The following is a 56,310-nucleotide window of genomic DNA, read 5'->3' as shown; positions in this document are numbered from 1 at the left end:
GCCGCTGTCGGACGGCCGGGTGCTGATCGCCCGCCGGACGCAGGGACGTTGCTCCCTGGCACTGCTCTACCCCTCGGGCCAGGAGACCGGCGAGCGGCGGCTGGGCACCGTGGAGACGGACGCGCTGCGGCTGCTGCCCCCGGCGCCGTGCGGGACGCGGGCCTACGCGCTGGCCCGGGAGCCGGACGGCCGCAGCACGGAGGTGTGGCTGGTGACCGACGGCTCGGCCCGGCCGCCCGCGCGGCTCGCCCGGCTGCGCGGCCGCTGGTCGGGCGGCGCGTGGCTGGACCGGGAGGGCCGGATGCTGGCGCTCGACACCGCCGGCCCGGACGGCGCCGGCCCCACCAGGACCGTCGCGGTGGACCTCGGCGCGGACTGCGAGACCTCCCCGCTGCTGGAGATCGCCGAGGGGAGCGACGACCGGCTGCTGCTCGCCGACCCGGACAGCGGCCTGCTGCTCGTCCGCTCGGACGCTCCCGGCGAGCCGCGGCTGGGCTGGGGAGTGCTGGGCAGCCACCGCCCGGTCCGGTTCCCCGAGGCGCTGCACCCCAGGGGCACCCGGCTGACGCCGATCGCCGTCCAGCCGGGGCAGCCGCTGCTGCCCGAGCGGTGCGCCGTGGCGCTGCGCGTGGACGGACCGCAGGGCACCTGGCTCGCCGTGTGGCGGCCCGGCCTGCGCGAGGTGCGGCACCTCGCGAGCCCGGCCGGGTGGCTGGCGGGGCACGGGCTGTGGACGGCCGACGGCGAACTGCGCGTCCCCTGCTCGACGGTGCACAACCCGTGCGGACTGGCCCGGATGCGGGCCCCGCTGCCCGAACCGGAGACGCCCCGGACCGTCCCCGCGGCCGCGCCGGCGGCTCCACCGGCCCCGGCGGACGGGGACGCGGCACGGGCGCCGGCCGCGCCGGACGGAGAGCCGCCGCGCGCCGCGCCGCGGCCGCCCGAGCGGCCGGAGCCCGCGGCTCCGCCCGTCGGCGACGTCACGGCTCTACAACATCACGATCACGGAGGGCCACCCTCCGGACTGCTGGGTTCCCTGGTGGGCAGAAGAGTCTCCGCAGGCAGTACGGCACCGTTCGGGGCTCTGGAGGACGCGGCGCGGAAACCGGTCCCGCTCCAGCAGGCCCCGCTGCCCAGCGGAACGGCGTGACCAGCGGATGGAACGCCCTGAAGGACGTCACCCCGGCTCGATAAACTCCGCCGGGTACGACGGCAGAGCAAGAGATTGACGGAGTGACATCACGATGTCGGACACCCAGACCGAGACGCCCGGCACCAGGCAGACGGCCGGCGAGGGGACTCACCGGGGGAAGCACAGGGGGGAAGCCGCCGCACAGGAGGAGCGGACCGTACCGGCGCAGGGCCGGCACCGCCGTCCCGAGCCCGCGCGGTAGCCGACGGCAGGCCGTCGGCCGGCGCCGCACAGGCGCAACGGCACCCAGCGGGGCCCCGGCCACCTTCCGACCGGTGGTGGCCGGGGCTCCGTCGGGTGCGCAGTCCGTATCCGCCTTCTCGCCGGAGGGCGGACCCGCTCCAGGAAGCCGCTCCCCACAGGGAGATGACGGTGCGGAGCCCCGCTCCGGTACGCATCTGGTCGATGGCCTCGTTGATCTCCTCCGGCCGCATCCGGTGGGTGATCATCCCCTCCAGATCGATCCGGCCCGCCCGCCGGTCACCCGGCGCTTGGCGTCGGCGAGCCCGTCGGGCGCGACGGCCTCCGTCGCGCCGAACCGCCGCGCGGCCTCGCGGCGCCCGGCCACCGGGTCGACGGCCACGAGCTGCGCGGCACCGCAGGCCCGCGCCCCCTGGATCAGGCTGATGCCGACCCCGCCGCAGCCGATGCCGGCCACCGCGGAACCGGCCTCCACCCGTGCGGTGTTGAAGGCCGCGCCCAGACCCGTGGTGACACCGCAGCCGATGAGCGCGGCGATCTCGAACGGCACGTCGTCGGGGACGGGCACCGCGCAGGGCGCGTCGAGACGGATCGGGTGCGGGTCGGGTGCGGTCAGATGTGGGTGAGCACGGCGTCGCCCAGCACGGGCGCGTCGTCCCGCTCGGCGGCGGTCGCCGTCAGCTGGAGGCGCCCCTCCGGCAGGCGCCAGGCGCGGATCCGCAGCGTCTCCCCGGGGAAGACGACTCCGGAGAACCGCACCCCGTACGAGGCCACCCGGGTCACGTCGCCGTCCAGCACCCCGTCCACGACGGCCTTGAGCGCCATCCCGTACGAGCACAGCCCGTGCAGGATGGGCCGGTCGAACCCGGCGAGCCGGGCGAACTCGGGGTCGGCGTGCAGGGGATTCCAGTCGCCGGAGAGACGGTAGAGCAGCGCCTGCTCCGCACGGACCGCGCGCTCGACGGCGAAGTCGGGTTCCCGCTCCGGGACGTCCAGACGGCCGGAGGGCCCGCGCTCGCCGCCGAAGCCGCCTTCGCCGCGCACGAAGAGCTGGGCCTCGGTGGTCCACAGCGGACCCTCCGCGTCCGCGACGTCCGTGACCAGCACCAGGACCGCGGCCTTGCCCTTGTCGTAGACGTCGGCCACCCGTGCGGTGGAGGTGGCCCGGCCCTCCACCGGGATCGGCCGGTGCAGGGTGACGGACTGGGTGCCGTGCAGCACCGCGGTCAGGTCCACGTCGAGACCGGGCGCCGAGAGCCCGCCGACCACGCCCATGCCCCCGCCCGCGACGGTGGCGAACGACGGCAGGACGTGCAGCCGGCTCTCCAGCGTGTAGCGCAGTTCGGCCGGGTCGGTCGCGGGCGCGCCCGCGCCGAGACCGAGGTGGTAGAGCTGGATGTCCTTGTGCCCCCAAGTGATCTCGGTGCTGCGGGGCTCGGCCGCCAGGGCCTTGGCTACGTCGATGGGCATCGGGTGCTGGGCTCCTTGTTCCTCGGGTTCCGCTGGGTTCCGCTGGGTTCTGCTGGGTTCTGCTGGGTTCTCCGGGTCCCCTGGGTTCTCGGCGGCCTCTGCGGCCTCGGGGTGCTGCGGGTCCCCCGCGGGTACGGGCGTCGGCCACCCCGGGGAGCGCACCCCGTACCCCAGGTGGAACACGTTCTAACCGACCGCCCCCTGTATAGCGCAGCCCTCCGGACAAGGGAAGAGCTGATGCCACGTCAGTAGCGGGGCGCGGCCGGACCGGAGCCGTGGCCGGAAGAAGTCCGGTGCGGGACCCGGGCGCCGACGGGCGAACGCGTCCTCGACGCGGCGCTCGCGGCGGCGGCGCCGAGCACGGCCGCCGCTCACCGCCACCCCGCACCGCCGTCGGCCGCGGCGCGGACTACGGCGCCTCGGCGGACGCCGGACCGGCCGCCGCGGACGGCCGGTCGCGCACCGTGCGGGGCAGCGCGACGAGCATGAACAGCACGCACGCGCCCAGCAGTACGGCGCCCGCCCGGAAGGCGCTGCCGTATCCGGCGGCCAGCGACGCGGGGTCGTGCCGCCCGTCGGTGCGGGCCGCGGCGACGGTGGAGAGCACCGCCAGGCCGAGCGCGCCACCCATCGTGCGGCCGGTGCCGAACAGCCCGGAGAGCAGGCCCGCCTCGCCGGGGTCGTCGGTCGCGGTGGCGATGGTCGCCAGGGGCGTGGCGGCCAGCCCGGCGCCGAGTGCCATCAGCACACCGGGCGCCAGGATCGTCGTGACGTAGGCCCCGTCCGCGTCCATGGTGCTCTGCCACACGTAGCCCGCTCCCGCCATGGCGGCACCCGCGACGGCCAGCAGCCGGTCTCCCGTCCGCGCCATCAGGAACGGGGCGATCTTGGAGCCGAGGACGATCGTCATCGAGTGCGGGATCAGCGCCAGGCCCGCCTGCAACGGCGTGTAGTCCAGCACGTTCTGGGTGTAGAGGGAGAGGAAGTACCACATGGCGAACATGGCGAGGCCGTTGATGAAGATGGCGGCGTTCGCGGCGGACACGGCCCGGCTGCGGAACAGCCGCAGCGGCACCAGCGGTTCCCGGGAGCGGGACTCGACGGCGACGAACAGCGCGAGCAGCACCAGCCCACCGCCCAGCGGCCCCAGCGAACCGGCCGCCGCCCAGCCCACGCCGTCCGTGCGCACGATGCCGTAGGCCACCGCGCCCAGCCCCAGCGTCACCAGCAGCGCCCCGGGCACGTCCAGCCGCCGCACCGAGTCCTCCCGGCTCTCGGTCAGCCACCAGGCCGCCGCCGCCAGTACCAGCACGCCGACCGGAACGTTGATCAGCAGCACCCAGCGCCAGGACAGCGCATCGGTGAGCACCCCGCCCACCAGGCCGCCCGCGGCGCCGCCGCCCGCACCGACCGCGGACCAGGTGGCGACCGCCTTGGTGCGGGCCGGGCCCTCCGGTACGGACGTGGTCAGCAGGGTGAGGGTGGCGGGTGCCAGGATCGCGGCACCCGTGCCCTGGATTCCGCGGGCCGCCAGCAGCTGCCAGGGTTCCTGGGCCAGACCGCCCGCCAGGCTCGCGGCGGTGAACAGCGCCAGTCCGGCGAGGAAGACCCGCTTGCGGCCGAAGAGATCGGCAGCCCGGCCGCCCAGCAGCATCAGGCCGGAGAAGGTGAGGGTGTAGGCGTTGACCACCCACTGCAGCCCGGTCTCCGAGAGGGCGAGGGTGGCCCGCATGGAGGGAAGGGCGACGTTGACGACGGAGACGTCGAGCACGACGAGGAACTGGCCGGCGCAGGCGGCCAGCACGACCGCCCACAGGCGGGGCGCCCCGGGGGCTGCGGAGCCGGATATGGAGCGGGAGCCCGCGGGCTGTGCGGTCTGCGGCATGCGCGTAGTGTGACAGCTGCCGCCCGGCCCCTCGCGCTCGTTTTCCGGGCGGGAGGCCGGGCGGGGAGCCGGGGGCTACTTCGGCGGTTCCGGTCCCGTCACCCGCACCGGACCGCATCCGGCACGCTTCGCCTCGGCCGCGGCGTAGTCCGGCAGCAGTTCGACCGTCGGGTCGTGCTTCCTGACGAACGACTCCTCCCGCTGCACCAGGAAGGCCACCGGGCCGGTCTGGCAGGTGGCGACGTAGACGCTCATGTCGCCGAAGACGCTGCCGAACCCGTCACCGCGGAACCGCGGGTTCCCGCTGTAGCCCAGCGGGACGACGAACGACGCCAGGCGCGGGTCCTCGATCGTGGTGAGCCGGACGCCGTCCAGGTCGAAGTCCCGGCCGTACTCGCACGAATGGGCGGGCCCCGAGGTGTCGCCGGTGGTCCGCATCGCGCGCGCGTAGTCGCCCTTGCCCGTCAGCCAGGACGGCGCGCGGACGCCTTTCAGTCCGCACAGCCGGTCCCTCGGATAGGCGCCCGGCCGCTGCCGCTCCACGACCCGCGCCAGGTCACCCGGCTCCCGATAGCTGCGCCGGCACTTCTTCCCCGCCAGCACGCCGTTGGCCAACTCGACCACCGCGTCGGCCAGCGCGGCCCGATAGCGGCGCCGCTCGGCCGGGTCCTCGTTGTCGGAGGAGCCGAGCCGGCCGGAGGAGAGCGAGACGACGGTCGGCGGCTCGTCCCGCCGTCCGCCCACGCAGGACTCGGGCAGCGCCATCCAGGCCCGCCCGGCGGAGACCATCCCCGGGAGGTCGCCGCCCAGCGGAACCATGGCCGGGGAGAGGAACTCGCGCGTCCACTCGCGGGCGCCCCTGCCGTCGAACTGCGCGAGCTGCTCGACCCGGGCCGATATCTCCCACTTGAGCTCGTCGTCCTTCCACCGCTGGAGCCGGCACTCGGTGCTGTACTCGCCCAGGCGGCCGGCGCTTCTGAGCGACAGCTCCCGGGTGCGGATGTCCCCGTCGGAGAACAGCCGGCCGACCGTGTCCGCCGAGAGCGCGCCCCAGCACCTCTCCCGGGAGACGAAGGGCAGTTCCCCGGCCTGCCAGGCCAGGCCCCCCGCGGCCAGCAGCGCACCCACGACGGCACCGATCACTGCGGTGCCCGACCTGCCCCGCAGCAGGCGCCGCAGCCGCCCCGACGGCCGCGGCGCGGGAGGCGGTTCCGCCGTCGCGGCGGACTCGGGGCCCGGCCCGGCGGCGGGCTCGGGCTCAGCGGCGGGCTCGGGCTCAGCGGGGCCCGGTTCGGGCTCAGCGGGGCCCGGTTCGGACTCAGCGGGGTCCGGTTCGGACTCAGCGGGGTCCGGTTCGGGGTCCTGCCGCGGGCCGGGGGCCTGCCGCCGGGCGGACTCCCCGGTGTCGGGCGCCGGCTCCGGACCGGGCCGGGCGTCCCGCGCGGCGCCCTGCTTCTCCTCGGACATCCGGTCCCTCTCCCTGTGCTCTTCGCCGCTCATGACGCGGGGGCCACCGCGGGGCAGCCGAGGCGGTCGGCGACGGAGTTGGCGGCGGCCGCGAACACCCGGCGCGGATCGGGATCGGCGTGCGCCGCCAGGTAGGCGTCCAACTGCAGGAAGAAGACGGTGGGCCGGCCGGCGCAGGTGGCGGTCAGCAACCCGTGCTCCTCGCCGACCTCGCCGGTGCCGCGCCAGCCCTCGCCCGGGGACCGGTCGTCCGCCACGCCGGTGAACAGCGCTGCGAGACGGGGCCGGGAGACCGCCGCGAACAGTGCGGCCCGGACGGGGTTGCGCACGTCCGCGGTGTCGAGCACCGAACAGGTCTGCAGATCGTCTCGGACGGCGCCGACTCCGGCGTCGTAGTGGTCGTCCTTGTCCAGGTCGAACCGGAGTCCGGGAATCCGGCACAGCTCGCCGCCCTGTGCGGTGAGGCCGTCGTCGGCACCGGCCCGGGCGAGCGGCGAGCCGGCCTCGAACGGCTCGTCCGGAGCACAGCCCGACGCGCGGGCCGCCGTGCCGGCCAGCGACAGCAGCAGGTCGGCGACCTGCCCCTCGGTGCCCATGGACGCGGTCAGCGGAGAGGTCCCGGCCCCTTGCACGGTCACCGCGGTGGGCAGCCCGTCCGCGCTGTCGCACTCCTCGGGGAGGACGAAGACGGCGCGTGTCCTGCCGACCAGGCCGGGCAGACCGTCCGGCAGCGGCGCCGAGTCCGCGTCCAGGTAGGTCCGCAGCCAGCCGCGCCGCTCCTTCGAACCGCGCGGCACGGTCGCGACCTCGGCCTCGACCCGTTCGTCGTACCCGCTGCCGCCCGTGTCCCGGAGCGTCACCGAGCAGGTGGCGCGCCGCCCTTTCCGGGGCGGCGCCGACTGCTCGCCGCTGCGTTCCTCGTCCTGCGAGGTCTCGTCCAGGACGCGCGGGACCCGGTCGCCCTCGCGCGCCTCCCAGGCGCCCCAGCAATAGCTCTGCCGGGCGAACGGCCAGGTCCCGGTGGCCCAGGTGCCCAGGCCGGCGCCCGCCAGTACGGCGACCCCGAGCAGGACCGCCAGGCTTCTGCGGCGGCGCGCGGCGGGCACCGCGGCGGATCCCGCGGACATGTCGCTTCCTGTCACTCCACTCCCCCTGTGCGTCCCCCGTGTGCCGGGACCGGCGCCGCCGCGCTCCCGGATCGACAGTCCGTCGAGGCTACCTGTCACCCGGAGGGGTGACGGCGGTAGGGCAGCATGGCACCGACGGGCGCACGCCGGGCGTGCACCCTCGCCACGCGCGGGCGCACCCTGCCCCTGCGCCGGCGAGCACACCGGTCGCGAGCGAGCACATCCGCGGCACCGGACCAGAGCGGACGACGGCGGACAACAGCAGAGGAACGCGTGATGAACCCTCAGGTACCCGAGGCCGGCACCCTGGCCGCGTTCGAGGCGGCGAAGGGCTTCATGCCGCTGGACGAAGGGCTCGCGCTGTACGCGGCCGCGGTCGAGGCGGGCGCCCTCGGGCTGCCGCTGCTGGAGGTCGGCACGTACTGCGGCCGCTCCACCCTGCTGCTGGCCGACGCCGCACGACAGGCGGGCGTGACGGCCGTCACCGTCGACCACCACCGCGGCAGCGAGGAGCAGCAGCCGGGGTGGGAGTACCACGACCCGGAGGTCGTCGATCCGGTCGTCGGCCGGATGGACACGCTGCCCGCATTCCGCCGCACACTGCACGCGGCGGGGCTGGAGGAGCACGTCGTGGCGCTGGTGGGCCGCTCGCCCCGGGCAGCGGCGCTGTGGGGCACGCCGCTCGGGCTCGTCTTCGTCGACGGCGGCCACACCGAGGAGCACGCCACCGCGGACTACGAGGGCTGGGCACCGCATCTGGCACCGGGCGGGCTGCTGGTCATCCACGACGTCTTCCCCGACCCGGCCGACGGCGGCCAGGCCCCGCACCACATCCACGAACGGGCCCTGGCCTCGGGCGACTACACCCCCGGACCCGCCACCGGGTCGCTGCGTGTCCTGCGGCGGAGGTGAGGAGGCGGGAGGGGCCTCGGACGCCGCGGTGGGCAGGCTCTACCATCTACGCCTGTGTCGAATGGATGCGCTTCGTGAGGCGGCGGACAGCCCGGCGGACGACCGCCCTGCTGATCGCGGGAGCCGTGTGCGCAGGGGCGGCCGGGTGCGGGAGGTCCGGCGGCCACGGCGGCGGCTCGGACAGCAGCGGCAAGCCCTCCCGCTCCGCGTCGTCCGGGAAGACCGCGGGGAAGAGCTCCGGTGAGAAGACCGGCAAGGGCGGCAGCGGGCACGGCGGTACGGACGGCCGCGGCAAGGACGGCGGAGGGCACTCCGGATCGCGGGGCGGCAAGGCCCCGCTGCGTGGCAAGGTGATCGTCATCGATCCCGGCCACAACCCGCACAATCGCGACCAGCCAGGCAAGATTTCCCGGTCCGTCGACATCGGCACGGGAAAGAAGGAATGCGACACCACGGGCACCGCGACCAATTCCGGTTACAGCGAGGCGGAGTTCACTCTCGCTCTCGCGCACCGCGTCCGCACAGAGCTGCGGAAACGGGGAGCGACCGTGAAGTTCACCCATGACGGCGAGGAGCCGTACGGGCCGTGCGTCGACGAGCGCGCGAAAAGAGGGAACCGGGCGCACGCGGACGCCGCCGTTTCCCTCCATGCGGACGGCGCCCCCGGGGGCAGCCGCGGTTTCCATGTGATTCTTCCCGCATCCGTGCACCGGGGCGACGCCGACACCCGGGCCGTCGCGGGCCCCTCGAAGCAGCTCGGCACCGACCTGCGGGACGCCTTCCGCAAGGCCACCGGCGAACGCCCCGCCAACTACCTCGGGAATGGCGAAGGTCTGGACACCCGAGACGATCTGGGCGGTCTCAACCTCAGCACCGTCCCCAAAGTCTTCCTCGAATGCGGCAACATGCGGGACGCGGCCGACGCCGCACTCCTCACCTCCCGGAAGTGGCGGGAAAAGGCAGCCCGGGGGGTCGCGGACGGAATCACCGCTTTCCTCTCCTGAGGGTTGGGGGAAACGTGGAACCGACAGGCGAACCCAGGGGGTCTACCCGTAGTGTCGTCCGTACGATGGGGTGCTCACCCCCGGCAGACCTCAACCATGACAAGACCGACTAAGGACCCCACGTGAACATCCGCTCGCTCACCCGAGGCGACGGCGCGGTGATAGGAGCAGCGGTGCTGCTGTTCATCGCTTCGTTCCTCGACTTCTTCTCCGCAGACTGCGATGGCTCGTCCTGCCCCGAGATGCCCAACGCCTGGGACACGGACATTCTCCAGCTCGCCCTCCCGTCGATCTTCCTGGCGGGGCTCATCGGCACCGGTCTGCTGGTCGGTGGTCGTTTCCTGCCGGAGGGCCGCAAGTTCGGTGCGGTCTCGCTCCCGCAGGCGGGTGTGACGCTGCTGCTGTCCGCGCTGTGGGCGTCGGTGTGGCAGCTGGCTGTCGCGCCCGACCGGGCCGACATGGGGGCCGGCGCCATTCTGTCGCTGCTCTCGCTGCTGATCGGCACGGTGATCGCGATGATCACGCCGGTCGTCCCGGCTCTGGCGGCCCCGCTGCTGCCCGCGAACACGGGCGGCCCCGCGCCGTACGGCCAGCAGTACCCGCCGCAGGGTGGCGGCTACGGCTACCCGGGCGGCCAGCCGGGCCCCTACGGGCAGCAGCCCGGTCAGGCCCAGCCGCCCTACGGGCAGCACCCGGGTCAGCCGCAGGACGTCCAGCCGGGCCAGCCCGGGCAGCCGGGCCCCGGTCAGTCCCTCGGCGGCCCGCAGGGTGCCGCAGCGGGCGCCCCGGACCCGAACTTCCAGCCGTTCTGGTTCGCCGTCCCGATGGCGCGCCCGCTCTTCCCGGAGGACGGCTCGCCGCAGCCGATCGCCGAACTGGCGCCGGGCACCTGGTACCTCGCGGTGGAGCAGCGCGGCCCGGCCCTGATCGCGCAGACGCAGGACGGCCGGCGCGGCGTCCTGCAGGACACCTCCAACATCCAGCGCGGCTGAGCCTCCGGCTCCGCACCGCCCCAGCGGCCCCTCGCCCTTCCGGGCGGGGGGCCGCTCCCGTACGCTGCCGGACCAGCGAGCTGACTCCCTGTCAGTCGCAGGCGGGTGGAAGGGGAGGCGGCACATGCGGCTCGGACCGGCGCTCGGCCACCGGGGACGCGGGCCCGACCCCCGCGATCTCGAACTGGCCCGGCAGGCCGAGGATCTCGGCTACCACTCGGTGCGGCCGGCCGAGTCCTGGGGATCGGACGCGTTCACCGCGCCGACCAGGATCGCCGCGCACACCTCCCGGATCCGGCTGGGCACCGGGGGGGCGCACCCGGCGGGCCGGGCCGTGGCCCGGCCCGGCCGCGGTCAGCAGCAGTCCGGTTCCAGCCCCGTCGGCAGTTCGTCGCCGCGGAAGACCTGCACCGTCGCGTCGTCCCCGCCGAGCGCGGCCACCGCCAGCAGCACCGCACCCGCCGTCCAGGTCGTCCGCTCCTCGGGCCAGACCGCCTCGTCGTCGAAGACGTACCCCGTCCAGTACATGCCGTCCTCGGCCCGCAGATGCTGCATCCAGCGCAGGATGTCCAGCGCGTGGTCCGACTCGCCCGTCGCCCACAGCGCCAGCGCCAGTTCCGCGCTCTCCCCGCCGGTCACCCACGGGTTGGGGACCACGCAGCGCACACCCAGACCGGGCACGACGAAGCGGTCCCAGCCCTCCTCGATGCGCTCCTTGGCCGCGGGCCCGCGCAGCGCCCCGCCGAGCACCGGGTAGTACCAGTCCATCGAGTAGCGGCTCTTGTCCAGGAACCGCTCCGGGTGGCTGCGGACGGCGTGCCCGAGCCACCCGGCGGCCAGCTCCCAGTCCGGCTGCGGCTCCTCGCGCCGTTCGGCCAGCGCCAGCGCACACCGCAGGGCCTGGTAGACCGAGGAGGAACCGGTCAGCAGCGCCTCGGCGGTGGCGGTGCCGTCCGCGTCGCGCTTCCAGCCGATCTGGCCGCCCGGCTGCTGGAGGCGCAGCACGAACTCCACGGCGGCCACCACCATGGGCCACATCCGGTCGACGAAGGCGTCGTCGCCGGTGGACAGGTAGTGGTGCCATACGCCGACGGCCGGGTACGCGCAGAAGTTGGTCTCCCGCGTGCGGTCGGTGGGGCGGGCCGCGTCCCCGTCGGCGTAGGCCGCGTACCAGGAGCCGTCCGGCAGTTGGTGGGCGGCCAGCCAGTCGTAGGCGGCCGCGGCGCGCTCGTGCTCCCCCGCGGCGTCCAGCGCCATCGCGGCCTCGACGTGGTCCCACGGGTCGAGATGGTGGCCGCGGAACCAGGGCAGGGCGCCGTCCGCGCGCTGTCCGGCCAGGATGCCCTCGACGGTCGTGCGGGCCTGCTCGGCGGTCAGCACGCCGGGCAGCACCAGCCGCTCGGTCCGCTCCGGGCTGGTCACTTGGCCGCCGCGGCGGACTCGTCCGACGCCTGCCGGCCGGCGGCCGCGTCCGCGGGCTCGCCGGTTCCCGGCAGGTGCGGCAGACGGGGCAGACGGGGCAGATGGGGCTTGGTGGCGTAGGCGACGAAGCTCTTGCCGATCAGCGGGTCGAGGGCGCGCTCGGCGACGCGGGTGGCCAGCGGGCGCTTCATGATGTCCCACACGAGCAGCTTGTGGTAGGCGCGCACCGGCAGGGCCGCCCGTTCCCCGTCGCGGTCGACGCCGAACGCGCACTTGAGCCACCAGTACGGCGCGTGCAGTCCGTGCGCGTGGTGGGTGCCGTAGGGGCGCAGTCCGGCCTCCCGCAGCCGGGCCAGGAGTTCGGTGGCGCGGTAGATGCGGATGTGCCCGCCCTCGACCTCGTGGTAGGCGTCGCTCAGCGCCCAGCACACCTTCTCCGGGCCGTAGCGCGGCACCGTGACGGCGAGCCGGCCGCCGGGCCTGAGCACCCGCACCATCTCGGCCAGGACGCCCTTGTCGTCCGGGATGTGCTCCATGACCTCGGAGATGATGACGACGTCGAAGCTGTCGTCGGGGAAGGGCAGCGCCAGCGCGTCGCCCTCCATCGCGGTCGCCGTCGCGCCCTCGGGCGCCTCACCGGCCTCGGCCATCGCCGCGAACCAGGTGGCGACTTCGCGGATCTCCTCCGCGTTGCGGTCGAGCGCGACCACGCGCGCGCCGCGCCGGTAGCACTCGAAGGCGTGCCGCCCCGCCCCGCAGCCCAGGTCGAGCACGCGATCACCGGGGGCGAGCGGGAATCGGGAGAAGTCCACGGTCAGCACGGGGTATCAGCCTTCCACATCAGCGTCTGGGGGCGGGGGCAGGGGGCGGCGAACAGGGGCGGGCACTGCGCGGTTCCGGCTACGGCTGTCCGCTCACCGGCTCTGGGCGAGGGCGGCGGGCGCCTCCGCCGGCCGTCGTACCGCGGGTGGCCGGGCCCGGCGGGCGGGCTCCCCCATCGCGGCGCGGTAGCACTCCACGGTGCGCAGCGCCGCCCTCCGCCAGGTGAACTTCTCCAGCACGCGCTCCCGTCCGGCCGCGCCGAGCCGGGCCCGCAGCTCCGGGTCGGCCAGCAGCCGCACCAGTCCGTCCGCCAGCGCCCCGGCGTCCCCGGGCGGCACCGCCAGGCAGGTCTCGCCGTCCCGTCCCGCCACCTCCGGGATCGCTCCACCGGTGGTGGCCAGCAGCGGGGTGCCGGTCGCCATGGCCTCGGCCGCGGGCAGCGAGAAGCCCTCGTAGAGCGAGGGCACACAGGCGACCTGCGCCGAGCGGACGAGCCCGGCCAGTTCGGCGTCGCTGATGCCCTTGACGAACTCGACGGCCCCGGCGAGCCCGTGGGCGGCGATCGCGTCGGCGACCGGCCCCTCCCCGGGCCGTTTGCCGACGACGACCAGATGGGCCTCCGGACGCCGGACGCGTGCCGTGGCCAGCGCCTCGATCAGGAACACCAGGCCCTTGAGCGGGACGTCGGCGCTGGAGGTGGTGACGATCCGGCCCGGCACCTCGGGCACCGCCGGGTCGGGGGCGAACAGGCGGGTGTCGGCGCCGATGGGCACCACGTCGATGCGCTCGCGTGCCACTCCGAGGTCGTCGGCGATCTCCCGCCGGGAGGAGCCGGAGACGGTGACGACCGAGGGCAGTCGGCGGGCGACGCGGCGCTGCATGCGGGTGAAGCCGTACCAGCGGCGCACCGAGGCGTTCTGCCGCCGGCCGGTGGCCGCTTCCAGCTCCAGCCGGCGGTCGACGGTGATCGGGTGGTGGATGGTGGTCACCAGCGGTGCGCCCAGTGCGCGGGGGCCGCCGAGCAGGCCGTAGCCGAGCGTCTGGTTGTCGTGGACGACGTCGAACTCGCCGTGCCGCGCGGCCAGGTGGCGGCGGGCGCGGAGCGAGAAGGTGAGCGGCTCGGGGAAGCCCCCGGTCCACATCGTGGCGACCTCCAGCAGGTCCACCCAGTCGCGGTACTCGCTCCGGCGCGGGGTGCGGAAGGGGTCGGGCTGGCGGTACAGGTCGAGGCTGGGCAGCTCGGTGAGGGTCAGCCGGCCGGGCGCGGTCGCGGGCCGCTCGTCGCCGGTCGGGGCACCGGTCGGGGGTTCGGGCCGGCCGGGGTCGTCGAGCACCGGGTAGGGCTGCGCGCCGATGACCTCGACACTGTGGCCGAGGCGGGCGAGTTCCCGGGACAGATGGCGTACGTAGACACCCTGGCCGCCGCAGAAGGGGTTGCCCTTGTACGTCAGCAGCGCGATGCGCAGCGGGCGGTCGGTCACGGCCTCTGCGCTCACTCGCGGCCCCCTTCGTCACTGCGTTCCGCCGGAGCGTAGCCGCTCGCGCTAACCTAGAACAAGTTTCAGGATTCACTTTCGGAGGGCCCGGATCCCGTGCGCGTACACCGCGGACCCGTGCCCGGACTCAAGAATTTACCGGCCAGTCACTTCGGGCGAGCCGCCGCGGCAGGTGATTCGCGCCACCTCGACGGCGCCTGCAAGAATGCACGGCTCCCCACAGGGCTTCAGAACGCCACGGAAACGGGACCCACAACGCGATGCCGACACCGCCGCAGCCCAGACCCAAGCCCCGGAGCGGGGCCGGCGCCCTGCCGGGCCCGTCCCCCGCCGCGCCGCTGACCGAGCGCCAGGAGGCGCGCCGCGCCCGCATCCTGCACGCGAGCGCCCGGCTCGCCCGCCGCGGCGGGTTCGACGCGGTGCAGATGCGGGAGGTCGCGGAGTCCTCGAACGTGGCGCTCGGCACCCTCTACCGCTACTTCCCCTCCAAGGTGCACCTGCTGGTCGCCACCATGCAGGACCAGTTGCAGCACCTGCACGCGACCCTGCACGAGCACCCGCCGGAGGACACCGCGCCGGCGGCCCGGGTGGCCGCGACCCTGATGCGCGCCTTCCGCGCCCTGCAGCGGGAGCCCCAACTCGCGGACGCCATGGTGCGGGCCCTCAACTTCGCGGACCGTTCGGTCAGTCCGGAGGTGGACACGGTCTCGCGGCTGACCACGGCGATCATCCTGGACGCGATGGGCCTGCCGGACCCGCCCACCCCCGAGCAGCTCTCGGCGGTGCGGGTGATCGAGCACACCTGGCACTCGGCGCTCGTCACCTGGCTCTCGGGCCGGGCCTCCATCGCCCAGGTGAAGATCGACGTCGAGACGGTGTGCCGACTGATCGAGGTGACCGCTCCCCGGGACTGACCGGCCCCGCGGCTCCCCGGGACCGGCCGGCACCCGCGCCGCCGCCGTACGTCAGCGGGGCGGCGGGACCCCGGCGGCCCCGCTGACCGACCCGGAACGCACCGGCGTGAAGCGGACGGCCGTACCGGGCGCGGCCTGCGCCGCGGCGCCGAGCGCCGCCGCCGGGACGACACCGATGACCGGATAGCCGCCGGTCGTGGGATGGTCGGCGAGGAAGAGCACGGGCCGCCCCTCCGGCGGCACCTGGATCGCGCCCAGCGGCATGCCCTCGCTGGCCAGCTCCCCCTCCCTGCGGCGGGCGAGGGCCGGACCCTCGGTCCGCAGGCCGATCCGGTTGCTGGCCGCCGACACCCGGTAGATGCCGGTGACCAGCGTGCGCAGCCCTTCGGCGGTGAACCAGTCGTCCCGCGGCCCGTAGCCGACGGGCAGTACCAGTTCGGGTCCCGGTGTCCGCCAGGGCGCCGCGTCCGGAACGGCACGGGCTCCCGGAGCGGGCGCGCCCAGCGGAAGAACCGCACCGTCGCGCAGCGGGGCGGGACCGAGCCCGGAGAGCAGATCGGTGGCGCGGCTGCCGAGCACCCGGTCGGCCCCGACGCCGCCGGCGAAGCCCAGGTAGGAGCGCACTCCGTGGGTGGCGGCGCCCGCCTCCAGCACCGCACCGGCCCGCAGGCGCACCGGCTGCCCCCAGGGCGCCGGGCGCCCGTCGACCGCCACCGGGCAGGGCGCCCCGGTGACCACGGCCGTGGTGGGGGCCAGGGCCCGCACCGCGCAGCCGGTGAGGGTGGTCTCCAGCGTCGCGGCGCTCTCCGGGTTGCCGACCAGCAGGTTGGCGAGCCGGTGCGCGGTCAGGTCGAGCGCCCCCGAGCGGGGCACCCCCAGGTGCGCGTACCCGGGGCGGCCCAGGTCCTGGACGGTGGTGAGGGCTCCGGCCCGCACGGTCTCCAGTCCGCCGTCGGCGGTCACGGCCGCTCCTCCCGGTCCGGAGGGCCGCCCGGGTCCGGGGGCCGGTCCCCGTCCGGCGAGGGCCGCTCCCCGTCCAGGGGGACGAAGCGGACGCGGGTGCCCGGGGCCAGCAGCGCCGCCGGGGTGCGGGCGGTGTCCCACAGCACGGTCCGCGGAGCGGTTCCGATCAGCTGCCAGCCGCCGGGGGAGGAACGCGGATAGACACCGGTGTAGGCGCCGGCGAGTCCCACGGCACCGACCGGCACCCTGGTGCGCGGGGTGGCCCGGCGGGGTACGTGGTACGGCTCGGGCAGCCCGGTCAGATAGCCGAAGCCCGGCGCGAATCCGCAGAACGCGACACGGAACTCGGTGGCCGCGTGCCGCCGGGCCACCTCGTCGGGCGCGACGCCCCACAGCGCGGCGACGTCGGCGAGGTCGGGGCCGTCGTAGCGGACGGGAATCTCGAGCACCGCTCCGCTCCCGGCGGTGAGCGGCGGCACCTGCCAGCCGGGGAGTTCCGCGGCCAGCCGGCGGGCCTGCGCGCTGCTGCCGAACTCGTCGAGCAGCACGGTCCTGGCACCGGGCACGATCTCGCCCACGGGCGGCAGGCTGCCGTCGGCGCGGCGGCGCAGCAGTTCGGCGTGGAGCGCCTCCGTCTGCTCGGCGGTGGCGAGTTCCACCAGCAGGCCGCGGCTGCCCACCGGGCGGATCACCGGCGGCGCCGGCTCGGTGGTCCGGTCGGCGACGGCGGCCGGGCCGGGCGCGGCGGCGGGTTCGGCCCGGGCGGTCATGCGAAGGCCCGGACCTGGACGCCGGCGGTGGCCAGTTCCGCCCGGATGCGCTCGGCGAGCCGGGCGGCCGCCGGAGTGTCGCCGTGCACGCACAGCGAGCGGGCCGCGCTGCCGAGGACGGTGCCGTCGGCCGCGGTGATCTCCCCGTCCCGGGCCAGCCGTACCGAGCGCTTGACCACCTGCTCGGGGTCGTGCAGCACCGCGTCCGGTTCGGAGCGCGGCACCAGGGTGCCGTCGGCCCGGTAGGCGCGGTCGGCGAACGCCTCCTCGACGGTGGGCAGTCCGGCCCGCTGCGCGGCGGCCAGCAGCCGGGAGCCGGGCAGCCCCAGCACGGGCAGCGGCCCGCCCGCACCGGTCGCGGCCCCGGACATCCGGATCCCCGCGACGACGGCGGCGGCCTGCTCCGCGTCGTGCACGGCCCGGTTGTAGAGGGCGCCGTGCGGTTTGACGTAGGCGACGGCGGAGCCGGCGGCGCGGGCGAAGACCTCCAGGGCGCCGATCTGGTAGGCGACCTCGGCGGCCAGTTCGGCGGCGGGCACGTCCATCGCCCGGCGTCCGAAGCCGGCCAGGTCGCGGTAGGAGACCTGGGCGCCGATGCGGACGCCGCGCTCGGCGGCCAGCTCGCAGACGCGGCGCATGGTGACGGGGTCGCCGGCGTGGAAGCCGCAGGCGACATTGGCACTGGTGACCGAGGCGAGCAGGGCCTCGTCGTCGGTGAGCTGCCAGCGGCCGAAGCCCTCACCGAGGTCGGCGTTAAGGTCGATCTTCCGGTCCATCGGCAGCAACGTAAGCGATTGTTGAACAATCCGGCAAGAGGTCTCGCGGTCTCGCACTCCGCGACACCCCTGTCACCCGCCGCACCCGGGACCGGCCGGCGCCCGCCCACCCGAGGGAGACCACGATGACCGCCGACCCCTCCGCCGCCCTGTCGGCGCTCGCCGCCGACAGGGGACTGCTCGGCCGCACGAGCACGGCCGAGCGCGTGGCGGCGATCCTGCGCGAGCGGATCGCCCAGGGGGCCTTCCCGCCCGGCATCCGGCTCTCCGAGGAGCGGATCTGCACCGCGCTGGGCGTCTCGCGCAACACGCTGCGGGAGGCGTTCCGGCTGCTGACCCACGAGCGGCTGCTGGTGCACCGGCTCAACCGGGGCACCTTCGTGCGGGTGCTGAGCGACACCGACATCGAGGACATCTACCGGGTGCGCCACCTGATCGAGTGCGCCGCCGTACGGGGGCTGGGCGCGCCGCCGTACGACGTGTCGGAGGTGCGGGCGGCCGTCTCGGCGGGCGAGCGGGCCGCGGCCGAGGGGCGGTGGCAGGAGTGCTCCACCGCGAACATCCGCTTCCACCAGGCCCTGGCCGGGCTGGCCGGGAGCGACCGCACGGACGAGATGATGCGCGGCGTACTCGCGGAACTGCGGCTCGCCTTCCACATCATGGGCGACCTGCGCCGCTTCCACGATCCGTACCTGACCCGGAACCAGGAGATCGTGCGCGCCCTGGAGGCGGGTGACGCGGCGGGCGCCGAGCGGCTGCTGGACACCTATCTGGCGGACTCGCTGCGGCAGCTGCTGGACGCCTACCCCGAAGAGGCGGCGGACACCGACGCCTGACGTCCGGCCCGCGCACCCCGCCTACCCCGCATACCCCACGTACAACGAGCCGGGCCCGCACGCGGCACACGGATCCGGACACCCCGCCCCCCTGCGGGCGTGGTGCGCGGGCGACGGCGCCTTCCGGCCACCGCCGTCCGCGCACCGGCGGATCCGGCCGCGGAACAACCGGAGGATCACATTCCGAATAAGTGCTGCGCCTCACTCTTGTCGGATCGTTCAACAATCCCCTAGCCTCCCGAGGAATTCGCTCACGGAAGGCGGACGAGATGATCGTTCTCCTCGGCGTCCTCGTAGTGGTCCTCGGCTTCGCGACGCGCCGTAACCCCCTGCTCGTCGTCGGCGTGGCGGGGATCGTCACCGGACTGCTGGGCAAGCTCTCCCCCGTCGAGATCCTTCGGACCTTCGGCGAGAGTTTCGCGTCCAGCCGCTCGGTGACGATCTTCGCCATCACGCTGCCCGTCATCGGCCTGCTGGAGCGCAACGGCCTCCAGCAGCAAGCCCGCACGCTCATCGGCAAACTCGGCACCAACCTCACGACAGGGCGCTTCCTGACCCTGTACCTCCTCCTGCGGCAGCTCACCGCCGCCGTCGGTCTGCAGACCATCGCAGGGCCCGCGCAGAGCGTCCGCCCCATGATCGCGCCGATGGCGGAAGCCGCCACCGAACGCCGCAACGGCGGACGGCCATTGCCCGAGAAGGTCCGCGAGAAGGTCCGCTCGCACTCCGCGGGCACCGACACCGTGGGCCTGTTCTTCGGCGAGGACTGCTTCCTGGCCATCGGCTCCATCCTGCTGATCACCGGCCTGGTCAACAGCACCTACGACACCCATCTGGAACCACTGCACCTCGCGCTGTGGGCGATACCCAGCGCCGCGTGCGCCTTCCTCATCCACGGCGGACGGCTGCTGCGGCTGGACCGCGCGCTGGAGCGTGAACTGGTCACCGCGAACGCACAACTGGCCGTCGAGCGGGCGGACGCGCAGGACGGCCGCAGCGAGGGAGACGGGGCTGCCAAGTGATCAAGTCCGAGTGGTTCTTCTGGCTCGTCGGAGCCGTCTTCCTCGCCATGGCGGCGCAGATGGTCTTCGACCGCACCAACCCCAAGCGGCACGGCACCGCGGCCTTCTGGGGCCTGCTGGGCGCCTGCTTCTTCTACAGCACCTGGGTCAACGAGAAATCCCTGCCCGCCGAACCGCTGGGCGTGGCCGTCCTCGTCCTCATCTGCCTGGGCGGGTTCAACCTCACCGGCAAGGGCAAACCCGACACCACCGACGAGGGCGAACGCGCCCGGCTGGCCGCCCGCTTCGGCAACAAGCTGTTCATCCCGGCGCTGACCATTCCGCTGGTCGCCATGGTGTGCGCCGTCCTCGCCGACAAGTGGCGGATCGGCGGCACCCCGCTGCTGGAAGAGGGCAGCGAGACCATCCTGGGGCTCGGCCTGGGCGCCGTCCTGGCACTGGGCGTGGGCATGTGGGTGCTGCGCGAACGCCGCCCGAGCGTGCCGCTGCACGCCGGACGCGGACTGCTGGAGTCGATGGGCTGGGCCCTGCTGCTGCCGCAGCTGCTCGCCGTGCTGGGCGCGATATTCCAGGCCGCGGGCGTCGGCGACCAGGTCGGCAAGGTCACCGAGTCGGTGCTGCCGGACGGGCAGAAGCTGGCCGCCGTCGCGCTGTACTGCGTGGGCATGGCCGTCTTCACCATGATCATGGGCAACGCCTTCGCGGCCTTCCCCGTCATGACCGCCGCCGTCGGCTGGCCGGTGCTGATCGAGCAGATGGACGGCAACCCGGCCGCCGTACTCGCCGTCGGCATGCTCGCCGGGTTCTGCGGCACGCTGTGCACCCCGATGGCGGCCAACTTCAACCTCGTCCCGGCCGCGCTCCTCGAACTCAAGGACCAGTACGGGCCGATCAAGGCCCAGGTGCCGACCGCCGGAGCGATGCTGGCCTGCAACATCCTGATCATCTATCTCTTCGCGTTCTAGGCGCGGGGGCCCGCGGCCCCCGCGCCCGAGCGCCGGGCGGAGCTGAGCACATGTCATCCACCACTTCCACCAGAGTCCTGGTCACCGGATTCGCGCCGTTCGACGGCGCGGAGGTCAACCCCTCCTGGCAGGCGGCCCGACTGCTGGCCGCCGAACCGCCGGACGGCCTCGACATCACGGCCACCGAGCTGAGCTGCGTCTTCGGCACCGCACTGGAGGAACTGCGCGCCGCGGTGGACTCCGCGGGGCCCGACCTGGAACTGGTGCTCTGCCTCGGCCAGGCAGGCGGGCGCACCGACCTCACCGTCGAACGCGTCGCCGTGAACGTGGACGACGCGCGCATCCCCGACAACGCCGGCCGGCAGCCCGTGGACGAACCTGTCGTACCCGGCGGCCCCGCCGGATACTTCAGCACCCTGCCGATCAAGGCGTGCGTGGCCGCGGCGCGGGCGGCCGGGGTTCCCGCATCGGTCTCCCAGACCGCCGGCACCTTCGTCTGCAACCACGTCTTCTACGGCCTCGCACATCTGCTCGCGACCGAACGCCCCGACGTGCGGGGCGGCTTCGTGCACCTGCCGTTCTCCCCGCAGCAGGTGGCGGACCGCCACCCGGCCCCGCCCTCGCTCTCCGTGACCGACGCCGTGACCGGACTGGCCGCGCTGCTCCAGGCGGCCGCCCGCACCAGCACCGACCTGCGTGAACCGGGAGGGGCCACCCATTGAGCACAGCACCGGAGGCGGCGGCGGACGCGGCCCTGCCGGACCACGCGGCAGCGTTCGCCGACGTGGCACTGGCCAACATCACCCGCGAATACCCGAACGCGCCCGCGCACCTGTACGCCGGACCCGAGGAACTCGTCCCGCCCCGGCTGCTCCATCCCGCCTTCTACGGCGCCTACGACTGGCATTCCTCGGTCCATATGCACTGGCTGCTGCTGCGCCTGCTGCGGACACCGTGGCGGAGCGGCGGCCAAGGGCGGCGCGCGGCGGTGGTGCGCGCGCTGGACGCACATCTGAACCCCGAGGCGCTCGCGGTGGAGACGGCCTACCTGCGCGCCCACCCGTCCTTCGAGCGGCCCTACGGCTGGGCCTGGCTGCTGGCGCTCACCGGTGAGAGCGCCGCGGACGCTCCGGAGCACCCGGCCGAGAGGGGAGCAACGCCCCGAGGCGAGAGCGGTGCTCCGGGCGAGAGCGGTGCTCCGGCGGCGCGGCGGCGGTGGCGGGCGGCGCTGGCCCCCGCCGCGGAGACCGTCGCCGACCTGGTCCTGGAGTGGCTGCCGAAGGCGACCCGGCCGGTACGGCACGGCACCCACGCCAACAGCGCGTTCGCGCTGGGCCTGCTGCTGGACAGCGCCGCACGCGCCGGACAGTCGCAGCTGCTGGCCCCCGTCGAGGCGAAGATCCGCGCGTGGTACCTCCCCGACCACGGGGCCGCCACCCGATGGGAGCCGTCCGGGCAGGACTTCCTCTCCCCGCTGCTCTGCGAGGCGGACGCGGTGCGCCGAGTGCTGCCGCGGAACGAGTTCGCCGAGTGGCTGGGCCGCTTCCTGCCCGAACTGGACCACGCCACCGGGCCGGAGTTCCTGCCCCCGCCGCACGTGTCGGACGCCGCCGACCCGCAGCTCGGGCATCTGCTCGGGCTCTGCCTCAGCAGGGCCGCCGCACTGCGCGGCATCGCCGCCGCCCTCCCGTCCGGCGATCCGCGGACGTCCGCACTCGACGCGGCGGCCGAGGCCAATCTGGCCGCGGGTCTCCCGGCGGCCCTGTCCGGCGACTTCACCACGGACCACTGGCTCGCGACGTTCGCCGCGCTCGCCCTGGGAAGCGGGATCGCCGACTGACGACCGGGGCCCGCGGCCGGGCCGGGCCGGGCCGCGGCCGGGGGTGCGCCGCTGCCGGTGCCCCGTGCCCCGAATCCTCCGCAGCCGGGAGAGGAGCCGCCCGGCTGCGGAGCCGCCGGCGCCCGCGGACGCCGTGACGAAGACGCCGGAACGCGGAACACCCGGACGCGGGGACGGACGCGCGCGCACCCCGCCACCGGGCCGCACGCCCCGGCCGCAGGCCTGCGGACCGGGCCGACCCGACAGCCGCGCCGGCCACCCGGCTACAGTGGCCGACAGCCAGACAACGCCTCCGCCCGGGGGAAGCCGGTGCGAATCCGGCGCTGACCCGCAACCGTGAGCGGTCCGCCACGCCGTCGCGGACGTCCGACACAGATCGCCTCCCGCGATCCGGCCGGCGTCCGCCGCGCGGCACGGCCGGCCGTGAGCCGGAGCGCCCGTGCGGAGGCGGGCTCCTGTGGCCGCCCAGGCCACCGGCCCGTCGAGGTATACGGAGCCGAGCCCGGTGCACCGTGGTGCGGGCCGCGCAGTCGCGGGCCCGCCCGGCGGGGCGGCCGTGCCCGGCTGCGGTCCGCTCCCGCCATCGAAAGGCATCCGCAATGTCACCGCGCCGCCGCCGCGCCACGGTCCTCACCGCCGCCACCGTGCTGAGCGCGGCCGCCGCACCCGTGGCATCCGCCGCCGCACCCGCCGCACCGGTCACGTCCGTCGCGGCGTCCCCGGCCCGGACCACGACGTCCGGGCTGCCGGAGGGGCTCTACGGAACGGCCGATCCCAAGTACGACGGAGTGTGGCGGCAGTCGATGGCGCTGCTCGCGCTGGACGGCGCGAAGGCCGTCCCCGCGCGGAAGGCCGTGGACTGGCTCACCGGCCAGCAGTGCGCCGACGGCTCGTTCGCCGCGTACCGCGCCGAACCCGGCAAGAAGTGCGACCCGGACGACACCCCGGCGGACATCAACGCGACCGCGCTCGCCGTCCAGGCGCTCGCCGCCGTGGGCGGCCGGAGCGACGCGGTGCGTGAGGGACTGGAGTGGCTGGCCTCGGTTCAGAACAAGGACGGCGGCTGGGGCTTCGGACCGCACGCCGACTCGGACGCCAACTCCACCTCGCTGGTCATCGGCGCGCTGCACGCCACGGGCCGGAACCCCGCCGAGACCACGGTGGAGGGCGGCGAATCGCCGTACGACGCGCTGCTGTCCTTCCAGCTCACCTGCGGCTCGAAGGGAATCGAGGACGCCCCGGGCGCGCAGGGCGCGTTCGCCTACCAGCCGGACAAGAAGGGGCGGCTCGCACCGAACAACGACGCCACGGCGGCCGCCGTCCTGGCCGCGCTGGGCGAGGGTGCGCTGCCCGAGCCGCCGGCCGAGGACGCCGGGAACACCCCGGTCACCCCGCTGAAGTGCGCTTCGGGCGCGGACCAGGAGAAGGGGAAGGGCGTCCCGGGCGGCCGCAAGGCAGCCGCGGGCGCCGGAGCCGCCCATCTGGCGGCGACGCTGAAGAAGAACGGCGGTCACTTCACCTCGGTGGCCCCGGGCTCCTCGGACGAGCAGCCCGACTACGCGAACACCGCGGACGCCGTCGTCGCACTGGCCGCGGGCGGACACCGGGACGCCGCCGCCACCTCGCTGTCCTGGCTGGCCGACAACCTCGACAAGTGGGACAAGTCGCGGAAGGACCCGGCCGCCATCGGTTCCCTGATGCTGGCCTCCCGTGCCACGGGCGGCGATCCCACCGAACTCGGCGGCACCGATCTGCTCTCCCGTCTCAACCGCACCGGCCCGAAGCCCGCCAAGATGCCCGAGGACGAAGCCGCCGAGCAGCAGGACTCCGGCGCCGGCATCCCCATCTGGGCCTTCGTGCTGATCGGCCTCGCCGTCGGCGCCGGATTCGGCATCCTGCTCAGCGGGCGCCGCAAGAGGCAGCAGCCGTGAGGGCCCGGATGCCCGCCGGGCGCGGCGGACCCGGCACGGCCGGCCGGAGCGGCACCGGGACCGGGACCGGACCGGGGGCCTGCCCGCACGACGGAACGGCCACGCACCGCGGGGCCGCCACGCACCGCGGGACGGTCACGCACCGCGGGACGGTCACGGGTGGGCCGGCGGCGGCGCGGAGCCGGGCGCCGAGGTGGGGCGCGACCGCGACGACCGCGCTCGCGGGCCTCGCGGCGCTCACGGGTCTCGTCCTGCTGCCGTCCCAGGAGGCGCACGCCTCGACCGCGCGGCAGCCCGCCGCCGAGTCGAGCGGCTACCGGTACTGGTCCTTCTGGCAGCGGGAGGAGGGCGGTTCCTGGTCGTACGCCACCGAGGGGCCGGCCACCCAGCGCCCCGAGGACGGGGACGTCCTGGGCTTCCGGTTCGCGCTGAGCGAGGACTCCGACCAGGCCGACAAGCCGCGCGGCGCCGTGCGTTTCGCCGCCGCCTGCGACGGGACGAAGACCGCGAAGGACAGCAAGCGGGTGGCCGTGCGGATCGACTTCGGGACCCGCGCCGACGCGCCCGGCGGCGAATCCGGGGACCCGCCCGCCGCCCGTACCGGCTGCGCCCGCATACCCGAGAACGGCACCGCGGCCGACGCCCTCGCCGAGGTGGCGTCCCCGCTGCGCTACAACTCCGACGCCCTGCTGTGCGCCATCGACGGCTACCCCGCGACGGGATGCGGCGAACAGGCGAAGGGCAGCGGCGGGAGCGGCCGGAGCGAGGACGGCGACGGCGACAGCTCGGCGGACACCGGGAGCCGCAGCGCGGACGGCGAAGCCGACGGCGGCCGGGGGGACGGCGCGTCGACCGCCGCGGGCGTCGCGGCGGGCGCGGCGGCCGTGGCGATCCTCGGCGCCGCGGCACTGTGGCAGGCCCGCCGCCGAAAGCGCTAGCCGATGCCCCGCTCCACATCCAGAGCACCGCTCTCCCGGGTGGCGTCCCCGCGGCGGACGGCGCGCCCAGCAGAGCGCGGGGCGGGACCGCGCCCAGCAGAGCGCGGGGCGGGTACCGGAGCGGTGACCCGCTCTCCGCTGCGAGCACCGCTCTCCACCCGTAGCACCGCCCTGCATCCGGGTGCGTGGTGGCTCTGGGCCCTGGGCCTGGCCACCGCCGCCTCCCGCACCAGCAATCCCCTCCTCCTCGGGCTGCTGACGGCGGTGGCCGGCTACGTCGTCGCGGCCCGCCGCACCGAAGCGCCCTGGGCCCGCTCCTACACCGCGTTCCTGAAGCTGGGCCTGCTGGTCCTCACCATCCGCCTCGTCTTCGCCTTCCTCCTCGGCTCCCCCATCCCCGGCAGCCATGTACTCGTCGAACTCCCGGAAGTGCCGCTGCCCGACTGGGCCCGCGGGGTACGGATCGGCGGACGGGTCACGGCGGAGGGCATGCTCTTCGCGCTGTACGACGGGCTCAAGCTGGCCACGCTCCTGGTCTGCGTCGGGGCCGCGAACGCGCTCGCCAACCCGGCGCGGCTGCTGAAATCCCTGCCTGGCGCCCTCTACGAGGCGGGCGTCGCGGTGGTGGTGGCCATGACGTTCGCCCCGCACCTGGTGGCCGACGTACGGCGGCTGCGCGCGGCTCGGCGGCTGCGCGGGCGGGACGACCGCGGGCTGCGCGGAGTGGCGCAGGTCGCGCTGCCGGTCCTGGAGGGCGCGTTGGAGCGCTCGGTCGCGCTCGCGGCGGCGATGGACGCGCGCGGCTACGGCCGGACGGCGCGCGTTCCGGCCGCGGTGCGCCGCACCACCACGGCGCTCACGCTCGGCGGACTGCTCGGCGTGTGCGCGGGTACCTACGGCCTGCTGGCCGCCGCGGGCGCCGGGTTCGGGCTGCCGCTGCTGCTGGCGGGCCTGGTCCTCGCGCTGGCCGGGCTGCGGCTCGGCGGCCGGCGGGCGGCCCGCACCCGGTACCGCCCCGACCGCTGGGGAGTCCGGGCCTGGCTGGTGTCGGCGTCCGGTGCCGCCGTCGCCGCGCTGCTGACCGCGGCGGCCGGTGCGCTGCCGGCTCCGCTGAACCCGCCGGCCGTTCCGCTGGCCGCGCCCCCGTTTCCGCTCTGGCCCGCCGCCGCCGTCCTGCTCGGCCTGCTGCCGGGCTTCCTCGCGCCCGCCCCGGCCCTCCCCGGTGACCGGACCGGTGACCGGTCCGGTCACCGGTCCGGCGGGGGCCGGGCATCCGCCGGCGTCCGCCGCGCACCCATGGCCGACGCGCACTCGGCCGCACCGGCCACCGAACACCCCGGAACAGCCGAAGCCGGGGACGACCGCGACAACAGCCGGAGCAACAGCGGCAGCGACCGCACCGGCGTCCGCCCCGACCGCACCGCCGACCGCAGTGCCGACCGCAGCACCGACCACAGCGCCGACCGCACCGCCGACGACGGCGGGCGCGGTCCGTACGAGCGGGCGGCAGGACCGTATGCGCGGTCGGGACCCGCCCGGATCCCGCGGGCGCTGCGGGACCGGCAGCACGACGAGGAGAGCACCCGGTGATCACCTTCGAGCAGGTCAGCGTCGTCCACGACGGCGCGGACGGCCCCGCCATCCCGGTGGTGGACGCCCACATACCCGAGGGCGAGCTGTGTCTGCTCGTCGGCCCCAGCGGGGCGGGCAAGTCCACCCTGCTGGGCACCGTCGCAGGTCTGGTCCCGCACTTCACCGGCGGCACCCTGCGGGGCCGGGTGACCGTGGCGGGCCGCGACACCCGGACCCACAAGCCGCGCGAACTCGCGGACGTCGTGGGCACGGTCGGCCAGGACCCGCTGGCCCACTTCGTCACCGACACGGTCGAGGACGAACTGGCCTACGGCATGGAGTCCCTCGGACTGCCGCCGGGAACCATGCGCCGCCGCGTCGAGGAGACCCTCGACCTGCTCGGTCTCAACGAACTGCGGGACCGCCCGATCGCCTCCCTCTCCGGTGGCCAGCAGCAGCGCGTGGCCATCGGCTCGGTCCTCACCCCGCATCCCCGGGTGCTCGTCCTCGACGAACCCACCTCGGCGCTGGATCCGCCCGCGGCCGAGGAGGTCCTGGCCGTGCTCCAGCGGCTCGTCCACGACCTGGGCACCACGGTGCTGATGGCCGAGCACCGGCTGGAGCGCGTGGTGCAGTACGCGGACCGGATGCTGCTGCTGGCGCCGGACGGCGAGCGGAGCCGGGCCGCGGACCCGGCGGCCCCGGACGCCCCCGGCGGCGGCGCCGACCCGCGGGGCACGGCCCGCATCGGCGATCCGGCCGCCCTGCTGGCGGTCTCCCCGGTGCGGCCCCCGGTGGTGGAGCTGGGCGAGCTGGCGGGCTGGGACCCGCTTCCGCTGTCGGTACGGGATGCCCGCCGCCGCGCGGACACACTGCGCCGGCGGCTGGCGGACCGGCCCGCGCCCGCCACCGCGCCCGCGGCGGCGGACTCCCCGGCGGCAGAGCCGCGACCGGTCGCCGAGGTCTCCCGGCTCGGCCTGGTCCGCGACCGCGTCACCGCCCTGCACGAGGTCTCCCTCACGCTGCACGCCGGGCGCACCACGGCGCTGATGGGACGCAACGGCGCGGGCAAGTCGACCCTGCTGAACACGCTGGTGGGAATGCACCGGCCCAGTTCCGGCCAGGTCTCCGTCGGCGGCCGGATCCCGCACCGTACGCGGCCCGCCGAACTGCTGCGGCACGTCGGCCTCGTCCCGCAGGAGCCGCGCGACCTGCTCTACGCGGAGACCGTCGGCCGCGAGTGCCGGACCGCGGACGCCGACGCGGACGCGGCGCCCGGCAGCTGCCGGGCGCTGGTCTCCCGGCTGCTTCCCGGAGTACCGGACAGCACACACCCCCGCGATCTGTCCGAGGGGCAGCGGCTGGCGCTGGCGCTGGCGATCGTGCTGACGGCCCGGCCACCGCTGCTGCTGCTGGACGAACCGACCCGGGGGCTGGACTACGCGGCCAAGTCCCGGCTGGTGGTGCTGCTGCGCGAGCTGGCGGCGCAGGGCCACGCGATCGTGCTCGCCACCCACGACGTCGAGCTGGTGGCGGAGCTGGCGCACCGCGTCGTCGTCCTCGCGCAGGGCGAGACCGTGGCGGACGGGCCCACCGACGAGGTCATCACGTCCTCGCCGGCCTACGCCCCGCAGGTCTCCAAGATCCTCGCGCCGCAGCCCTGGCTGACGGTCGGCCAGGTGCGGGAGGCGCTGTGAGCCGCCGTACCGGTACGCCGGGCACCGGGCGCGACGACCGGGCCGCAGGCGAGGGCCGGGCCACCCGCGAGGACCTGGCCGGCCCGTCCGGCCGGGCCGTGCGCGCGGTGCGGCTGGGCCCGCGGTCGGTGGTGGCGCTGGTGCTCACCAGCGCCACCGGTGTGGCGGCCTTCGCCTGGCCCCTGCTGGCCGACCGGGCGTCCGGGCTGGCGCACTCGCGGGACGCCCCCTGGCTGTTCGCGGCGCTGCTCCCGCTGCTGCTGGCGGTCGCCGTGGCGACCGTCTCCGAGACCGGGCTGGACGCCAAGGCCGTGGCGATGCTGGGCGTGCTGGCGGCGGCCGGTGCCGCGCTGCGGCCGCTGGGGGCGGGCACGGCCGGCCTGGAGCCGATGTTCTTCCTGATGGTGCTCTCCGGCCGGGTGCTGGGGCCGGGTTTCGGATTCGTGCTGGGTGCCGTCTCGATGTTCGCCGGGGCGCTGCTGACGGGCGGGGTGGGCCCCTGGATGCCCTTCCAGATGCTCACGATGGGCTGGGTGTCGATGGGCGCCGGGCTGCTCCCCGCACCGGCCACGCTGCGCGGCGGCCGGGAGCGGGTGCTGCTGGCCGGCTACGGCGCGGTGTCCGCACTGCTCTACGGGTTGATCATGAACCTGCAGGGCTGGCCCTACATCGCGGGCCTCGGCTCCGGCCTCTCGTTCGTGCCGGGTGACCCGCTGCCGGAGAACCTGGCCCGGTACGGGGCCTACGTGCTGGCCACCTCGCTCGGCTGGGACGTGCCCAGAGCGCTGCTGACCGTGGTGCTCACCCTGACCCTGGGGGGCACGGTGCTGCGCGCGCTGCGCCGGGCCACCCGGCGCGCCGCCTTCGAGGCGGCACCGGTGTTCGCGGAGCCGGCCCCGGACCTGGGCGAACCGGCGGGCGGCGCGGCCTCCGCGCCGCCGCCGGGATCCGGGGGATCATCGGCGGGGTGAGGTCCCGTGTTCCTGCCCGACCCCGACGGGCAGGAACACGGGTCTCAGGGCGAGCCCGCGGTCTGCGGAGGCTCGCGGCTCTGCTCCCGGCGGCGCGGCCCGCCGCCGCGGCCGGGACGTCCGGTGCGGTCGGCGAGGGGTGCCGGAGCCGGTCTCCGAACCGGGAGAGGTCCACGCGTGAGCGGCCCGCGCGCAGGACGGCCCCGCAGCGCACCGCTGCGCGGCGGGCGCTTCGGCGGCGGGTCGCGCAGGACGCTCGGCCCGGTCGCCGGTGCCGTGGTGCTCGGGCCGGCGACGACCGGGACCGTGTCCGGCCCGGTCCCCGCCGGCTCACCCGAGCGCGCCGCGTACCGCAGCGGGTGCTCGACCACGCCCGGGTCCCCCGTTCTCCCCGTTGACGGTCGGAGAACGCTCGTTCTCCGACCGGGCAAGACAGTATCGTAGAGAACGGCGGTTCTCAAGACGTGGGGAGATTGGGGAGAACGGGGAGTATGGACAGCGACGCCACGACCGAGGCGCGCATCCTCAGCGCGGCGGATGCGCTCTTCTACGCGCACGGCGTGCAATCCGTGGGCATGGACCGCGTCCGGGACGCCAGCGGCGTCTCGTTGAAGAAGATCTACAAGTGCTTCCCGTCCAAGGGCGCCCTGGTGGAGGCGTATCTGCGGCGCCGGGACAACTGGGCCAGGAACGCGCTGGAGGAGCGGGTGTCCCGGCACACCGACCCCGAGGAGCGGGTGCTGGCGGTCTTCGACTGGCTCTACGACTGGGTGGACGGACCGGACTTCCACGGCTGCGCGTTCATCAACGCCTTCGGCGAACTGGGCGCCGACTCCCAGGGGGTGGTCGACGCGGTCCGCGAGCACAAGAGCGCCGTCCGCGGCTATCTGCGGGGCCTGGCACACGAGACCGGAGCGGCGGAACCGGAGTGGCTCGCCTCGCAGTTGGCCGTACTGCTCGACGGCGCGATGAGCAACGCCTCCATCACCGACTCCCCGGCCCCGGCACAGCACGCGCGCTCCGCAGCGGAGACGCTGCTGCACATGGCGACCGCCCCGGCGCCCGCCGCGGACCCGGCCCGCTAGCCGCCGGCCGCACCAGGGCCCGGTGGCCGCCGGCCGCGCAACGGTTTCCCGCGGCCTCCGAAGCGGCCGCCAAGAGCTGCGGGTCGACTACCGACCGGTCCGCGGCACGCCCCCGGCCCGTGCGTAGGCGCCCGGCGTGACGCCGTAGACACGGACGAACCAGCGGTGCAGATGCGCCTGGTCCGCGAACCCGCAGACCGCGGCGGCCTCGGCCGCGGTGGCGCCCTCCGAGAGCATCCGCCGGGCGCCCCGCAGCCGCAGTTGCCGCTGGAAGTCGCTGGGCGGCATGCCCAGCTCCGCGCGGAAGGCACGGTAGAGGGCGAACCTGCTGCAGCCGGCGGACCGCGCCAGCAGCTCCGCCGGGACCTCCCGGTCCCAGCTCTCCGCCAGCAGTTCCCGGGCCCTGCGCACCGCCGCCGAACCGACGCGCGGGGCGGTCGTGCGGGCCGGGGTGCGCGCGCCGCGGCGCACCATCGCGACCACCGTCTCGGTGAGCCGCTCCTCGCGCACCAGTGCGCTCGCGGCGGGCCCGCCCGCCAGGGCGGCGTGCAGCCGCAGCAGCGCCGTCCGCAGCACCCGGTCGGTGCGCACCGGCTCGGGGAACAGCGGCATCGGGGCGTCCCGGCCGACGGCGTCGGTGAGGACGGAGCGCACCAGGTCGGGCCCCAGATGGACGATGCGGTAGGTGAAGCCGGCCGGTACCGCCGACTCGCCGTCGTGCGGATCGTCCGGGTTGAAGGCCATCACCATGCCCTCGGCGCTGGTGTGGTCCCCGCCGCGGCAGCGGAACCGCTGGGCTCCGGTCTCGGTCACCGCGAAGGAGTACGCGTCGTGGCTGTGCCGGTGGAAGACATGGCCGGTGAAGTGGGCCCGCATGGCCTCCAGCGGCCGGTCCGGCGCCCGCCAGTAGCGCACCCAGTCGCCGGGGGTCCCACCCGCCGGCCCGGAGCCCTCACCCATACCGCGGTCCTCCTGTACATCCCGCCTCGCGGCGCGTTCCCCCAGGTCACAGTCTGCCAGCCCGGCTGCCGGGCCGTCGCGCCACCGCCGCACCGGCGTTCAAGACGGCCGGGCCCGGAGGCATGCAGAGTCGGACGCATGCGTTTCGACACCAAGGCCGCCGTGCTGGTCCGTCCGGACCTCGCGGAGTGGCAGCAGCTCAATGTGACCGCGTTCCTGGCCAGCGGACTCGCAGGCGCCTCCGACGAGGTGATCGGCGAGCCCTACGAGGACGGCTCGGGCAACCGCTACCTGCCGCTGCTCCGCGAGCCCGTGCTGTGCTTCGCCGCCGACCGGGACGGACTCGCCGGGGCCCACCGGCGCGCGCTCTCCCGCGGGCTGGCGATCGCCGTCTACACCGACGAGATGTTCGCCACCGGAAACGACGCGGACAACCGCGCGGCCGTGCGGGCCGTCGAGGCGGAGAAGCTCAGTCTCGCCGGGCTGGCGCTCCACGGTCCGCGGAACTCGGTGGACCGGGCGGTGAAGGGGCTGAAGCTGCACCGCTGACCGCATCCGGGCCGGCCGGGCCGTCCGGGACGTTCGAGCCGTCCGGCGGGGCCGCGGGGCCGCCCCGCCCGCCGGGCGACCCGGCGGCCCGGTCGCACCCGGCGGCACCCCGGTCGGGGCCGTCGGCGGAGGTGCCGGCGGTCCGGTTCCCGGTCCGGTTCCCCGTGCCCCGTATCCGGGCGAGCCGGCGCTGGGCGTAGAAGCCCGCCGTCACCACGGCGACCCCGCCCACCGCGTCGAGCAGATAGTGGTTGGCGGTGGCCATCACCACGAAGGTGGTCAGCAGCGGATAGAGCGCGCCCAGCGCCCGCAGCCAGCGGTTCCGGGTGAGCAGGAAGACGACGATCGCGCACCACAGCGACCAGCCCACGTGCAGCGAAGGCATCGCCGCGTACTGGTTGGAGAGCTGGGTGAGCGCGCCGAAGTCCGGGTCGGACAGGTCCTGCGGGCCGTGCGCGGTGTCAATGTAGCCCAGCCCCGGCATCAGCCGCGGCGGAGCCAGCGGATACAGCCAGAAGCCCGCCAGCCCCAGCAGGGTGGCGAAGCTCAGCGCCGTGCGCGCCGCGCGGTACTGCGGCGCCCGGCGCACGTACAGAAAGCCCAGCAGGACGATCGGCACCAGGAAGTGGAACGTCGTGTAGTAGGTGTCCCCGGCCTCCCGCAGCCATTCCGTGCGCGCGGCCAGCTTGTTGAGGCCGTGCTCGACATCGAGGTGCAGGAACCGCTCGGCGGTCAGTATCTGGTGGCCGTGCCCCTCGGCGAGGGAGCGCGAGTCGGGCGCGTGGCCGCGGACGTAGGAGTAGGCCCAGTAGCCGACCCGGATGAGCAGCAGCTCCAGCATCAGATTGGGGCGGCTGAGCGGGCCCGAAGGCTGCGGCGCAGCCCAGGCCGGGGCCTCCCGCAGCAGGAACGGCACGACGCAGGACGCCAGCAGGGCCGCGAGCAGCACCGCGTTCTCGCCGAGCATGCCGAACGCGGCGATCTTGGGGACCAGCGCGCTGCCGTCCAGCGTCATCACCATCACCACGAAGACCGGCCACACCAGCCGGTCCCCGGTGCGTCGGCCGACGCGCCCCACGATCGCCAGCAGCACCCACAGCTGCTGGTGCTGCCACGCGGTCGGGGAGGCGGCCACGGCGGCGCAGCCCACCACGGCGGCGGCGAGCAGGAGCTGACCGTCCCGCGCGTAGCGCACCGCCCGGCGCAGTGCCAGCCATCCGACGGCGGGGACCAGCACCGCCAGCAGCGCCACCTCCGGCGCCCCGTGCAGTCCGGCGCGCAGCAGCGCTCCGTGCAGCGACTGGTTGGCGGTCGCGTCCGCGGCATCGCCCAGGCCGGCCCCCGCTACGTGGTGCACCCAATAGGTCCACGAGTCGTCCGGCATGGCCGCCCAGGCGGCCAGGGTGCAGATCAGGAACGTCCCGGCGCCCGAGACGGCGGCCCTGCGGCGCCCGGTGAGCCACAGCAGCGGGACGAAGAGCAGGGTGGCGGGCTGCAGCGCGCCGGCCACGCCGATGAGCACACCCTGCGCCTTCCCGGCGAGCGCCACCGCGGCCTGCCCGCGCGGGCCCGCGATCGGCCCGCCCGCCGGGCCGTGTCGCCGCCGGTCCGCGCCGCCCGCCAGCCAGCCGACGAGCACCAGCAGCACCGGCAGGATGCTGGTCTGCCCGAGGTGGAAGGTGTTGCGCACCGGGACCGAGAGGACCAGCAGGCTCAATGCGGCCGGGAGCGCGAAGAGCGCGGTGCGCCGCGAGACCGGTCCGGGCAGTGCCCGTGCGGCCACGGCGCCGACGGCGGCGACCAGCAGCAGGGTGCCGAACGTCCAGACCACGCCGAGCCCCTGTTCGGCGGCCCGGGTGAGGGGCTTGAGCGCCAGACCCGCGAACGGTGTCCCGGTGAACGCCGCGTCCCCGTCATAGAGGGAGCCGTGCACCCGCAGCACACCGTTGTCGCCGGTCCAGGCGAACAGGTCCACGAGGCGTTCGTCCCTGGGGAGCCGCAGCACGGCGGCCGCCTGCCGGACGGCCAGCGCCAGCGCCAGCAGCCACAGCCCGGCCAGCAGCATTCCCGCGCGGGAGAAGCCCAGCCGCCCCCACGGTCCGGGGAGCTTCCGCAACGGCCCGCCCCCGGACAGGTGCCGTTCACCGCCCCGGTCCGGCCCCTCGCCGTCCACCACCGTTTCCGCCGCCACGCCCCGCCGTCTCCGTCCTGTCCGCCGGTGTTCCGTCCGCGTTCCCCCGCGGACACCCGGATCCGCTCCACCCCCCGAGGGCGAGCCCTCAGGTTCAGACGCGAGAAACCTACTCGCTACCTGACATCTCCGCGCGCCCGGCCACCGGGACGGGGCCCCGCGCACGGGGCGGGCGAAGCCTGCGGGGCCGGGCCCCTCGGGAGCGCGGCGGCCCCGGGCGGTGAGCCGGCACGGGGCGGTGCGGCAGGATGGGCCCATGAGCATCGTCAAGATCAATGATGTCGTCAAGCTACGCACATGAGAAAGCCTCCCGGACCACACCCCAGGTACAGGGCAGGCACGGCGGCCGGGCCGACAGGCAGGAACCGTCAGCAGCGAGCCTCTGCCTGGGCCAGGGCGTCGCGGTGCTCCTTCGTCCACGGCGCCCTTTGCTGGTCGGCAGGCAGGCCCGCCAGTCCGGCCCTTATGTGGTCGGCAGCGTCCGCGTACGCCTTCAGGCCCAGGTTCGCCAGGCCCAGGTTCAGCCGCTGGAAGTTCGGAGTCAGCCAGTACGCCGTACCCGGCGGCTGGTCCTGGGCGGCGTCGGACAGGCCCATGGCTTCGTCCAGGAGCCGCCGCGCGGCGTCCGTCTGACCCAACTCACCCAGGCCCTGGGCCACTTGGGCGGCGTCCCCCATGCGCTGGGGAGCGCTGGCGCCCGGCGTGTAGTACGCGGCGGAGAACCAGCGAACCATGCCACGGGGGTTGCCTTGCTGACGCGCGATGTACCCCCGGAAGTTCAGGGCCTGGGCCGCCAGCGCACCGGAGCCCACTTCGTCGGCAAGGGCCTCCGCTTCGGTTAGCCGCTTCACGGCCTTCGCGTCCTGGCGCGTGGAGGCGTACAGCCACCCCGTGAACTGGACTGACTCCGCAGCGATTTCGGCCAGAGCGTCACGGTGCGGGCCCCGGGACTCCTTCAACAGGCCCAGAATCGTGGCTGTCTGAGCCTCCACGGGCCCGATGAGCGGGGAGGGGCCCAGGGTGTCGTCAAGCCTCCGCTGGACCGCCAGGACGTCGCCAAGGGCCTCCACGGCCCTGCCGTCGATGCGGGTCGGGTGAGCGATGGCGTGCGCGACGCGCTCCCCGCTGTCCTCCGCCAGACTGGCGGCCAGGCTCACCAGTTCCCCGCCAGCATCCAGGAGCCTGTCCAGGGCCTCTGCCAGTTGCGGCGAAGGGAGTTGCTTCCCGGCCAGGACACGCGACAGGTACGCATGGTCGTAGACCAGCTCCCGGGCGGCTGCGCGAATCGACATGCCCCGAGCCTTCAGCGCGGCACGCACGGTCTGACCAAATTCCCCGCCCGTCATGGTGACAGGGTACCCAGTCACCGCTCAGTCACCATCTGTCATCAGCGGAAAAGGGGAGGCTGGCTCGCACAGGCGCCCCGGCGACGCGGCGAACGTCCCGGGGCCGGCCGACTGCGAAGGAGTCGACATGAGCACACTACGGCGCCTGCCCTGGGACGGACCCGAGGGCAAGCCTGCCTACGTACCCGAGGGCGGGCACGGGGAGATCACCCGACTTGCCGACGCGACGGAAGCCAAGATCCTGACCATGGCCCGCGTGGACGTGAAGCGCGCCCGTTCCCTGGCCGAGGACGACAGTGTCAGTCCAGCGGAATTGCGCCTGGCCGTGTGGTACCTGGCCAGTGCCGTGGAGGAGGCTGTCAGGGTTGCCGACCTTCGCGGAGAGCGGCTGCCGGGCCTGGACAGCGAAGGGGCGATCCGATGACGTACCCACTGGAGACCCAGGCGTACCCGCCGTGTGAGTGTCCCCGCTGCCGACCGGCCCGGGAACGTGAAGCCCGGGAACTGGAGGCGGACCTGGCCAGACTGACCCGCCAGGCGGGCAGCGACGCGGACACCCCCGCTTCGTAGCCGGACAGCGTGACCAAACGACAGAAGCCTGACCGGACCCCGGACAAACCAGGGCGGTCAGGCTTCGCTCATGTCTGCTGCGGGACGGACAGTGCGGACGCAGTGTCGGACATCGTGCACGCCGTGTCGGACACCGTGAACTCAGGCTCCGGACAGGTTCCGCCTTGCGCGGATCTGCCCAGCTCAGAGGCGTCGGACAGGGCCTCGGACAAGCATTGCGCCTGGCGGCCACAGGGTCGACAGCGGGCATGCGAGCGGTCAGTGCGCGGCCAGGCGACGGCCAGCGTTCACGACGGAGCGGACAGCGGACAGACGTCAGTGACGTGCAAGTGCGTCGCGCCTCTCCGCCTCGTACTGAGCATCGAGAAGCTCGGCCGTGATACCCAACTTCGACATCATGGGGTCCAGGACCTTCTCATGGAGACGTTCCGCCGACTGCTCAAACAGCCGGTGGTCGGCCTTCAACGCCGCACACAATTCGGTGCGCCCGGCCACGGTGAGCATGTCGGGGACGCGCTCCCGCCAGAAGTGGTGGACCAAGTAGTTCCGGCGGTCCAGACACTTGGTGAGATCCGCGACGAGGTCCGGGAAGTTGCTCGTGTGAGGCTGGGCGCGCTTGACGAGCCTCCCCATCATATCCTTGAAGCCCTTCGCCCACGGATCGCGTATGAGCCGGGTTGCTTCTTCCTGCGCCTTGACGACCTGAGCGACAGCGAGGGTGTTGGCGAGTTCGTGTTCAAGGCAGTTGGCCCCATAGATGGCCAGCCCGAATAGGGCGTAGACGGTCTTCTCATCAGTCGCGGTGTCGTATCCGTCGTCGGGGTCTTCACGCCAGGCCGACTCCTGCCTGACCACATAGAGTTCATCCATGTGCACCAGTGTGTAGTCAACGACGGAGGTGCTCAATGTGAATTTCCAGAGCGTGAATGGTCCCAAAACCTCGCCTGCGCAGCGCGGTTGATGGTCTGGCTGCGTACGGTGGGTGGCCGGGGTCACGCCGAGGTCTTTGAACCGGGCGGACCTGACAGAGCCCTCCCCCGCGTTCAACGTCCCCTACCTCGAAGGGGTCACCCCCCCAGGGGGAGGGTCACGAAGCGTGAACGTCATCGCGTGTCAGGCATCGGTTCGGTGCCCTGGTCGCCAGCGCTGAGAGGCAGGCGGCAAGGCAGACGCGTGTGTGCTGTCGAGCCAGGCCACGGACCAGGCGCGGGTCAGGTGTTCACGACTCGCGGTCGTGGTTGCCCCAGCCATCCGGCCAGACACCATCAGCCGGGACGACCAGGCCAGTGCCCAGCCAGGTAGCGGCGGCAGCGTCCGCCACGTCGAACTCATCCCCTTCGCTGTAGTCCTGCCCGTTCACGGACAGGTGACGGGCGAGGGCCACGCGGACTCTCACAGGGGCCTCCTTCTAGGGGCCAGGGCCGGGGCCCAGAACCATCAAGTCCCAGGCCCCGTACGGGAAGTGGCGTGTCAGTGCAGGCGCCCCAGAAGGCCATCAAGTCGGCCCACTGCCTTCGCCTGGACGATCTCAGTGGAGGACATGGACTTCAGTTCCTCCCGCGTGAGCTGGACGTCAGGGAGCGGGGCGCTGTCGGCAGGTTGGCCGGGCGGCTCCGGGGCGCTGTCGTCGGCCTGGGCGGCGGCCTCTTGTGCCTGAGCCTGGTCCCGCTCGATCGTGTCCAGGACCTCGTTCGCGGTCGGGTTGCGCCCCATCAGGACGCCCAGACGGCCGGAGCGGCGGGCACCCATGATCTCTTCCGGAGACAGCGACGCCAGGTCAGCGCGGGAGAGCTGGTCAGGCACGGGTCGCCTCCTGGTCCACGGCGCCGGACGCGGCAGGCGCGTCGGCAGGGTCGGCCCACTCGACACCGGGCACGTTCGCGGAGCCAACCAGCGCGCGGGCCTGGGAGTAAGCCAGCTCCATCTCCTGGCCGTCACCGAAGCGGATCTTCACCAGGCGGTCCGCCGGAGCATCGGCCGATGCGTCGTCAGAGAGGCCAGCGGCGCGGAATGAGTCCATGACCTCCCGGACCTCTGCCAGGCCAGGCTCCGCGTTCGGGGCCATGCCGCTGGCCAGGGTCGGGACGCTGCCGCTGTCGCTGTCGCTGAAGTCAGGCGACCCAGAGCCCTGCCAGGCGCGCACGTACCGGCGGAAGGCGGTCGCACGACCGAAGGCGGCGCGGGCCTCCAGGAGGGCCCTGTGGGCGTCCTCGTACGCCTTCGCGGTGCTCTGGAGGCCAGCGGCAGCGACGGGGGCCAGGGCGTTGACGTGCTTCCGATACTCCCGGACCAGGGCCCGGTCCGCGACATTCACGGCCTTGACCAGTTCACGGAAGGCACCGATTACCCGGGGGCGCCGGTCGCGTGCGTCTACAAGGGCGGACTTGACCTTCATTGGGTCCTTGCCAGCGGCGACCGCTTCGGCAGCGGCCACGATGTCGCGGGCCTCGTAGGCGGCCTCCCACGACTCCGAGAGGAGCGGGGCGTGTTCGGCGTCGAAGTCAGACCAGCGGTCGTACGCGGCGTCCCGGTCCTCCAGGAGGGACCGGACCGACTCCGGGAGGAGGTCGGCGGGCGGAAGGGCGGTGATGGAAGGAGAGACGTTCACGGGAACTCCTTGCGTGAGAGGTGAGAGAGAGGGGCCAGGCAGCCTTGTGGCGCACTGGTGAGGCCCTCCTGGCCATCGGGGCCAGGAGGGGCGGGAGAGGATGACTACGGGGCGTCTGGCGGGTCCAGGAGGACCAGGCCAGCGATAGACCGGCTACCAGCGGCACGGCGCTTGACGTAGCCACGGGAGCGGAGGTGCGCGCCGAAGCGTCCGAGGGGCAGCGACGGGGAGCCGTCCGCTGCCAGGACGGCCAGAACCGCCCCGTACAGGTCCACTTCGAACTCCAAGCCGTGGCTGTCTTCGAAGGCAACCTGGGCCAGGGCCGCGTTCAGGCGCGCGAACGGCACCGGACCAGCGGGAAGCTTGGGCGTGCTCATCGGCGGGTCCGACGGGGGCGGCTGAGAGAACGGATCTCATCGCGAAGGGCCCGACGCGCGGCGAACGCCTCACGCTCAGCGCGCGTGTGTTGGCCCTTGATGCGGACGCCGTACGCGCGACCCTCACGCCCGCCAGGGTCCGTCTCGACCTTCAGGCCGACGTCCTTCAGGACCTGGACCAGCACGTCCATAGGGACGCGCACGCCGTGGTTCCGGCCAGCGACAGCGCCAACGACCTTGATGAGCTGACCCAGGTCCAGAATCTCGTCAGCCTCGGGGACCAGGAGATCCGTCAGAGCGTCGATGACAGCGGCGCGGATGTGGCCGGGGTTACTCACTGGCGGGCCTCCTTCGCTGCGTAGTGCTGTATCCGGCGAAGGTCCGCTTCCTTGGCACGCGTCTGGGCGTCCAGGAGCTTCGCCAGAACCTCCAGCGCGTCCAGGTCGACCTCTTCAGCGGCGGCCAGCTTCAAGGCCGTGCCCGTGAGCAGATCGCGGACCGTTTGGCGCTGAAGGGCGTCCAGGGACGGCGCACGGGGCGGCATGTCGGCGGGAGTTGTGGCGTAAAGCTGGTCAGTCATCGGGAACTCCTTCAAGGGGGCGTAGGCGCCTCTATGTGGGCGGCTGGGCACCCCGCAAGGCCGGACCCCGAAGGGCCCGACCAGGGGAGGGAGGCACGGCCTAGCCGCGCCTCGGAGTCAGCGCGTGATACGGCCGTCCTTCGCCATGCGGCGGATCAGGGCGTCTACGACCTGGCGCATGGTTGGCGCGCGGCCAGGGCAGCCATGTCCGGCAGCGACGGTCAGGCCCGCCCGGTAGCACGTGCGCCGGATGTCGGCTGGGAGCGCGTGGCAGTTGACGTCGTCGTTCGTGAACTCCCAGGGCTTCGGCGTGAAGGCCAGGGAGAACATGAAGAAGAGGTCCACCATGTGTGCGGCGTTCTGGGCCAGTTCCTCCGTGGAGGGCAGCGGAAGGGCCACGTCGTCAACGGCAGGCGCGACGGGTTCCGGGTCCGGCGCGGGACGACGCTTCGGCCGGTTGACGTCCTGGTCCATGACCGCCCCGATCAGGCGGCCCGTCGGACGGAAGCCCTGGACGCTGGCCTGTCGGATGGCAGCGACGCGGACCCGGTCGACGTCGACACGCTCCCCGTGAAGCCAGGCGCGCTGACCGGAGCCCCAGCCGAAGCCCTCCTTCGCCAGGGCGTCAGCAATGGACGTGACGGCGGTAGCGGTGTCGGTACTCACTTGGCAGCCTCCTTCTTCGCGGCACGGTTGGCTGCCACGCGACAACGGGCGGAACAGAATCGCTTCGGCCGGCCCGTCCCGGCGTACGGGATCTCAGCCGTGCATGTGGGGCCTTCGCAAACAGCGGAGTCTCGGATCTCGCGCCAGTAGTTGACCCGGTCGTCCTGGTGCTCCTCGGCGGCCTCCTGGACGTCGAAGCAGGCGTCACCGCGCTCGTTGTCCACGCCGTAGCGGCAGACGCGCTGACGGGCGTTCACGGGCGGGAAGGGCTGGCCGCACAGGCAGCAGTCACGAAGCGGCAGCGGCTTGCCGTACTGACGCAGACGGCAGGCGTCCGAACACCATTGGCGCTGGCGACCGGTCAGCGGCGTATCGCAACCGCCGCAGTGGGTTTCATACGTAGGCATGGTGGTGGGCCTCCTTGATCATGAAACGACGAAGGCCGACGCGGCAGGGGGAACGACAGGGAGGCGGGCCCACCACAGGCGCATCACTGCCGATCCTCCAGCCGCATCGGCCAGGGAGAGAGTTCGGACGTTGGTACCGGCCGTCCGGGGCCGGAGATCAGGGGAGCGCGCCAGCGTGGTGGGCCTACGCGCTGAAGGGAAGTTGGGGCCCTGGCAGGTAGGTACCGGCCAGGGCCTGACGCTGAGGCGCCACCATCGACACCCCCTGCGACGGCCTCCCTGGGTGTAACCCCAGGAAGCAGAATTGGGCTGTCCGGCCGCTTCACGCCCCCTGTCAGGTAGGGCGGAGCGGGCTGGACAGCCCAAGATCAAGCGGCGACCCGATGCCTGACAGGCGGTCGCGGAGGAGGAGCGCCGTAGCGCTCTTCTCTACTGTCCGGTGAGGACGTGAGATGGGTGCGCGGAGCGGCCTCTACCTATGTACAGGTGAGGACCTCCCCCGATTCGGCCCCGATCCGGGCTGGAGGCGTAGTGACGCTTGTCACGCGGTACTGAACGTCATGCGCGGGCCAGCGAGGCGACAGCGAAGGACGCTGGCGACGCGGGGGCAGGCGGGCGCTAACGCGGAGGCAGGCGGGGGCCTGGGTCGTGGTGGCGTTCACGAAGGAGGCGGAGGCCGTCAGGGGTCGCATGGGGCCTCTGGAGGGGGCTCGCTGGCCCTGGGGGTCAGGAGTGGCCCAGAGGGGCGCATACGGGCGCTGGCAGCCTCCTGGGCCGCACGGGGCCGTGGGCTGGCCGGAGGGCAGCGGAGGGGCGCGGAGGGCGGCTGAACTGGGCTGAGTTACGGAACCCAAGGGCCCACGATGTTCAGGGGGTAAGCCCCAAGAAGCTGAAGCCTGTAGGGGGAATAGGTAGTAGTAGTTTTTCTTCAAGTTACGTAACAAAAATAGAGTCTTTACGCTGTTTTCCCAGCTCAGCCAAGGTGCGGTCCCCTCCTCCACGCTGAAACGAAACGCGACGGCCCATCGCGTTGAACCTCCGCCGTGGCCCACGACACAGCGAAGGGGCCGACCGTCGGGCCGACCCCTCGTAAACGCTGGCAGCGGCAGCCTCCATCACCTGGGAGGAACCGCTTCCGGCACGCTCCCGCATGCGCCGCATGTACCGCGCGTGGCCATCAACTCCGGCGCCCCGCCCAGGGCCGCCAGGAGGGTCTCCAGACGCTCGATGCGGGACCGGATCACGGAGTTGTCCTCACCGCGCGCCAGGCGACGCCACAGGGCGCGGGACTGGCGCTGTAGCTCCAGGATCTCCATGTGGAGGTAGGCGCGCGCCTCGATCCTTTCGACGTCCAGGGCGTCAGCGTTCATCGCGTCGTCACCGGCGCCTGGGCCCAGACGATCCAGACCCGGTCCGCCGTGTTCGCGTTGCGGCCCCGCCCGATGGACTTCGTGACGCGGATCTGGTCCACGAACAGCGCGATGAAGTCGCGGCGCTCCTGGAGCGTCCAGCCGTCCCACGTCGACCCAGGGCCGACCGGGTCCATCTCCCCGTCCGTCCACTCCAGTGGGATGGAGATAGCGGCGGGCCCGGAGGCGTCCAGTTCGGCCACACGTGCCGCTGTGCGCTCCTCGTGAGCCGTCAGGCGGGTCACAGACTCCGTGAACATCTCCCGCCCCGTCTCACCCCCGTAGAGGCCGTCCTGGCGGTCCTGGTACAGGGTGCGCAAGGCGCCCCGGACGTGTTCCAACTCGGCGCGTGCTGCCGCCAATTCCGCCTGACGCTCGCTGGTGTCCCGCTGGGCAGCGAACCGGCGCGCTGCCTCGGACAGGAATTCCAGGTCCTCCGGGTCCGCCGGGTCCATGGCCTCCAGGCGTGACCAGACGTCGCGCGTCACGACGTCGTCAGCCGTCGCCATGTCGATGGCCAGGCCGCCATGCCCCGGGACCAGACCCGCGCTGGCACGGTTACAGCGGTACAGCCGCTTCCCGTTGCGCTGGTCCGTGACCATCACGGAGCCACACACATCACAGAAGAGGATTCCGGCCCCGGCCAAGAGGGAGGGGACGGACCGGCGGGAGTGCTTCACGACCAAGGTCCGGCCGTTCAAGACGTCCTGGAGGCGCCACCACTCGTCAGGGTTGACGATGGCTTCGTGGGCGGCCAGCGGGCGGCCTTCGTCGTCACGGAGGATGGCCCGCTTACCGGCCGTGCCCGGGGCGTCCTTCGTCTTCACTGTGCGGCCTTGCCATTCGATGGCGTACCCGGCCAGGCGCGGGTCACGGAGGACGCGAAGGACCGTGGTCGACGTCCAGGCGGGCGCATTCGCCGGCTCCGAGTGGGCGCGCTTCCGGCGGGCAGTCAGACGGTTCTCGTCCTTCGCGTTCTTCGTCGGAACCTCAACTTCGTTCAGGCGGCGCGCGATGGAGGCGGCAGAGACGCCCTCCGTCGCCCAGACCACCATCTGGCGGACGTGAACGGCCTCCGTGGAGTCAGGTACCAGGCGGACTACGTTCAGCTTCCCGCGCTGGACGCGCTCCGACGTGAACCCGTACGGGGCCATCCCGGACGTGTGGCCGCCAGCCTTGCGGATGCCCTCCTTCGTCGCCGTGATGTAAGCCGACTTCATGTCGGACTCTTGCTTCGCCAGAGCAGCGATGAGCCCGAAGATCGCGACGCCGACCGGGGTCGACGTGTCCAGGAACGGCTCCTCCACGCTGACCAGAAGGACGCCGTACTGGCGTAGCTCCTCCTCGATCTTCATCGCTTCGAAGGCGCCCTGGCGGGTCAGGCGGGACAGCGCGAAGACCACGACCGCGTCAACGTGTCCGGCCCGGACGGCGGCCATCATCTCTACGAACTCCGGGCGCTCCACGTTGGGGTCCCAGCCGCTCCGGCCGACGTCAGCGAAGGTGCCCGCCAGGTCCCAGCCCTTGGCAGTGATCAGGGCCTCGCACTTGTCCCGCTGCGCTTCAGGGGACGCCTGGGAGTCGTCCTCACGACGCTTTGACTGACGGATGTAGGAGACTGCGCGCACATGGTCCAGGTTAGGGGCCCAGCCGGGGCCCCTCTTAGAAAGAGGTGTCATGTGCCTAGCGTGGTAAAGATCAACGCGCTGACCGTTCCTGCTGACCAGCGGGAGGTGCTGGAGCAGCGGTTCGCCGCACGCAAGGGCTTCGTGGAGGGCGCCGACGGATTCGAGTGGTTCGAGCTGCTGCGCCCGCTGGAGGGAAGCGACCGCTATCTCGTCTACACCCGGTGGCGGGACGAGGAGTCCTTCCAGGCGTGGATGAACGGCCCCATGAAGGAGGCCCACCAGCGGGCGAAGGGCGACGACGGCGGCGCGGAGGGCGCGGGGTCCGGCGAGGGGGGCGCCGAGCGGCCGAAGCCCGCGGCGACCGGCTCGGAGACCTGGTCCTTCGAGGTCGTGCAGCAGGCGCCGCCGAAGAAGTGACTCAGCCCTCGAAGGTGAGGCGCACCCGTCCGTCCTGAAGGCGGGTGGCGCGCACCCGGTCCAGGTCGGCGACGTGCACCGTGGGGCCGTGCTCCGCGGCGCGCGGGCCGACGCCGACGACCGGCATCCCGGCGGCCAGGCCCGCGGCGACGCCCGCGCCCGAGTCCTCGAAGGCGACGCACTCGTGCGGCGGGAAGCCCAGCTCGGCGGCGCCCTTGAGGAAGCCCTCGGGGTCGGGCTTCCCGGCGCCGACATCGGTGGCGGTGACCCGGACGGCGGGCATGGCCAGCCCCGCGGCCGCCATCCGGGCAGCGGCCAGCTCGGCCGTCGCGGAGGTCACCAGGGCGTGCGGCAGGTCCCGGACTGCCGCCAGGAAGGCGGGGGCGCCGGGCACGGGGACGATGCCCTCGGTGTCGGCGGTCTCCCGGGCCAGCAGGACCCGGTTCTCCGCGTGGTTCTGCTCCATGGGGCGGTCCGGCAGCAGGGTGGCCATCGTCAGATGGCCCTGGCGGCCGTGCGCGACGGACAGCACGTGATCGGGGTCGAGTCCCTGCTCGGCGGCCCAGCCCCGCCAGACCCGGGTGACGACGGCGTCGGAGTCGACGAGCGTGCCGTCCATGTCGAGCAGCAGCGCGCGGACGGTGAGCTGTGGTGCGGGCATGCGGAAGGCTCCCGGGGTCGCGGCCGGCGCGCAGGGCTCGCGCAGGGGCGGGCGGCTGGGCGGGCTCATGGGCGAGGAAGGACAGATGGCCCGCCCGCCGGTCAGGGACGCCCCTTCCGTCAGGCCAGGGGCACGGGCGGGACCATTTGTTTCCTCATCATACAAAGCGGGGGCGGCCACGGGCCAGTCCGGGCGTGCCCCCGGCTCATCCCGAGGTCCGGGCCTCCAGATGGCGGCGGGTCGCGGGACCGTATTCACCGGGGGCGTCGTCCCACAGCCGGTAGTGCGCCTGGTACCGGAAGACGGCCTCCTGGACGCGCGAGGAGTAGACGCCGTCCTCCTCGGCCCGCAGGTCGTAGTAGCCGGCCTGCTTCAGCCTGCGTTGCAGTTCGACGACCGCGACGCCGGAGTCGCCGGGGCGCAGCGTCTTCCCCGCGGGCCGCTCCGGGCGCTCCGGGCGCGGGCGCACCCGCTCCCGCCCCTCGGGCCGGTCCGTCGGCTCCGCCGCCTCCTCCCGCCCGCTCCCGGAGGGCGACGGGCTCGCCGTGTGCTTGCCGCTGTCGCGGTCGGCACGCGGGGTCGCCGGGGCGCTCGACCGGGAGGGGGACGGCTCGGGGCCCTCGCGCTGCGGCGTCGGGGTCGCGGACGGGGTGGCGGCGTGCGGGTCCTCGTCGGGCGCTCCGGTCGGCATGTGGCGCAGCGCGCGGCCGTCCGCGGCGCGGCTGCCGTCGTCGGTCAGCAACTGGGTGGTCAGCAGGCCGCCGCCGAGCACGGCGGCCACTCCGACCCCGGCGAACACCGCGGTGCTGGGTCTGCGGCGCTCGGCCATCCGGCGGTGCCGTACGGGGCCCGGCCCGTCGGCGGCGGGACGGTCGGCGCGGCCGGCACCCGCGGCGTCCGGCTCCCGGCCGTCCGGTCCCGTTCCGCCCCGCTCTGCCGCGTCCGGGAGTCCGGCCGTCTCCTGCGCGTCCGGGGCCGCGGGCGGAGCGAGGTCGGGCAGCGGTACATGGGCGTCCGCACGGGCGTCCGGCACCGTTGGCGGACCGGATCCGGCGGACGCGCCCGCCGGAACACCGCCCCGGCCCTCATCCGGGGCCTCCTCCTCCGGGGCCCGCGCCGGGTCGCCCCCCAGCAGGCGCACATAGGGGCGGATGTCCAACGGGTCGGCGGACGCGGGCTCCCGGGCGGTGCCCGGGACCGGCTCCCCGGCCTCCGGGCCGCCCTCCTGCCCGGCTCCGCCGCCGCAACCGGCCCGGTCGGCGGGCGGGCACTCCGCCGCGCTCCGGCCGCACCCGGGACATCGTCCGTCCCCCGCCATCCCGCTCCCCTCCCCCGGCACCAGCACGCCGTCCGGTTCACGGCCGCCGTGCCCGAATCGCCAGTAACTGTCCAACGCTGGACGATACGCGGTCCGGGTCGGTCAGGGTCAAGCACACCGGAAAAGCCGACGAGGCGGGAAAGGACCCACGGCGGACGAGTCGTCCGATGTCGCGACGCGCGCGGCCGCCCCGGCCGGGCGCTTCACCCGGGCCGGGGCGGCTGCGAACGGCCGCTCTCCGCGGTCAGTTCGCGCACCAGGTCGGTCAGGTCCGTGGGGCGGTCGGGCGTCCACCAGTCCCCCAGCAACGCGGCCAACTCCTGCTGCCGCGCGTCCGCGAGGTCCCGCGCCGCCTGCTCGCCGCGCGGCGTGGCCACCAGTTCCAGACCGGCCCGGGCCGCCAGCCCGCACTCCTCCAACTGCCGCGCCCCCTCCGCGACGATGTGCGGCGGCACCGACCCGGAGTCCTCCAGCAGCGCGGGCTCGACGGGACCGTCGTAGTGGACGCGCAGCAGCATCCACACGGCGGCGGGGGCGAGATCGAGTCCGGCACCGCGGGCGATCTCCGCGTACAGTCCGCGCCGGCCCTCGATGGTGCTGAGCCGCGAGAGGGCGCGGGTGACCTCGTCCGCCGAGTTGCGCTCGACCGGGCAGGCGCCCAGCGTCTCGCTCTCGTCCGGCACCTGCACGCTGCGGCGCAGCCGCTGCTGGCGCAGCAGCCAGGTCAGCGCGAACGCGAGCGCCGCCAGCGGCGCGGAGTAGAGGAAGACATCCGTGATGGAGGCGGAGTAGGCGTCCAGCACCCCGCGCCGGGCGCCGGGCGACAGCCGGCCGATCGACTGCGGGTCGCGCCGCAGGGTGTCGGGGCTGATCCCGGCGGGCAGGGCCCGGCCGCGCAGCGCGGCGGAGAGTTCGCCGCCCAGCCGGGAGGCGAACAGTGCACCGAAGACCGCCACCCCGACCGCGGCGCCCACCGAGCGGAAGAAGGTGATGCCCGAGGTGGCCACGCCCAGGTCCGCGTAGCCCACGGAATTCTGCGCGACCAGCACCAGGACCTGGAGCACCAGACCTAGGCCGAGGCCGAAGACGGCGAAGTAGCCGCCCATCTCCCACTGCGAGCTGTCCGGGGTCATCCGGTGCAGCAGGAGCAGCCCGACCGTGGTCACCGCGGTGCCCAGCACGGGGAAGGCCTTCCAGTGCCCGGTGCGGGTGATCAGCTGCCCGGAGAGGGTGGAGGAGAACAGCAGCCCCAGCACCATGGGCAGCATGTGCACGCCCGACATGGTGGGTGTGATCCCGTGCACCACCTGGAGGAAGGTCGGCAGATAGGTCATGGCGCCGAACATGGCGAACCCGACGACGAAGCTGATCGCCGCGCACAGCGTGAAGTTGCGCACGGCGAAGAGTCCCGGGGGCAGCACCGGCTCCGCCGCCCGCCGCTCGACCGGCACGAAGCAGCCCAGCAGGACCACCGCCAGCACCGACAGCCCGTAGACCTGCGCCGAGTCCCACGGCCAGGTGGTGCCGCCCAGCGAGGTGACGAGCACCACGCAGGTGGCGGCGGATGCGATCAGGAACGTGCCCGGGTAGTCGATCCGGTGCCGCTCGGAGCGCACCGGGATGTGCAGTGCGAGCGCGATGACCGCCATCGCGGCGGCGCCGATCGGCAGGTTGACGTAGAACACCCAGCGCCAGTCGAGATGCTGGGTGAAGAAGCCGCCCAGCAGCGGCCCGAGCACGCTGGTCGCTCCGAACACCGCGCCGAACAGGCCCTGGTAGCGGCCGCGTTCCCGGGGCGGCACCAGATCGCCGACGATCGCCATGGACAGGGTGATCAGCCCGCCGCCGCCCAGGCCCTGCACAGCGCGGTAGCCGATGAGCTGCGGCATGTCCTGCGCCGCCCCGCACAGCGCGGAGCCCACCAGGAAGATTACGATCGCGGCCTGGAAGAGGCGCTTGCGGCCGTACTGGTCCCCGAGCTTGCCCCACAGCGGGGTGGCCGCCGTCACCGCCAGCAGGTAGGCGGTCACCACCCAGGAGAGGTGGTCCATCCCGCCGAGGTCGCTGACGATGGTGGGCAGGGCCGTCGCCACGATCGTCTGGTCGAGTGCGGCCAGCAGCATCCCGAGCAGGAGCGCCCCGATCGGCAGCAGCACCCCGCGGGGCGCCGGTGCCGCGTGTTCCCCGCTCATACGGCCACGGTGCCGCGCCGGGGGAGGCCCGGCCCGCCGGCCGCCTCCGTTCGGGGGAGGGCGCGGCGGGCCGCGGGCGCCTGGTCACGACCGCGGCACAGCTGCTCCCGCGGCGGACCGGCGAGCGGTCCGGCCACGACCGGCAGGACCGGCAGGGCCGACAGGGGCCGCTCAGCCGCTACGGCACTCAGCCGCTACGGCGCGAGCGCCTCGTAGAGGCTGAAGGCGGCCAGTGCCAGCATCAGCAGCGCCGCCACCCGGGTGATCAGCCGCAGCGGGACGTACTTCATCAGGGTGCGGCCGCCCAGGATGCCCAGTGCGGCCACGGCCCACAGCGCGAGGACGGCGCCCAGGCCCACCGAGAGGGGGTCGTCGTAGCGGGCGGCGAGGTTGGCGGTCATGATCTGGGTCAGATCGCCGAACTCGGCGACCAGGATCAGCATGAAGCCGCTGCCGGCCACCTTCCAGAACGACTGGTCGGCGGGTGTGCGGGCCTGTTCCTCCTCGTCGTCGTCCTTCTTGAACAGCAGCACCGCTGCGCCCAGCAGGAACAGCACGCCCACAATGCCCTGCACCAGCCGGTGCGGCAGCAGGGTGAGGACGCTGCCCGCCGCGACGGCGAGTGTGACGTGCACGAGGAAGGCCGCGGCGACGCCCGCGAAGACGTAGGAGGCGCGGTAGCGGGTGCCGAGCATCAGCCCGGCCAGGGCTGTCTTGTCCGGCAACTCGGCGAGGAAGACGACGCCGAAGACGACGGCGGCGACGGAGAGGCTGAGCACGGGGTCCTCCGTGGTCGGGCTGCCGCACCGGCGCGAGCACACACTTCGGCACGGCAGCGTCATGGCTGTCCGTGCGCGGGGGCACGGGTGCGGACACTGCGGGCCGAAGGTCTCGCTGGCGCGGCGCCGCCGGCTGTGGCGGACGTCACGCTCCGGGCGCCGGGTCCGCACGCGGCGGGCCAGTGTGTCGACGGTCCGGCGAAGAGCTACTCCCCTTCAGACGCCTACGACTCTACGCGATGCCCGCCCCCCGACGCGATCGGCGCTCCGCCGGGCCGCTCCGGCGGGACCGGGGCAGCGTCGGCCGCGGTGACCAACTCCCCTACGGCGTCCGTCGGATGGGTGTATCGCGTGTGGCCGGAGGCGGATTCCCGGGCAGGCTCTTGATGTGACGTGCACACGACCGCCAGGCTGTGTGCCGCACGGTCCGAAGCAACGTCTCTCGAAGAACCGCTCGACTTCCCCCCACAGCACGGGAGTTCGCATGGCGCATCCGCACCGGACAACCCTCACCCGCTACGCGCGTCGACGCTGGACGGCGCTCCTGGCCGTCCTCGCCGCGGCCGTCAGCGGCCTGCTGGTCGCCCTCACCCTGGGCGCCTCCCCGGCCGCTGCCGAGCCACCCGCACCGCCGAGCGCGTCCGAGGCACGCACGATGCTCGACGGCCTGTCCGAACAGGCCGAGGGCTCGATGGACGGCTACTCGCGCGACAAGTTCCCGCACTGGAGCAGCCAGGGCGACAACTGCAACACCCGCGAAGCCGTCCTCAAACGGGACGGCGACGGCGTGGAGACCGGCGCCGACTGCTACCCGACGAAGGGGAGCTGGACCAGCCCCTACGACGGCGAGACCTGGACCGAGCCCTCCGACCTGGACATCGACCACGTCGTCCCGCTCGCCGAGGCGTGGCGCTCCGGTGCCTCCGGCTGGACCCAGGACAGGCGCGAGGAACTGGCCAACAACCTGGAGATCGCCCAGTTGCTCGCGGTCACCGACAACGTCAACCAGTCGAAGGGGGACAGGGACCCCGCCGAGTGGATGCCGCCCTCCTCCGGCTACCACTGCACCTACGCGCGGATGTGGGTCTGGGTCAAGGACACCTACGGCATGACGGCCGACGCCGAGGAGAAGGCAGCGCTGGAGGAGGTCCTCACCGGCTGCTGATCGGCGGGGCCCGGCCCGCGGCCGCCGCCTCCGGCGTCCGGGCGGGCCGGAACCGGCCGGAAACTGGTCGGACAGCTCCCTCGTTCCGTACGGTGCGGGTCCAAGGCCCGCACCGTACGGGTGCCACACGGACGAGGGAGATGCGCATGACCGGCCTCCGACTGGGCCCGCTGCTGCGCTACGTCGACCAGGACACCGCCACCGTCTGGGTGGAGACCTCCGGACCCAGCCGGGCCGAGGTGCACTGCGAGGGCACGACCGCGGGCGGCTCCGCCCGCACCTGGCAGGTCGCCGGACACCACTACGCGCTGATCACCGTCGTCGGACTGGAGCCGGGCACCGAGACCCCCTACCGCGTCACGCTCGACGGCGAACAGGTCTGGCCACTGCCCGAATCGCCCTTCCCCACCAGCACCATCCGCACCCTGCCGCCGCCCGAGGCGGCCCCCGAGGAGACGGCCCCGCTCCGGATGGCCTTCGGGTCCTGCCGCTGGGCCGCCCGCCCCGCGAGCTCCCGGCACGACCCCATGGGCCCCGACGCGCTCGACGCATTGGCCCACCAGATGCTCTCCGGCGGCCCGCGCCCGGACGTACTGCTGCTGCTGGGCGACCAGGTCTACGCGGACGAGACCTCCGAACGGGTCCGCACGAAACTCGCCCGCACCCGCGACCTGGCCGAGCCGCCGTGGGGACAGGTGGCCGACTACGAGGAATACACCGAGCTGTACTACGAGTCCTGGCTGGACCCGGAGGTGCGCTGGCTGCTGTCCACCGTCCCGAGCTGCATGATCTTCGACGACCACGACGTGATCGACGACTGGAACACCAGCGAGGCGTGGCAGCGCGAGATCCGCGCCACCGGCTGGTGGCGCGAGCGCATCCTGGGCGGACTGACCTCCTACTGGGTCTACCAGCACCTGGGCAACCTCTCCCCCGCCGAACTCGCCGAGGACCCGGTGCTGGCCGCCGTACGCCAGGCCGACGACGGGTCCGCGGCGCTGCGTGCCTTCGCCGAACGCGCCGACCAGGACCCGACCGCGGCCCGGTGGAGCTACCGCCGGGACTTCGGCCGGGTCCGACTGGTGATGATCGACACCCGGGCCGGCCGGGTGCTGCCCGAGAACGAGCGGCGGATGCTCGACGACGAGGAACTGGACTGGCTGCACGAGCAGGTGCTCGACGGCGGCCCCGGCGCCGTCGACCACCTGGTCCTGGGCACCTCGCTGCCGTGGCTGCTGCCGCCCGCCGTGCACGGCCTGGAGAGCTGGAACAACGCGCTGTGCTCGGGGGCGCGCGGACCGCGCTGGGCGCGGTTCAGCGAGAAGCTGCGGCAGCGCGCCGACCTGGAGCACTGGGCGGCCTTCCCGCGCTCCTTCCGGGCGCTGACCGAACTGATCGAACGGGTGGCGGCCGACCAGGAGGCCCCCGCCTCGGTCAGTGTCCTCTCCGGCGACGTGCACCACGCCTACGTCACCGAACCGGAGCTGGACGGGCTGAAGGTCTCCGGGGGCGGCCGCCGGTCCCGGGTGGTGCAGCTCACCTGCTCGCCGATACACAACGACATCCCCGCGGTGCTGCGCTCGGGCTTCCGCTTCGGCTGGAGCCGGGCCGGGCGGCGGCTCGGGCAGGCGCTGGAGCGGCACGCCCGCACCGAGAAGCCGCCCTTCCGGTGGCGCCGCACCGGAGGCCCCTGGTTCGGCAACATGCTGATGACGCTGACCCTGCACGGCCGCGACGCCTCCTACGCGCTCCACCAGGCGCGTCCGGCGACCTCGGCGCCGGACGGCACCCCCCGCTCCGGCCTGGAACGCGTCTTCACCGGCCGGCTCGACCAGGCCGACTCCGCCCCGGGCGGGGCGGGCTGACCCCCGCTCACACCAGGCGCCGGGCATCCGGCCGCCGCTGCGCGGATCAGCCGCCGCTCAGCGGCACGGTGAAGCAGCCCAGCCGGGCACCGGCCGCACCCGCATGCCCCTGCCCGGTCCGGGTCGCCCGCTCGTGCAGCACGACCGATCCGGCCCCGCCCGGCCGGAAGGTCCAGCCGTGCCGCGAGACGGCACCGCCCCGGCCCGCCGCGTCGGTGGTGACGTCGAGCCACACCTCGTTGCGCGGATTGGCGTGGCGGGGGTCGGTGGAGGGCTGCCGGGGATCCCGGCGGTGCTGGTAGTGCGGACCCGCGTCCCCGGGCCGGCCCCCGCACGGCCGGGTGTGCACATGGGCCCCGTAGGTGCGGTCCGGGAGCAGGCCGCGCACCCGCAGCCAGACGGTGGTGCCGTGCCGGGTGGCCCGTCGCGCCACCGTGATGCCGGCTCCGGCCGGGATCCGGGCCAGGTCGTAGGTGATCGCGTCGGGTCGGATGAAGGCGTTCGCGGGCGAGAACTGGTCCTCGCGCACCAGGAACGGCTGCCGCTCGGCGGCTTTTCCGGGGCCGGCGGTGCCGCTCGTCCCGGCGGTGCCGCTCGTCCCGGCCGCGCCCGCGGTCGCCCGGCGGGAGGCGGCGGCGCCGTCCGGGGCCGCGGGCCCGCCGGGGTCCGCCGCACGCGGCGGGAGGGCGTCCGCGGCCCGTTGCCCGGCCGTACTCGTCCCGCTCCCCGCGAGCAGCGCCACCACCGCCACGGTCGCGGCTCCCACCGCTCCCGCGGCGCGCATCCCTACCCTCATCCCGGCCTCCACTGCCGCACGGTGCTCCGCTGGTCCGATGTTGTGAGATCGACGCCCGGCGGGGCCGCAGGAGTGTCGCGGCACGCCCCCAGCGCCCCTGGGCGAGGGATCCGGGCGTACGCTGTACGGCGGTAGACCGCCGGACGGCGAGAGACCGGGCAGGGGAAGAAACGGGGACAAGCAGTGCCGGAAATCCTGGGGTCGGTGACCGGATCCCCGTGGATCTACGTGGTCATCGCCGTGTCCGTACTGCTCGATGTCTTCGTCCCCGTGCTGCCCAGCGGCGTCCTGGTGATCGCCGCCTCCACCGCAGCCGCCGGGACCACCGCGGCGGACGCCGCCGACCTGCCCAGCGCCGCAGCTCGCAGCGCGGCCGGGAGCAGCGAGCCCGTCGAGGTGCTGCTGCTGATGCTGTGCGCCGCCTGCGCCTCGGTGCTGGGCGACCTGGCAGCCTGGCGGCTGGCCTGGCGGGGCGGCGACCGCTTCGACCGGGCCGTCGCCCGCTCCCGCAGACTCACCACCGCGCAGGAGCAACTGGGCCGCGCGCTCTCGCAGGGCGGCGGCGCCCTCGTCGTGCTCGCCCGGTTCGCCCCGGCCGGACGCTCGGTCGTCAGCCTCACCGCGGGCGTGACACACCGCAGGGCACGGGAGTTCGTGCCCTGGTCGGCACTGGCCGGGGTGGCCTGGGCCGCCTACAGCGTCGGGCTGGGCTATCTCGGCGCCCAGTGGCTGGGCGCCAGTTGGCTGGGCACGGCCGTCTCGGTGCTGGCGCTGTTCCTGGCGGGCGGGCTCGCCGCCTACCTGATACGACGTGAGCCGGACTCCGGCGCCGATGTCGCGGCGGAACCGGAGCGGGCGGACACCGCCCGCGCGGAACCGGCACCGGAGGTGTCCAGCGCGGGCTCCCTGCTGCCCGGCCCGACCACGTTCCCGGTGCTGCCGGTCTTCGCGGTGCTCCCGGCCATGCGCGCGGGCGGCGACGCCGAGGAGCCCTCCGTCACCACCGCGCTCCCGTCAGCGCCCGGGTGAACTCCCACGGCCGCTGGGCCACTCCGGAACAGCGGTCGGCCGCCGGATAGGGCAGCCTGCCGCAGGGCCGGTCCCGGTTGACCGACCAGAACGCCAACCGGGCCAGCCGCCGTTCGCGCGCGTAGCGCGCGATGGCGCGGAAGTCCGCGACGGTGACCAGTTCCTGATGTCCCGTGATGCCGTTCATGGTGGAGATGCCGCTGTGCGCGTAGGCGGTGGCCGCGTCGTAGCCGTACGCCGTCCGCAGCCGCGCGGCCAGTCCCTCGGCCGCCCGCACCGTGGCGCGGCCCATGTCCAGTTCGCGCGCCTGCTGCACACCGCTCGCGGTGGTGGGCGGCCCGCTCCCGAAGGCGAACGGCATGATCGTCCAGGAGTCCGGCTCCAGTCCGGCCCGCGCCGCGGTCCCGATCAGCCGGGCGTCCGGCCCGCTCCGGCTGCTGGGCAACGTCACATGGACGGCGAGCCCGGGGTGGGCGGCCTTGACCCGCTTGAGCGCCTCCACCGTCCGGCGGCGGACCGCGGCGCTCTCGTAGGCGCGCGTCTCGATGTCGATGTCGATCGCGCGCAACCCGTAGGCGCGGATCACCTTCCGGTAGGCCCGGGCCAACGCCGCGGCGTCGGCGCAGTCCTGCTCCAGCTTGCGTCCGCCGCCGCCGCCGAAGGAGACGACGGGTTCGCCGCCCGCGACCCGCACCGCCCACAGGGCACGTTCGTCCGCCCCGCCGGTCAGCGGCCGCACGCCGTCCCAGCGCGGCTCGCAGTCGCCCGCGCTCAGCATGAACGCGAAGGTGAACCCGTCCGCTCCCGTCTTCCGCAGGACCGCCCCCGGGTCGGGCGGATCGCCCCAGCCCAGCGAGTAGTACGGCGCGACGACCGGCCGCGGGCGCTCCGCCGCCGCGGCCGGATCGCCGCTCCCCGTCGCCGCTCCCAGCACGGCGAGCACCGCCGGCAGCAGCACCACCGCCGTTCGGCCCGCCGGTCCGCGTCCGCGCGCTCTCGTCGCCCTCATGCCGTCCATCCCAGCCCGCGGCGGTCCGGCTGCCCGGCAGCCACCCCAGCAGTTCATACCAACTGATGAACATCTTTGGCCGATCGCCTCGCGCGGTCCGGCCGTCCGGCGCTCCGGCTGCCCGGCATCGCGGCCAGGGGCGGAGGCGGTGTCGGCAGCGGATGCGCCCGGACGGTCGCACGGCCGCGGGACACGATTCCCGCGGCCGTCCGCCGGCGGTACGGAGCACTCGGCCACCGCCGTGGGCCGGCCGCACCGGGGCGGCTTCTTCCGGATCGGTCAGGAAGAGGCGCTCCAGGGAGCTTCGACCGGTCGATTCGCGGGAAAGTCCGCAATATCACCTATGCGCCGGGCCCGGGAGCGGACGATGGCTGATCACATCAAGGGCATCGACGTGGCGTCGTACCAGTCCGAGAACTACGGCACACGAGGGCTGGACTTCGTCATCATCAAAATCACCGAGGGGACGTCCTACACGAACCCCAAGTGGGTGGCCCAGCGGCAGACCGGCCGGGACGCCGGGCTGGTCACCGGCTTCTACCACTTCGTCAGACCGGGCAGCATGAAGGCGCAGGCCGACTACTTCCTCTCGAAGATCAACCTGCGCGCCGGGGACGTCCTCGCCCTCGACTGGGAGGACCCGGGCGTCTCCTCGGCCGACAAGGACGCGTGGATCCGATACGTGCAGGGCAAAGCGGCCGGGCACCGGGTCATGCTCTACTGCAACGTCGACTTCTGGCTGAACCGCGACACATCCTCGTTCGCGGGCGACGGGCTGTGGATCGCCCAGTACAACGGCCGCCCCGGACAGCCGAGCATCCAGCACCCGTGGCTGCTCCACCAGTACACCAGCGACCCCATCGACACCAATCTCGCCCGGTTCGACAGCCGCGCGGCGATGCGCGCCTGGGCGACGGGCAGCCAGGAGGACGACATGCCCAGCCAGCAGGACCTCTACGACGGAGTGTGGGAACTCGACGGCCAGATGACCGTGCCCTGGGGCAGCGACACCAATCCCGAATGGAAGCCCAAGAGCGTCCTCATCCACATCGGCGAAGTCGCACGGGAGACCCGGGGCCGCGTCAAAGGGCTGGAGAACGCAGTCGCCGAACTGACCGCGAAGGGCGCGGCCCGGGACGCCGTTCTGGCGAAGCTCGCGGAAGGCGGCGGACTGACCGCCGCCGAGGTCCAGGCCGCGGCCGAGGCGGGCGCCCGGGCCGCCCTCGACAGGCTGGCGGACGCACTCACCGCGGAGGAGTGACCCGATGCAGGTGGACACCAAACGCGCCATACGCACCGTCCTCCAGACCGCCGTGGCCCTGGCCGTACTGCTGCCGGCGATCGTGGAGGCGTCCGGAATCCCGGAATCCCTGCCATGGGTCGCCGGATCGCTCACCGTCGCCGGAGGCCTGGCGCGGGTCATGGCGCTCCCCGGAGTGCAGCGGCTGCTGCCGGAGTGGCTGCGCACAGGAGGCGATCCGGACGGCGCCCCCGACGGGCCGGGGCAGCTCCGGACCC

General features: G+C 74.0%; 54 protein-coding genes and 3 pseudogenes (1 of these 57 only partly in view). 26 read left to right on the top strand and 31 right to left on the bottom strand.

The window, feature by feature from the left end:
- On the top strand, window positions 1–1,150 hold the 3' portion of the coding sequence (locus A949_RS0120205; protein WP_019357845.1) for a hypothetical protein. 191 nt of this gene lie to the left of the window's left edge; only the last 1,150 of its 1,341 coding nucleotides appear in the window; its start codon lies beyond the left edge, outside the window; it ends in the stop codon at window positions 1,148–1,150.
- Window positions 1,151–1,551: 401 nt separating this feature from the next.
- Here the strand turns inward: A949_RS0120205 and A949_RS34005 are convergent.
- The 5 genes and pseudogenes from A949_RS34005 to A949_RS0120175 form a co-directional block, all read right to left on the bottom strand.
- Window positions 1,552–1,979: pseudogene (locus tag A949_RS34005) on the bottom strand (zinc-binding dehydrogenase); the annotation flags it as partial.
- 26 nt (window positions 1,980–2,005) lie between these two features.
- Window positions 2,006–2,863 (bottom strand): MaoC/PaaZ C-terminal domain-containing protein, encoded by an 858-nt coding sequence (locus A949_RS0120190; RefSeq protein WP_019357842.1) that lies wholly within the window; start codon window positions 2,861–2,863, stop codon window positions 2,006–2,008.
- Window positions 2,864–3,272: 409 nt separating this feature from the next.
- Window positions 3,273–4,748 (bottom strand): MFS transporter, encoded by a 1,476-nt coding sequence (locus A949_RS34000; protein WP_019357841.1) that lies wholly within the window; start codon window positions 4,746–4,748, stop codon window positions 3,273–3,275.
- Between the two features lie 75 nt (window positions 4,749–4,823).
- Window positions 4,824–6,215: a hypothetical protein gene (locus tag A949_RS38210; RefSeq protein ID WP_019357840.1), complete on the bottom strand. Its 1,392-nt coding sequence runs from the start codon at window positions 6,213–6,215 to the stop codon at window positions 4,824–4,826.
- Window positions 6,216–6,244: 29 nt separating this feature from the next.
- Window positions 6,245–7,342 (bottom strand): hypothetical protein, encoded by a 1,098-nt coding sequence (locus tag A949_RS0120175; protein ID WP_019357839.1) that lies wholly within the window; start codon window positions 7,340–7,342, stop codon window positions 6,245–6,247.
- 276 nt (window positions 7,343–7,618) lie between these two features.
- On the opposite strand from A949_RS0120175, the gene A949_RS0120170 reads away from it, so the two are divergent.
- The 4 genes and pseudogenes from A949_RS0120170 to A949_RS36685 all read left to right on the top strand — a co-directional run.
- Window positions 7,619–8,254 carry a class I SAM-dependent methyltransferase gene (locus tag A949_RS0120170; RefSeq protein ID WP_019357838.1) on the top strand — a complete coding sequence of 212 codons (636 nt, stop codon included), beginning with the start codon at window positions 7,619–7,621 and terminating at the stop codon, window positions 8,252–8,254.
- Window positions 8,255–8,319: 65 nt separating this feature from the next.
- Complete coding sequence (locus A949_RS0120165) at window positions 8,320–9,258, top strand: N-acetylmuramoyl-L-alanine amidase (protein WP_019357837.1); 939 nt, start codon at window positions 8,320–8,322, stop codon at window positions 9,256–9,258.
- A gap of 122 nt (window positions 9,259–9,380) precedes the next feature.
- Window positions 9,381–10,250: a hypothetical protein gene (locus A949_RS0120160; protein ID WP_019357836.1), complete on the top strand. Its 870-nt coding sequence runs from the start codon at window positions 9,381–9,383 to the stop codon at window positions 10,248–10,250.
- A 124-nt stretch (window positions 10,251–10,374) separates the two neighbouring features.
- Window positions 10,375–10,581, top strand: a pseudogene (locus tag A949_RS36685) (LLM class flavin-dependent oxidoreductase); the annotation flags it as partial.
- A 23-nt stretch (window positions 10,582–10,604) separates the two neighbouring features.
- Here the strand turns inward: A949_RS36685 and A949_RS0120150 are convergent.
- From A949_RS0120150 to A949_RS0120140, 3 genes are all read right to left on the bottom strand, one after another.
- Window positions 10,605–11,672 (bottom strand): prenyltransferase, encoded by a 1,068-nt coding sequence (locus A949_RS0120150; RefSeq protein ID WP_019357834.1) that lies wholly within the window; start codon window positions 11,670–11,672, stop codon window positions 10,605–10,607.
- Window positions 11,669–12,493, bottom strand: coding sequence for a class I SAM-dependent methyltransferase (locus A949_RS0120145; protein WP_019357833.1), 825 nt, complete (start codon window positions 12,491–12,493; stop codon window positions 11,669–11,671). The genes A949_RS0120150 and A949_RS0120145 overlap by 4 nt, the downstream gene beginning before the upstream one ends.
- 93 nt (window positions 12,494–12,586) lie before the next feature.
- The gene (locus A949_RS0120140) at window positions 12,587–13,990 is read right to left on the bottom strand and encodes a glycosyltransferase family 4 protein (protein WP_026004857.1); all 1,404 of its coding nucleotides are present in this window, start codon (window positions 13,988–13,990) and stop codon (window positions 12,587–12,589) included.
- A gap of 260 nt (window positions 13,991–14,250) precedes the next feature.
- Between A949_RS0120140 and A949_RS0120135 the strand changes: the two genes are divergently transcribed.
- On the top strand, window positions 14,251–14,904 hold the full coding sequence (locus A949_RS0120135; protein WP_019357831.1) for a TetR family transcriptional regulator: 654 nt from the start codon (window positions 14,251–14,253) through the stop codon (window positions 14,902–14,904).
- 51 nt (window positions 14,905–14,955) lie between these two features.
- Here the strand turns inward: A949_RS0120135 and A949_RS0120130 are convergent, their stop codons facing one another.
- Genes A949_RS0120130 through A949_RS0120120 form a run of 3 tightly spaced genes read right to left on the bottom strand, consistent with a single transcriptional unit; the run spans window position 14,956 to window position 17,413 of the window.
- Window positions 14,956–15,867: a biotin-dependent carboxyltransferase family protein gene (locus A949_RS0120130; RefSeq protein WP_019357830.1), complete on the bottom strand. Its 912-nt coding sequence runs from the start codon at window positions 15,865–15,867 to the stop codon at window positions 14,956–14,958.
- Window positions 15,864–16,637 (bottom strand): 5-oxoprolinase subunit B family protein, encoded by a 774-nt coding sequence (locus A949_RS0120125; protein ID WP_019357829.1) that lies wholly within the window; start codon window positions 16,635–16,637, stop codon window positions 15,864–15,866. Before A949_RS0120125 ends, A949_RS0120130 begins: the two co-directional genes overlap by 4 nt.
- A complete protein-coding gene (locus A949_RS0120120) occupies window positions 16,634–17,413 on the bottom strand; it encodes a LamB/YcsF family protein (protein ID WP_019357828.1) in 780 nt (259 codons plus the stop codon). Before A949_RS0120120 ends, A949_RS0120125 begins: the two co-directional genes overlap by 4 nt.
- Window positions 17,414–17,538: 125 nt before the next feature.
- Here A949_RS0120120 and A949_RS0120115 point away from each other — a divergent pair, with 125 nt between their 5' ends.
- From A949_RS0120115 to A949_RS0120065, 11 genes and pseudogenes are all read left to right on the top strand, one after another.
- Window positions 17,539–18,249, top strand: a complete 711-nt coding sequence (locus tag A949_RS0120115; protein ID WP_019357827.1) for a GntR family transcriptional regulator — start codon at window positions 17,539–17,541, stop codon at window positions 18,247–18,249.
- A 269-nt stretch (window positions 18,250–18,518) separates the two neighbouring features.
- Complete coding sequence (locus A949_RS0120110; RefSeq protein ID WP_019357826.1) at window positions 18,519–19,271, top strand: DUF969 domain-containing protein; 753 nt, start codon at window positions 18,519–18,521, stop codon at window positions 19,269–19,271.
- Complete coding sequence (locus A949_RS0120105) at window positions 19,268–20,236, top strand: DUF979 domain-containing protein (RefSeq protein WP_019357825.1); 969 nt, start codon at window positions 19,268–19,270, stop codon at window positions 20,234–20,236. The genes A949_RS0120110 and A949_RS0120105 overlap by 4 nt, the downstream gene beginning before the upstream one ends.
- Window positions 20,237–20,286: 50 nt before the next feature.
- A complete protein-coding gene (gene pcp / locus A949_RS0120100) occupies window positions 20,287–20,958 on the top strand; it encodes a pyroglutamyl-peptidase I (protein WP_019357824.1) in 672 nt (223 codons plus the stop codon).
- Window positions 20,955–22,076 (top strand): DUF2891 family protein, encoded by a 1,122-nt coding sequence (locus tag A949_RS0120095; RefSeq protein ID WP_019357823.1) that lies wholly within the window; start codon window positions 20,955–20,957, stop codon window positions 22,074–22,076. Before pcp ends, A949_RS0120095 begins: the two co-directional genes overlap by 4 nt.
- A gap of 599 nt (window positions 22,077–22,675) precedes the next feature.
- Window positions 22,676–24,007, top strand: coding sequence for a prenyltransferase/squalene oxidase repeat-containing protein (locus A949_RS0120090; RefSeq protein WP_019357822.1), 1,332 nt, complete (start codon window positions 22,676–22,678; stop codon window positions 24,005–24,007).
- Window positions 24,004–24,945: an SCO2322 family protein gene (locus A949_RS33990; RefSeq protein ID WP_202803211.1), complete on the top strand. Its 942-nt coding sequence runs from the start codon at window positions 24,004–24,006 to the stop codon at window positions 24,943–24,945. The genes A949_RS0120090 and A949_RS33990 overlap by 4 nt, the downstream gene beginning before the upstream one ends.
- A gap of 138 nt (window positions 24,946–25,083) precedes the next feature.
- Window positions 25,084–26,157 (top strand): annotated as a pseudogene (locus A949_RS0120080) (CbiQ family ECF transporter T component); the annotation flags it as partial.
- Between the two features lie 374 nt (window positions 26,158–26,531).
- Window positions 26,532–28,214 (top strand): ABC transporter ATP-binding protein, encoded by a 1,683-nt coding sequence (locus A949_RS0120075; RefSeq protein WP_019357819.1) that lies wholly within the window; start codon window positions 26,532–26,534, stop codon window positions 28,212–28,214.
- Entirely contained in the window at window positions 28,211–29,185 is a 975-nt protein-coding gene (locus A949_RS33985; protein WP_019357818.1) for an ECF transporter S component, read from the top strand. The genes A949_RS0120075 and A949_RS33985 overlap by 4 nt, the downstream gene beginning before the upstream one ends.
- A 491-nt stretch (window positions 29,186–29,676) precedes the next feature.
- Window positions 29,677–30,270, top strand: a complete 594-nt coding sequence (locus tag A949_RS0120065; protein ID WP_019357817.1) for a TetR/AcrR family transcriptional regulator — start codon at window positions 29,677–29,679, stop codon at window positions 30,268–30,270.
- Window positions 30,271–30,357: 87 nt separating this feature from the next.
- Here the strand turns inward: A949_RS0120065 and A949_RS0120060 are convergent, their stop codons facing one another.
- The gene (locus A949_RS0120060) at window positions 30,358–31,230 is read right to left on the bottom strand and encodes an AraC family transcriptional regulator (protein WP_019357816.1); all 873 of its coding nucleotides are present in this window, start codon (window positions 31,228–31,230) and stop codon (window positions 30,358–30,360) included.
- Between the two features lie 138 nt (window positions 31,231–31,368).
- Here A949_RS0120060 and A949_RS0120055 point away from each other — a divergent pair, with 138 nt between their 5' ends.
- On the top strand, window positions 31,369–31,779 hold the full coding sequence (locus A949_RS0120055) for a DUF2000 domain-containing protein (protein WP_019357815.1): 411 nt from the start codon (window positions 31,369–31,371) through the stop codon (window positions 31,777–31,779).
- Here the strand turns inward: A949_RS0120055 and A949_RS0120050 are convergent.
- Both A949_RS0120050 and A949_RS0120045 read right to left on the bottom strand, forming a co-directional pair.
- A complete protein-coding gene (locus A949_RS0120050) occupies window positions 31,700–33,970 on the bottom strand; it encodes a bifunctional glycosyltransferase 87/phosphatase PAP2 family protein (protein WP_019357814.1) in 2,271 nt (756 codons plus the stop codon). The two genes, A949_RS0120055 and A949_RS0120050, sit on opposite strands and share 80 nt — an antisense overlap.
- Before the next feature lie 368 nt (window positions 33,971–34,338).
- The gene (locus A949_RS0120045) at window positions 34,339–35,316 is read right to left on the bottom strand and encodes a helix-turn-helix domain-containing protein (protein WP_106428857.1); all 978 of its coding nucleotides are present in this window, start codon (window positions 35,314–35,316) and stop codon (window positions 34,339–34,341) included.
- A 127-nt stretch (window positions 35,317–35,443) separates the two neighbouring features.
- On the opposite strand from A949_RS0120045, the gene A949_RS0120040 reads away from it, so the two are divergent.
- Window positions 35,444–35,740 (top strand): hypothetical protein, encoded by a 297-nt coding sequence (locus A949_RS0120040; protein WP_019357812.1) that lies wholly within the window; start codon window positions 35,444–35,446, stop codon window positions 35,738–35,740.
- On the top strand, window positions 35,737–35,886 hold the full coding sequence (locus A949_RS38205) for a hypothetical protein (RefSeq protein WP_158687611.1): 150 nt from the start codon (window positions 35,737–35,739) through the stop codon (window positions 35,884–35,886). Before A949_RS0120040 ends, A949_RS38205 begins: the two co-directional genes overlap by 4 nt.
- A gap of 315 nt (window positions 35,887–36,201) precedes the next feature.
- Here the strand turns inward: A949_RS38205 and A949_RS0120035 are convergent, their stop codons facing one another.
- The 11 genes from A949_RS0120035 to A949_RS33980 form a co-directional block, all read right to left on the bottom strand.
- Complete coding sequence (locus A949_RS0120035; protein WP_051019569.1) at window positions 36,202–36,756, bottom strand: hypothetical protein; 555 nt, start codon at window positions 36,754–36,756, stop codon at window positions 36,202–36,204.
- 349 nt (window positions 36,757–37,105) lie between these two features.
- On the bottom strand, window positions 37,106–37,282 hold the full coding sequence (locus A949_RS38200) for a hypothetical protein (protein WP_019357810.1): 177 nt from the start codon (window positions 37,280–37,282) through the stop codon (window positions 37,106–37,108).
- Window positions 37,283–37,356: 74 nt separating this feature from the next.
- The gene (locus A949_RS0120025; protein ID WP_019357809.1) at window positions 37,357–37,689 is read right to left on the bottom strand and encodes a hypothetical protein; all 333 of its coding nucleotides are present in this window, start codon (window positions 37,687–37,689) and stop codon (window positions 37,357–37,359) included.
- Complete coding sequence (locus A949_RS0120020) at window positions 37,682–38,494, bottom strand: hypothetical protein (protein ID WP_019357808.1); 813 nt, start codon at window positions 38,492–38,494, stop codon at window positions 37,682–37,684. The genes A949_RS0120025 and A949_RS0120020 overlap by 8 nt, the downstream gene beginning before the upstream one ends.
- A gap of 104 nt (window positions 38,495–38,598) precedes the next feature.
- On the bottom strand, window positions 38,599–38,871 hold the full coding sequence (locus tag A949_RS0120015; protein ID WP_158687610.1) for a hypothetical protein: 273 nt from the start codon (window positions 38,869–38,871) through the stop codon (window positions 38,599–38,601).
- Window positions 38,868–39,209, bottom strand: coding sequence for a hypothetical protein (locus A949_RS0120010; protein WP_019357806.1), 342 nt, complete (start codon window positions 39,207–39,209; stop codon window positions 38,868–38,870). Before A949_RS0120010 ends, A949_RS0120015 begins: the two co-directional genes overlap by 4 nt.
- A complete protein-coding gene (locus tag A949_RS0120005) occupies window positions 39,206–39,451 on the bottom strand; it encodes a hypothetical protein (RefSeq protein WP_019357805.1) in 246 nt (81 codons plus the stop codon). The genes A949_RS0120010 and A949_RS0120005 overlap by 4 nt, the downstream gene beginning before the upstream one ends.
- A gap of 117 nt (window positions 39,452–39,568) precedes the next feature.
- A complete protein-coding gene (locus A949_RS0120000) occupies window positions 39,569–40,117 on the bottom strand; it encodes a hypothetical protein (protein ID WP_019357804.1) in 549 nt (182 codons plus the stop codon).
- Entirely contained in the window at window positions 40,114–40,524 is a 411-nt protein-coding gene (locus A949_RS38195) for a hypothetical protein (protein WP_158687609.1), read from the bottom strand. The genes A949_RS0120000 and A949_RS38195 overlap by 4 nt, the downstream gene beginning before the upstream one ends.
- A gap of 1,115 nt (window positions 40,525–41,639) precedes the next feature.
- On the bottom strand, window positions 41,640–41,894 hold the full coding sequence (locus A949_RS0119995; protein WP_019357803.1) for a hypothetical protein: 255 nt from the start codon (window positions 41,892–41,894) through the stop codon (window positions 41,640–41,642).
- Window positions 41,891–43,561 carry a recombinase family protein gene (locus A949_RS33980; RefSeq protein ID WP_019357802.1) on the bottom strand — a complete coding sequence of 557 codons (1,671 nt, stop codon included), beginning with the start codon at window positions 43,559–43,561 and terminating at the stop codon, window positions 41,891–41,893. The genes A949_RS0119995 and A949_RS33980 overlap by 4 nt, the downstream gene beginning before the upstream one ends.
- A 51-nt stretch (window positions 43,562–43,612) precedes the next feature.
- On the opposite strand from A949_RS33980, the gene A949_RS0119985 reads away from it, so the two are divergent.
- Window positions 43,613–43,978: an antibiotic biosynthesis monooxygenase family protein gene (locus tag A949_RS0119985; protein ID WP_026004852.1), complete on the top strand. Its 366-nt coding sequence runs from the start codon at window positions 43,613–43,615 to the stop codon at window positions 43,976–43,978.
- Window position 43,979: 1 nt separating this feature from the next.
- On the opposite strand, the gene A949_RS0119980 is transcribed toward A949_RS0119985, so the two are convergent.
- From A949_RS0119980 to A949_RS0119965, 4 genes are all read right to left on the bottom strand, one after another.
- Entirely contained in the window at window positions 43,980–44,639 is a 660-nt protein-coding gene (locus A949_RS0119980) for an HAD-IA family hydrolase (protein ID WP_019357800.1), read from the bottom strand.
- Window positions 44,640–44,844: 205 nt separating this feature from the next.
- On the bottom strand, window positions 44,845–46,032 hold the full coding sequence (locus A949_RS33975) for a peptidoglycan-binding protein (protein WP_158687608.1): 1,188 nt from the start codon (window positions 46,030–46,032) through the stop codon (window positions 44,845–44,847).
- A gap of 128 nt (window positions 46,033–46,160) precedes the next feature.
- Entirely contained in the window at window positions 46,161–48,149 is a 1,989-nt protein-coding gene (locus A949_RS0119970; RefSeq protein ID WP_026004851.1) for an MDR family MFS transporter, read from the bottom strand.
- 194 nt (window positions 48,150–48,343) lie between these two features.
- The gene (locus A949_RS0119965) at window positions 48,344–48,928 is read right to left on the bottom strand and encodes a TMEM165/GDT1 family protein (protein WP_019357797.1); all 585 of its coding nucleotides are present in this window, start codon (window positions 48,926–48,928) and stop codon (window positions 48,344–48,346) included.
- Window positions 48,929–49,412: 484 nt separating this feature from the next.
- Here A949_RS0119965 and A949_RS0119960 point away from each other — a divergent pair, with 484 nt between their 5' ends.
- Entirely contained in the window at window positions 49,413–50,093 is a 681-nt protein-coding gene (locus A949_RS0119960; protein ID WP_019357796.1) for an HNH endonuclease family protein, read from the top strand.
- Window positions 50,094–50,239: 146 nt separating this feature from the next.
- Window positions 50,240–51,958, top strand: a complete 1,719-nt coding sequence (locus A949_RS0119955) for an alkaline phosphatase D family protein (RefSeq protein ID WP_019357795.1) — start codon at window positions 50,240–50,242, stop codon at window positions 51,956–51,958.
- A gap of 46 nt (window positions 51,959–52,004) precedes the next feature.
- On the opposite strand, the gene A949_RS39195 is transcribed toward A949_RS0119955, so the two are convergent.
- A complete protein-coding gene (locus A949_RS39195) occupies window positions 52,005–52,754 on the bottom strand; it encodes a superoxide dismutase family protein (RefSeq protein WP_237735866.1) in 750 nt (249 codons plus the stop codon).
- A 204-nt stretch (window positions 52,755–52,958) separates the two neighbouring features.
- Between A949_RS39195 and A949_RS33970 the strand changes: the two genes are divergently transcribed.
- Complete coding sequence (locus A949_RS33970) at window positions 52,959–53,783, top strand: VTT domain-containing protein (protein WP_019357793.1); 825 nt, start codon at window positions 52,959–52,961, stop codon at window positions 53,781–53,783.
- Here the strand turns inward: A949_RS33970 and A949_RS33965 are convergent.
- Window positions 53,752–54,792 carry a chitinase gene (locus A949_RS33965; protein WP_192817155.1) on the bottom strand — a complete coding sequence of 347 codons (1,041 nt, stop codon included), beginning with the start codon at window positions 54,790–54,792 and terminating at the stop codon, window positions 53,752–53,754. The genes A949_RS33970 and A949_RS33965 overlap by 32 nt on opposite strands.
- A 367-nt stretch (window positions 54,793–55,159) precedes the next feature.
- Here A949_RS33965 and A949_RS0119935 point away from each other — a divergent pair, with 367 nt between their 5' ends.
- A complete protein-coding gene (locus tag A949_RS0119935; protein ID WP_019357792.1) occupies window positions 55,160–56,053 on the top strand; it encodes a glycoside hydrolase family 25 protein in 894 nt (297 codons plus the stop codon).
- Between the two features lie 4 nt (window positions 56,054–56,057).
- On the top strand, window positions 56,058–56,310 hold a 253-nt coding region (locus A949_RS33960), incomplete at its 3' end, for a hypothetical protein (protein ID WP_019357791.1).

Source organism: Streptomyces sp. AA1529 (genome assembly GCF_000280905.1).
Taxonomy (GTDB): Bacteria; Actinomycetota; Actinomycetes; order Streptomycetales; family Streptomycetaceae; genus Streptomyces.
This window is presented reverse-complemented; position numbering and strand designations above follow the sequence as displayed.

Bases quoted from the DNA above. Each gene is read 5' to 3' on its own strand.
- A949_RS0120190 (WP_019357842.1), bottom strand. From the start codon at position 2,863: ATGCCCATCGACGTAGCCAAGGCCCTGGCGGCCGAGCCCCGCAGCACC.
- A949_RS34000 (WP_019357841.1), bottom strand. From the start codon at position 4,748: ATGCCGCAGACCGCACAGCCCGCGGGCTCCCGCTCCATATCCGGCTCC.
- A949_RS38210 (WP_019357840.1), bottom strand. From the start codon at position 6,215: ATGTCCGAGGAGAAGCAGGGCGCCGCGCGGGACGCCCGGCCCGGTCCG.
- A949_RS0120175 (WP_019357839.1), bottom strand. From the start codon at position 7,342: ATGTCCGCGGGATCCGCCGCGGTGCCCGCCGCGCGCCGCCGCAGAAGC.
- A949_RS0120170 (WP_019357838.1), top strand. From the start codon at position 7,619: ATGAACCCTCAGGTACCCGAGGCCGGCACCCTGGCCGCGTTCGAGGCG.
- A949_RS0120165 (WP_019357837.1), top strand. From the start codon at position 8,320: ATGCGCTTCGTGAGGCGGCGGACAGCCCGGCGGACGACCGCCCTGCTG.
- A949_RS0120135 (WP_019357831.1), top strand. From the start codon at position 14,251: ATGCCGACACCGCCGCAGCCCAGACCCAAGCCCCGGAGCGGGGCCGGC.
- A949_RS0120125 (WP_019357829.1), bottom strand. From the start codon at position 16,637: ATGACCGCCCGGGCCGAACCCGCCGCCGCGCCCGGCCCGGCCGCCGTC.
- A949_RS0120120 (WP_019357828.1), bottom strand. From the start codon at position 17,413: ATGGACCGGAAGATCGACCTTAACGCCGACCTCGGTGAGGGCTTCGGC.
- A949_RS0120115 (WP_019357827.1), top strand. From the start codon at position 17,539: ATGACCGCCGACCCCTCCGCCGCCCTGTCGGCGCTCGCCGCCGACAGG.
- A949_RS0120110 (WP_019357826.1), top strand. From the start codon at position 18,519: ATGATCGTTCTCCTCGGCGTCCTCGTAGTGGTCCTCGGCTTCGCGACG.
- pcp (WP_019357824.1), top strand. From the start codon at position 20,287: ATGTCATCCACCACTTCCACCAGAGTCCTGGTCACCGGATTCGCGCCG.
- A949_RS0120090 (WP_019357822.1), top strand. From the start codon at position 22,676: ATGTCACCGCGCCGCCGCCGCGCCACGGTCCTCACCGCCGCCACCGTG.
- A949_RS0120065 (WP_019357817.1), top strand. From the start codon at position 29,677: ATGGACAGCGACGCCACGACCGAGGCGCGCATCCTCAGCGCGGCGGAT.
- A949_RS0120060 (WP_019357816.1), bottom strand. From the start codon at position 31,230: ATGGGTGAGGGCTCCGGGCCGGCGGGTGGGACCCCCGGCGACTGGGTG.
- A949_RS0120055 (WP_019357815.1), top strand. From the start codon at position 31,369: ATGCGTTTCGACACCAAGGCCGCCGTGCTGGTCCGTCCGGACCTCGCG.
- A949_RS0120045 (WP_106428857.1), bottom strand. From the start codon at position 35,316: ATGACGGGCGGGGAATTTGGTCAGACCGTGCGTGCCGCGCTGAAGGCT.
- A949_RS0120040 (WP_019357812.1), top strand. From the start codon at position 35,444: ATGAGCACACTACGGCGCCTGCCCTGGGACGGACCCGAGGGCAAGCCT.
- A949_RS38205 (WP_158687611.1), top strand. From the start codon at position 35,737: ATGACGTACCCACTGGAGACCCAGGCGTACCCGCCGTGTGAGTGTCCC.
- A949_RS0120035 (WP_051019569.1), bottom strand. From the start codon at position 36,756: ATGGATGAACTCTATGTGGTCAGGCAGGAGTCGGCCTGGCGTGAAGAC.
- A949_RS0120015 (WP_158687610.1), bottom strand. From the start codon at position 38,871: ATGAGCACGCCCAAGCTTCCCGCTGGTCCGGTGCCGTTCGCGCGCCTG.
- A949_RS0120005 (WP_019357805.1), bottom strand. From the start codon at position 39,451: ATGACTGACCAGCTTTACGCCACAACTCCCGCCGACATGCCGCCCCGT.
- A949_RS38195 (WP_158687609.1), bottom strand. From the start codon at position 40,524: ATGCCTACGTATGAAACCCACTGCGGCGGTTGCGATACGCCGCTGACC.
- A949_RS0119995 (WP_019357803.1), bottom strand. From the start codon at position 41,894: ATGAACGCTGACGCCCTGGACGTCGAAAGGATCGAGGCGCGCGCCTAC.
- A949_RS0119980 (WP_019357800.1), bottom strand. From the start codon at position 44,639: ATGCCCGCACCACAGCTCACCGTCCGCGCGCTGCTGCTCGACATGGAC.
- A949_RS0119970 (WP_026004851.1), bottom strand. From the start codon at position 48,149: ATGAGCGGGGAACACGCGGCACCGGCGCCCCGCGGGGTGCTGCTGCCG.
- A949_RS0119960 (WP_019357796.1), top strand. From the start codon at position 49,413: ATGGCGCATCCGCACCGGACAACCCTCACCCGCTACGCGCGTCGACGC.
- A949_RS0119955 (WP_019357795.1), top strand. From the start codon at position 50,240: ATGACCGGCCTCCGACTGGGCCCGCTGCTGCGCTACGTCGACCAGGAC.
- A949_RS39195 (WP_237735866.1), bottom strand. From the start codon at position 52,754: ATGAGGGTAGGGATGCGCGCCGCGGGAGCGGTGGGAGCCGCGACCGTG.
- A949_RS33965 (WP_192817155.1), bottom strand. From the start codon at position 54,792: ATGAGGGCGACGAGAGCGCGCGGACGCGGACCGGCGGGCCGAACGGCG.
- A949_RS0119935 (WP_019357792.1), top strand. From the start codon at position 55,160: ATGGCTGATCACATCAAGGGCATCGACGTGGCGTCGTACCAGTCCGAG.